Source organism: Embleya sp. NPDC050493, from assembly GCF_044458105.1.
In the GTDB taxonomy this organism is placed as follows: domain Bacteria; phylum Actinomycetota; class Actinomycetes; order Streptomycetales; family Streptomycetaceae; genus Embleya.
The window spans coordinates 115190-172860 of the sequence record NZ_JBITHP010000005.1; the positions used below are offsets into that span (position 1 = coordinate 115190).

General features: G+C 70.6%; 40 protein-coding genes (1 of these 40 cut by a window edge). 13 read left to right on the forward strand and 27 right to left on the reverse strand.

The features are described from left to right. Positions 1–455 precede the first annotated feature (455 nt). From ACIBM5_RS12635 to mce, 12 genes are all read right to left on the reverse strand, one after another. Positions 456–953 carry an SAM-dependent methyltransferase gene (locus ACIBM5_RS12635; protein ID WP_396006852.1) on the reverse strand — a complete coding sequence of 166 codons (498 nt, stop codon included), beginning with the start codon at positions 951–953 and terminating at the stop codon, positions 456–458. Positions 954–970: 17 nt separating this feature from the next. Next, a complete protein-coding gene (locus ACIBM5_RS12640; protein ID WP_396007093.1) occupies positions 971–1564 on the reverse strand; it encodes a GTP-binding protein in 594 nt (197 codons plus the stop codon). A 40-nt stretch (positions 1565–1604) separates the two neighbouring features. Next, on the reverse strand, positions 1605–1925 hold the full coding sequence (locus ACIBM5_RS12645; protein ID WP_052174010.1) for a DUF742 domain-containing protein: 321 nt from the start codon (positions 1923–1925) through the stop codon (positions 1605–1607). Between the two features lie 73 nt (positions 1926–1998). Then, entirely contained in the window at positions 1999–2454 is a 456-nt protein-coding gene (locus ACIBM5_RS12650) for a roadblock/LC7 domain-containing protein (protein ID WP_391581256.1), read from the reverse strand. After that, positions 2451–4274, reverse strand: coding sequence for a sensor histidine kinase (locus ACIBM5_RS12655; RefSeq protein WP_396006854.1), 1824 nt, complete (start codon positions 4272–4274; stop codon positions 2451–2453). The genes ACIBM5_RS12650 and ACIBM5_RS12655 overlap by 4 nt, the downstream gene beginning before the upstream one ends. A 315-nt stretch (positions 4275–4589) precedes the next feature. Further along, the gene (locus ACIBM5_RS12660) at positions 4590–5510 is read right to left on the reverse strand and encodes an ABC transporter permease (RefSeq protein ID WP_396006855.1); all 921 of its coding nucleotides are present in this window, start codon (positions 5508–5510) and stop codon (positions 4590–4592) included. Between the two features lie 27 nt (positions 5511–5537). Beyond that, positions 5538–6653, reverse strand: coding sequence for an ATP-binding cassette domain-containing protein (locus tag ACIBM5_RS12665; protein WP_396006856.1), 1116 nt, complete (start codon positions 6651–6653; stop codon positions 5538–5540). Positions 6654–6820: 167 nt separating this feature from the next. Then, entirely contained in the window at positions 6821–8287 is a 1467-nt protein-coding gene (locus tag ACIBM5_RS12670) for an AI-2E family transporter (RefSeq protein ID WP_396006858.1), read from the reverse strand. A 187-nt stretch (positions 8288–8474) separates the two neighbouring features. Beyond that, positions 8475–9416, reverse strand: coding sequence for a cellulose-binding protein (locus ACIBM5_RS12675; RefSeq protein WP_020555437.1), 942 nt, complete (start codon positions 9414–9416; stop codon positions 8475–8477). Positions 9417–9525: 109 nt separating this feature from the next. Continuing rightward, the gene (locus ACIBM5_RS12680) at positions 9526–14151 is read right to left on the reverse strand and encodes a hypothetical protein (protein WP_396006859.1); all 4626 of its coding nucleotides are present in this window, start codon (positions 14149–14151) and stop codon (positions 9526–9528) included. A 139-nt stretch (positions 14152–14290) separates the two neighbouring features. Further along, on the reverse strand, positions 14291–15628 hold the full coding sequence (ccrA, locus tag ACIBM5_RS12685; RefSeq protein ID WP_396006861.1) for a crotonyl-CoA carboxylase/reductase: 1338 nt from the start codon (positions 15626–15628) through the stop codon (positions 14291–14293). 248 nt (positions 15629–15876) lie between these two features. Next, positions 15877–16317, reverse strand: coding sequence for a methylmalonyl-CoA epimerase (mce, locus tag ACIBM5_RS12690; RefSeq protein WP_396007094.1), 441 nt, complete (start codon positions 16315–16317; stop codon positions 15877–15879). A gap of 261 nt (positions 16318–16578) precedes the next feature. Here mce and ACIBM5_RS12695 point away from each other — a divergent pair, with 261 nt between their 5' ends. Continuing rightward, complete coding sequence (locus tag ACIBM5_RS12695) at positions 16579–17766, forward strand: acetyl-CoA C-acetyltransferase (RefSeq protein ID WP_396006863.1); 1188 nt, start codon at positions 16579–16581, stop codon at positions 17764–17766. Positions 17767–17957: 191 nt separating this feature from the next. Next, positions 17958–18908: a methylmalonyl Co-A mutase-associated GTPase MeaB gene (meaB, locus tag ACIBM5_RS12700; RefSeq protein WP_391581265.1), complete on the forward strand. Its 951-nt coding sequence runs from the start codon at positions 17958–17960 to the stop codon at positions 18906–18908. Positions 18909–19190: 282 nt separating this feature from the next. On the opposite strand, the gene ACIBM5_RS12705 is transcribed toward meaB, so the two are convergent. Beyond that, entirely contained in the window at positions 19191–19742 is a 552-nt protein-coding gene (locus tag ACIBM5_RS12705) for a MarR family winged helix-turn-helix transcriptional regulator (RefSeq protein ID WP_396006864.1), read from the reverse strand. Between the two features lie 182 nt (positions 19743–19924). Here ACIBM5_RS12705 and ACIBM5_RS12710 point away from each other — a divergent pair, with 182 nt between their 5' ends. From ACIBM5_RS12710 to ACIBM5_RS12725, 4 genes are all read left to right on the forward strand, one after another. Then, entirely contained in the window at positions 19925–20500 is a 576-nt protein-coding gene (locus tag ACIBM5_RS12710; protein ID WP_391581267.1) for a MarR family winged helix-turn-helix transcriptional regulator, read from the forward strand. Between the two features lie 188 nt (positions 20501–20688). Beyond that, positions 20689–21015 carry a DUF3817 domain-containing protein gene (locus ACIBM5_RS12715; RefSeq protein WP_026219233.1) on the forward strand — a complete coding sequence of 109 codons (327 nt, stop codon included), beginning with the start codon at positions 20689–20691 and terminating at the stop codon, positions 21013–21015. 112 nt (positions 21016–21127) lie between these two features. Further along, the gene (locus ACIBM5_RS12720; RefSeq protein ID WP_391581269.1) at positions 21128–21445 is read left to right on the forward strand and encodes a DUF3817 domain-containing protein; all 318 of its coding nucleotides are present in this window, start codon (positions 21128–21130) and stop codon (positions 21443–21445) included. A 157-nt stretch (positions 21446–21602) separates the two neighbouring features. Next, positions 21603–23327: a methylmalonyl-CoA mutase gene (locus ACIBM5_RS12725; protein ID WP_396006866.1), complete on the forward strand. Its 1725-nt coding sequence runs from the start codon at positions 21603–21605 to the stop codon at positions 23325–23327. Between the two features lie 401 nt (positions 23328–23728). Here the strand turns inward: ACIBM5_RS12725 and ACIBM5_RS12730 are convergent, their stop codons facing one another. Then, entirely contained in the window at positions 23729–24382 is a 654-nt protein-coding gene (locus ACIBM5_RS12730) for a TetR/AcrR family transcriptional regulator (RefSeq protein ID WP_396006867.1), read from the reverse strand. Between the two features lie 291 nt (positions 24383–24673). On the opposite strand from ACIBM5_RS12730, the gene ACIBM5_RS12735 reads away from it, so the two are divergent. From ACIBM5_RS12735 to ACIBM5_RS12745, 3 genes are all read left to right on the forward strand, one after another. Beyond that, the gene (locus ACIBM5_RS12735; RefSeq protein ID WP_391581272.1) at positions 24674–25627 is read left to right on the forward strand and encodes a tetratricopeptide repeat protein; all 954 of its coding nucleotides are present in this window, start codon (positions 24674–24676) and stop codon (positions 25625–25627) included. A 516-nt stretch (positions 25628–26143) separates the two neighbouring features. Beyond that, complete coding sequence (locus tag ACIBM5_RS12740) at positions 26144–26779, forward strand: DUF6230 family protein (RefSeq protein WP_020555424.1); 636 nt, start codon at positions 26144–26146, stop codon at positions 26777–26779. A 76-nt stretch (positions 26780–26855) separates the two neighbouring features. Then, complete coding sequence (locus ACIBM5_RS12745; protein ID WP_396006868.1) at positions 26856–28547, forward strand: DUF6114 domain-containing protein; 1692 nt, start codon at positions 26856–26858, stop codon at positions 28545–28547. A 102-nt stretch (positions 28548–28649) separates the two neighbouring features. Here the strand turns inward: ACIBM5_RS12745 and ACIBM5_RS12750 are convergent, their stop codons facing one another. From ACIBM5_RS12750 to ACIBM5_RS12795, 10 genes are all read right to left on the reverse strand, one after another. Then, the gene (locus tag ACIBM5_RS12750) at positions 28650–29393 is read right to left on the reverse strand and encodes an SUKH-3 domain-containing protein (protein ID WP_396006869.1); all 744 of its coding nucleotides are present in this window, start codon (positions 29391–29393) and stop codon (positions 28650–28652) included. Continuing rightward, positions 29390–29812: a YwqJ-related putative deaminase gene (locus ACIBM5_RS12755; protein WP_396006870.1), complete on the reverse strand. Its 423-nt coding sequence runs from the start codon at positions 29810–29812 to the stop codon at positions 29390–29392. The genes ACIBM5_RS12750 and ACIBM5_RS12755 overlap by 4 nt, the downstream gene beginning before the upstream one ends. 32 nt (positions 29813–29844) lie before the next feature. Continuing rightward, a complete protein-coding gene (locus ACIBM5_RS12760) occupies positions 29845–30852 on the reverse strand; it encodes an SMI1/KNR4 family protein (protein ID WP_396006871.1) in 1008 nt (335 codons plus the stop codon). A 65-nt stretch (positions 30853–30917) separates the two neighbouring features. Continuing rightward, the gene (locus ACIBM5_RS12765; RefSeq protein ID WP_396006872.1) at positions 30918–31406 is read right to left on the reverse strand and encodes an SMI1/KNR4 family protein; all 489 of its coding nucleotides are present in this window, start codon (positions 31404–31406) and stop codon (positions 30918–30920) included. Next, positions 31403–38026, reverse strand: a complete 6624-nt coding sequence (locus tag ACIBM5_RS12770; RefSeq protein WP_396006873.1) for a toxin glutamine deamidase domain-containing protein — start codon at positions 38024–38026, stop codon at positions 31403–31405. Before ACIBM5_RS12770 ends, ACIBM5_RS12765 begins: the two co-directional genes overlap by 4 nt. Next, complete coding sequence (locus ACIBM5_RS12775; protein WP_396006874.1) at positions 38026–38352, reverse strand: WXG100 family type VII secretion target; 327 nt, start codon at positions 38350–38352, stop codon at positions 38026–38028. The genes ACIBM5_RS12770 and ACIBM5_RS12775 overlap by 1 nt, the downstream gene beginning before the upstream one ends. A 179-nt stretch (positions 38353–38531) precedes the next feature. Continuing rightward, positions 38532–40811, reverse strand: coding sequence for a 1,4-alpha-glucan branching protein GlgB (gene glgB / locus ACIBM5_RS12780; protein ID WP_396006876.1), 2280 nt, complete (start codon positions 40809–40811; stop codon positions 38532–38534). A gap of 47 nt (positions 40812–40858) precedes the next feature. Then, entirely contained in the window at positions 40859–42310 is a 1452-nt protein-coding gene (locus tag ACIBM5_RS12785) for a maltokinase (RefSeq protein ID WP_396006877.1), read from the reverse strand. Beyond that, on the reverse strand, positions 42307–44001 hold the full coding sequence (gene treS / locus ACIBM5_RS12790) for a maltose alpha-D-glucosyltransferase (RefSeq protein ID WP_355532028.1): 1695 nt from the start codon (positions 43999–44001) through the stop codon (positions 42307–42309). Before treS ends, ACIBM5_RS12785 begins: the two co-directional genes overlap by 4 nt. Beyond that, a complete protein-coding gene (locus ACIBM5_RS12795) occupies positions 43998–46082 on the reverse strand; it encodes an alpha-1,4-glucan--maltose-1-phosphate maltosyltransferase (protein ID WP_396007095.1) in 2085 nt (694 codons plus the stop codon). The genes treS and ACIBM5_RS12795 overlap by 4 nt, the downstream gene beginning before the upstream one ends. Before the next feature lie 599 nt (positions 46083–46681). On the opposite strand from ACIBM5_RS12795, the gene glgP reads away from it, so the two are divergent. Both glgP and ACIBM5_RS12805 read left to right on the forward strand, forming a co-directional pair. Next, entirely contained in the window at positions 46682–49294 is a 2613-nt protein-coding gene (gene glgP, locus ACIBM5_RS12800) for an alpha-glucan family phosphorylase (protein ID WP_396006878.1), read from the forward strand. A 345-nt stretch (positions 49295–49639) separates the two neighbouring features. After that, positions 49640–50839 carry an Ig-like domain-containing protein gene (locus ACIBM5_RS12805; protein ID WP_396006879.1) on the forward strand — a complete coding sequence of 400 codons (1200 nt, stop codon included), beginning with the start codon at positions 49640–49642 and terminating at the stop codon, positions 50837–50839. A gap of 112 nt (positions 50840–50951) precedes the next feature. On the opposite strand, the gene ACIBM5_RS12810 is transcribed toward ACIBM5_RS12805, so the two are convergent. After that, on the reverse strand, positions 50952–53261 hold the full coding sequence (locus ACIBM5_RS12810) for an MMPL family transporter (RefSeq protein WP_396006880.1): 2310 nt from the start codon (positions 53259–53261) through the stop codon (positions 50952–50954). A 421-nt stretch (positions 53262–53682) separates the two neighbouring features. Here ACIBM5_RS12810 and ACIBM5_RS12815 point away from each other — a divergent pair, with 421 nt between their 5' ends. Both ACIBM5_RS12815 and ACIBM5_RS12820 read left to right on the forward strand, forming a co-directional pair. Beyond that, the gene (locus ACIBM5_RS12815; RefSeq protein ID WP_396006882.1) at positions 53683–55008 is read left to right on the forward strand and encodes a sensor histidine kinase; all 1326 of its coding nucleotides are present in this window, start codon (positions 53683–53685) and stop codon (positions 55006–55008) included. Further along, positions 54965–55645 (forward strand): response regulator, encoded by a 681-nt coding sequence (locus ACIBM5_RS12820; protein WP_391581287.1) that lies wholly within the window; start codon positions 54965–54967, stop codon positions 55643–55645. The genes ACIBM5_RS12815 and ACIBM5_RS12820 overlap by 44 nt, the downstream gene beginning before the upstream one ends. Positions 55646–55733: 88 nt before the next feature. Here the strand turns inward: ACIBM5_RS12820 and ACIBM5_RS12825 are convergent, their stop codons facing one another. After that, positions 55734–56507 (reverse strand): enoyl-CoA hydratase/isomerase family protein, encoded by a 774-nt coding sequence (locus tag ACIBM5_RS12825; RefSeq protein WP_391581289.1) that lies wholly within the window; start codon positions 56505–56507, stop codon positions 55734–55736. Between the two features lie 147 nt (positions 56508–56654). Next, a protein-coding gene (locus ACIBM5_RS12830; protein WP_396006883.1) for an Ig-like domain-containing protein crosses the window boundary here: on the reverse strand, positions 56655–57671 show its 3' portion. It continues 261 nt past the right edge of the window; 1017 of the gene's 1278 nt are visible here — the last part of the coding sequence; the start codon falls outside the window, past its right edge; it ends in the stop codon at positions 56655–56657.

The following is a 57671-nucleotide window of genomic DNA, read 5'->3' on the forward strand; positions in this document are numbered from 1 at the left end:
CCAGGGGGACCCTCGGGGTTTGGGGGGCGGGTTTGTCCGGGTTTTGGGGGGGGTTTTGTGTGGGGGGGGGGGGGGGGGGGTTCGCCTCAAGCGCCGGCGGGGCTGGGTGGCCTCATGCGCCGGCCGGGCTACTTGGCCTCAAACGCCGGCCGGGCTGGGTTCGCCTCAAGCGCCGGCGAGGCTGAGTGACCTCATGCGCCGGCCGGGCTACTTGGCCTCAAACGCCGGCCGGGCTGGGTTCGCCTCAAGCGCCGGCGAGGCTGGGTGGCCTCATGCGCCGGCCGGGCTGCTTGGCCTCATGCGCCGGCCGGGCTGGTTCGCCTCAAGCGCCGGCGGGGCTGGGTGGCCTCAAGCGCCGGCCGGGCTACTTGGCCTCATGCGCCGGCCCGGCTGAGTGGCCTCAAGCGCCCGCCCCGTTGGGGGTTGTGTTTTGGCTTGTGGGTGGGTCGGGGTGGTCAGGGTGTGTAGTAGTTGGTCATCAAGGCCGTTGACCAGGGGGGCTGGTGGAGTTTGCCTCGGGGGGCGAATTCGGTGAGGTAGGGCTTGAGGTCGAGGACGGGGGTGTTGTCGATGGCGTCCAGGCCGCGGACGTGGATGGTGAGGTTGTCGACCTGTTCGATGGAGCATCTCGATACCGCCAGGCGGTTGGGGCGGTTCTTGCCGCGTTGGGCGAAGATGCCGACCCGTGGCCAGTCCGGGTTGCCGCGGGGGTGGCGGGCGCCGGTTTCGATGGCCTCGTCCGGTACCCGGTGGAAGTGGTAGACCACCTCCAGGTGGGAGAAGTCGGACAGGCCGGCCAGTGCCTCCGGGCCGAAGCGGTCGGCGTCCAGGTGGATCACCGAGGGCGCGTCTCCCCAGTGGTCGTCGAGGAGTTCCACGCGCGGGCAGGACACCCACCCGATCGGGCGCAGGGTGATCTCCGCCGCCGGCCACGTCGGCTCCGGCTGCTCCATCGGTGCCATCCTCCGTCCTACGGCGTGAGCTCCAGTGCGTGCACGACCAGTTCGGCCAGTGCGCCGACCGCGCTTTCCCGGACGCGGGCGTCGCATTCGGTCATCGGGGTGCGCGGGCTGATCGACAGGGCGTCGCGCAGATCCTCCTCGGGATAGCGCGGTGCGTCGTCGAAGAGGTTGACCGCGACCACGAACGGGATGCCGGAGCGCTCGAAGTAGTCCACCGCCGGGAAGCTGTCCTCCAGCCGCCGGGTGTCCACCAGGACGATCGCGCCCACCGCACCGCGCACCAGGTCGTCCCACATGAACCAGAACCGGTTCTGCCCCGGGGTGCCGAACAGGTACAGGACCAGGTCGGATTCCAGGGTGATCCGGCCGAAGTCCATCGCGACCGTCGTGGTGCGCTTCTCCGGCAGGCCGGACAGGTCGTCGACGTCCTCGCTCAGCACCGTCATGACCGATTCGGTGGTCAGCGGCGGGATTTCCGAGACGGCCGCCACCAGCGTGGTCTTGCCGACCCCGAAGCCGCCCGCGACGACGATCTTCGTCGAGGTGATCGGCGGCCCCTCGCCGATCCGCCGACCGCCGGCACCCGCGGCGGGCAGCGGGATGGCCGGGACCTCGTCGCCGAGTCCGGCGAGTCCGCCGAGATCAAATCTTGCGTAGTCCACCGAGCACCCTCTCCAGCAGCGCGCGATCGGGTCGGCCGGCCTCGTGCTCGGCCTGGTACACGCTGATTCGGCCCTGCGAGGCCAGGTCGCTGATCAGTACCCGCACCACGCCGAGTGGCATGTGCAGGATCGCGGCCACCTCGGCCACCGACCGAACCCCTCGGCACAGGTGCACGATCCGGGCGACCTCCGGCATGTCGCCGGTCTCGTCCTGGGGGCAGTCCAGCGTGGTGACCAGCGTCTCCACGAGCAACACGTGGCCGTACCGGGTGCGGCCCCGGGTCAGCGTGTAGGGGCGCACGCGCGAGGTACGGCCGCCCGTGTCGGGTCGGGACGCGTACCCCCGCTCTGCGTCGTAGTCGGAATAACCGCCGTCAGGAGCCAACGCGACCACCTCCACGGTCCTGGTGCATCTGTGCGCGCAGGGCCGGCGTCAGGACGTGGCCGGCGCGCCGTACGAACGAGGTCATCTGGTACGCGATCACGCCCAAGTCGGCGGATCCGCCCGCGTGTACGCCCAAGCAGGAGCCGTCGCTGATGGACATCGCCACGACGTAGCCCTCGGCCATCGTGACGATCTCCTGGCGGACCGCGCCCATGTCGAGCACGCGCGAGGTGCCCTCGGCCAGGGCGACCAGGCCGCTGACGATCGCGCCGAGTTGCTCCTCCGCGTCCGCCGCGGCGGCGGTCGCGTCCGGGCCGCGCGCGCTGGCCAGCATCAAGCCGTCGGAGGAGACCAGGACGACCTCGCGGACCCCCGGGACATCCCCGGCCAGGCCGGCCACCAGCCAGTCGACGTCGCGTGCCGTGGTGCCATTCGACCCGGTCACCGGTCTCCACCTCCTGTCTCCTCCCGCGCGGGCGGCGGGAAGGTGGGTTCTTCGTCGGACGGGGCGACCGGGTCGGTTGCCTCGCCCTCCCGGCGGGCCGCCTCCAGACCTTCCTGGAAGCCGGTCAGCCGCTTGCGCAGTTCGGCGGCGGAGAGCGCGCCGGTGTCCCGGGACGTGTCCGCGGCGGGTACCACGCGCACCGCCCCGCTGTTGTCGCCCACCACGAGGCGTTTGGGCAGCCCGCGCCGGGTGCGGCCGACCGCGGAGACGGCGGGCCCCGTGCCGTCCCCGCCGGCGGCCGTGTGCGGCTTCGCGGGAGCGGCCGGTTGCGGCTTCGGCGCCGCGGTACGCCGGGCCGGCGGGGGGACCGTGGCGGTCGGCGCGGCGGTCGGCGGTGTACCGGCCCGGGGCGCGTCGGCGGCCTCCGCCACCGCGGCCTCGCCCGCTTCGGCGTCCGCGAACAGTGCGCCCGGGGCGAGCAGCTTCGCCGCCGCCTCCTCCGGCGCCGGCGCGGGGTTGGCGGCCGGCGTGCGCTTGGGCAGCCCCTTCGGCGTCCGGGTGGGCGGCGCGGCATCCTCGCGCGGCACCACCGGACCGCGCGATGCGGCGGGCGTGGTCCGAGGGGGCGCGGCGGCCTCGACCCCGGCTGCCTCGACCGCGACGGCGGGCGTCGGAGCGGTCTCGGCCGGCCGTGCCGGCAGCGCCAGGCGGGCGGCGCCGGGCGGGATGGCCCGTGCGCCGGGGGCGACGCCCGGGATGGCCATCCGGTCCCGCTCGCGCTCCTGCTCCCGGTCCCGCTCGGCGGAGAAGTCGGCGGGTGAGGGGCCCTGGCCGTTGAACGCCGTCGCCGGGATCACCACGACCGCACTCAGGCCGCCCTGCGGGCGCGGGCGCAGCTGCACCCTGATGCCGTGCCGGCGCGCCAGCCGGCCGACCACGAACACGCCCAGGCCGCCCGCGCCGCCGGCGGCCTCCTCCTCGGTGCTGTCGCGTTCGATCTGCGAGTTCAACTCGGTGAGCCGGTCCGCCGGTACGCCGATCCCGTTGTCGTCCACCGACAACACGACCTCGCCGTTCTCCAGCGTCCAGCCACCGATCTCCACCCGGGACTCGGGCGCCGAGTAGGCCGCGGCGTTCTCCAGGAGTTCGGCGAGCAGGTGGCCGACGTCGTCGGCGGCGCGGCCGAGTACCTCGGCGCGCGGAACGTGGCCGACGTCGATCCGCTCGTAGCGCTCGATCTCGGAGACACCGGCGCGGACCACGTCCAGCAGCGGGATCGGTGGGCGTCGGCCGCGTCGCTCGTCCGCGTCCGCGAGCACGAGCAGGTTCTCGCTGTTGCGGCGCATCCGGGTGGCGAGGTGGTCGAGCCGGAACAGGTCCTGGAGCCGCTGGGGTTCGTCCTCGCCGTGTTCGAGCTTCTCGATCAGGTCCAGTTGCCGCTCGACCAGGGTCAGTGTGCGCATCGACAGGTTCACGAACACGTCGTGGACCCGGCCGCGCATCAGGGTCTCCTCGTCGGCGAGTGCGGCGCGTCCGCGCAACAGCTCGTCGTGTTCCGCCTCCAGGCGGGCGCGTTCGGCCTCCAGTCGGGCGCCCTCCGCGGCCTGACGCACGGTCAGCTCACGCAGTCGGGCGATGCGCCGCTCGGAGACCCGGTGCCGCAACCACGCGGCGATCGAGGACAGCGCGACGGCGGTGGTGAGCAGCGTGCCGGCGAGTACCGACTGCCACACGGTGTCCGAATCGCCCAGCAGGACGACGGCGGTCGCGATCCCCGCCAATGCGAAGACGGCCGCCGCGGAACCGAGCCCCGCAGCCACTCCGCCCCCCGAGCGCCGGCTCTGGTGAACGGGAGCGGGAACGCGCACAGGTGCCGCGTCCGCTGCGTTGGGTGTTCCTGGATCCCCCTGCCCATACATGAGACGTGAGCATATCGTCGGACCATCTTTCGATGTGCCCTCAGTGGCTGTGCGAGTCGCCCCGAAAACGGCCGAAAGGTCCCGCCCGACGACTGTCGAGCGAGACCTTTTCGGTATACGGACCAACATTTTCGACGAACTGTCAGCCGATCGCCGCGACAGGCGGTCGGCCGATCGCCTCGCCGAGCGGCCGGGCGAACCGCCGGACCGGGCCGGTCACACGTCGCGCGAACGCAGCCGGATCCCGCCCGCGATCAGTGCGATCGACGCGTACGCCGCGATCAGCAGCAACGAGGGCCACGGGCCCGGGCCGCCGTCGTCGCCACCGCCACCGATCAGCTTTCCGAGCGCGAACATCGGCGAGTACTCCATGACCTTCTCGCCGACCGAGTGCGGCAGGAACGGGCCGATGATCATGGGCAGCAGGATCACGCCCATCAGCGCGGTGATCGCACCCGCCGAATGCCGCAACAACACGCCCAGGCCGAGGCCGAACAGACCGATCACGGCCAGGTAGAGCGAGCCGCCGACGATGCTGCGGAGCAGGTCGACGTCGGCGCTGGACTCGCCGATCCGCGAGGTCAGCATCGACTTGCCGATCACGGCGGTCAGGCCCATCGTGACCACACCGACCCCGAACATCAGGCCCGCGAAGACCACGCCCTTGGCGATCAACACCTGGAGCCGGCGCGGGTACGCGGTCAGCGTGGTGCGGATCATGCCCGTCGTGTACTCGGCGGAGATGGTCAGCACGCCCAGCGTCGCGGCGGCGAGCTGGGCGATGATCACGCCGATCAGCGCGATGCTCACGTAGTCGTCGTCGGTGTCCGGATTGACCGTGCCGGCCAGCAGCACACCCAGACCCAGGATCAGCAGCACCATCACGGCCAGCGTCCACATGGTCGAGCGGACCGTGCGGATCTTGGTCCACTCGGACAGCAGCACCCGACCGAAGCCCGCGTTGCCGCCGCCGACCTGGCCGCCGAGCTGCACCTGCTGCACCGGCGGGTACGGCGCCTGCTGCGCGGGCGACGCGAACTGCCCGCCCGGCTGCTGGAATGCCTGCTGCGGAGGGGCCATGTGCGCGGGCGCCATCACGTGCGGCTGCTGCGGCACGTGCGGTTGGTTCTGCGGCATGGGGGGCGGAGTGTTCTGTGCCATCGCTCAGCCCTCGCTTCCGTTGGACTGCGGCTTGGACAGGTTCGGGGCGCCGGCACCCGGGGCCCCGACGGGGGCTCCCCACGGCGCACCGGGCGCACCCTGCTGCGGGTATCCCGGCGGCGGACCGGCGAACTGCGGACCGCCCTGCTGCGGATAGCCGGGCGGCGGTGCCATCCCGGGTGCACCCCATCCGGGCGGCGGGCCGCCCGGCAGCCCGGCGCGGTACTCCACGCTGTGCTGGGTCATCCGCATGTAGACCTCTTCGAGCGAGTCGAAGCGCGGCGAGAGCTCGTGCAGCGCGATGCCGTGCTCGGCGGCGAGGTCGCCGATCGTCGCCGGCGGCAACTCGTGCACGCGAAAGGCGCCGGGCACCGTCTGGTCCGGGGTGACCGTCGCGCCCTTGCCCTGGAGCAGCGTGTTGAGCTTCTCCGCCTGCGGCGAGCGCACCACCGTGAACGACTGCGAGTTCGTCTCGATGAAGTCGCGCATCGAGGTGTCGGCGATCATCCGCCCCTGCCCGATCACGATCAGGTGGTCGGCGGTCACCTCCATCTCGCTCATCAGGTGGCTGGAGACGAAGACGGTGCGACCCTCGGAAGCGAGCTGCTTCATCAGGTTGCGGATCCACAGGATGCCCTCGGGGTCGAGCCCGTTGACCGGCTCGTCGAACATCAGGATGCCGGGGTCGCCCAGCAGCGCGGACGCGATGCCCAGCCGCTGGCCCATGCCGAGCGAGAAGCCTCCCGCGCGCTTCTTGGCGACCTGGGTCAGGCCGACCATCCCGAGCACCTCGTCCACCCGGCGGTTGGGGATGCCGTTGCTCTGCGCGAGGCACAGCAGATGGTTGTACGCGGTCCGGCCGCCGTGCATCGCCTTGGCGTCCAGCAGCGCGCCCATCTCCCGCAGCGGGGCCTGGACATGGTCGTACGGGCGGCCGTTGACCGTGACATTGCCGCCGGTCGGTGCGTCCAACCCGAGGATCATCCGCATGGTGGTCGATTTACCGGCGCCGTTGGGGCCGAGGAAGCCGGTCACCGAGCCCGGACGCACCTGGAAGGAAAGCTGATCCACCGCCAGCTTGTTTCCGTAGCGTTTGGTGAGCCCTCTCGCTTCGATCATCTGTTGCCGCACTCCCAGGATGGTTTCGGTGCATGAGCTGGTTGAGATGTTGAGGTTCGAGCTTAGGGCCGAACGGCCGCTGCCGACGGCAGCCGCACGGCGGGCCCTGTTCCGGTCACAGGTTCGAGGGAAGTCCCGCGAATCATCCCACGGGACGATTGACAAGCTCAGGCTTGATCCTGGCGAGGTGTGACCACTTCGCGGAGTATGAGCAATACAGCGGCTGCGATGGGAATTGCGAGCAATGCCCCCGTCACGCCGAGCAGCGCGCCACCGACCAGCGCCGCGATCACCGTGATCGCGGGCGGCACGTTCACCGCGCGGTTCATCACCCGCGGATAGATCAGGTAGTTCTCGAACTGCTGGTAGGCCAGGAAGAAGATCACGCACGTGAGCGCCTTGCCGGGGGAGTCGAAGAAGACCACGACCGACACCACCGCGGCGCCGATGGTGGCGCCGATCATCGGGATCAGGTCGGTGAACGCGATCACCAGCGCCAGCGGCAGTGCGTAGTCGTTGCCCAGGACCATCAGGAAGATGAACGAGGACAGGCCCGCGCAGGTGGCCACGATCAGCGCGCCGTTCACGTAGCCGCCGATCCCGGACAGGATCTCGTCGCCGAGCAGCCGCACCCGGGCCCGGCGCGACTTCGGGAACAGGTTGTACAGGTGGTTCTTGATGCTGGGCAGCGCGCCCAGGAAGTAGAGCGTCAGCACGATCACGGTGAGCGTGTCGAACACCGAGGTCAGCACCATCTTGCCGAAGCCCCACAGGCCGCCCGCCACGTTCTGCGCGGTATTGGCGTCCGCGGCCCAGTCCTTGGCCCGGGTGACGAGGTCGTACTTCTCGTCGAGCTTGCGGAACCTCTCGTTGTTGCGCAGTTCCGTGAGGCTGTCGGGGATGGAGTTGATCAGGCTCGACGTCTGTTCGACCAGCGGTTGTGCGATCGCGGTGGCGAAGCCGGCGGTCACCACTATGAAGCCCAGGGCGACCGTGCACACCGCCCAGCGCCGGGCCATGCCCCGACGCTCCAGCCGCTCCACGAACGGGTTCAGACCCGCGGCCAGGAAGAACGAGATCAGGATGACGATCAGGACGTGCTGGATGCCCAGCACGGCCTGGGCCAGGAACCACGCGGTGATCAGCCCGAGGCCGCCGATGAAGCCGATGTAGAACGGCGACGAACGCCGTAGCGGTTGACCGGGGTCGCCGAACCGCGAGCCGACGCCGGTCCACGGCCGGACCGAGGCCTGGGTCGAGGCCGGGTCCTCGCCGTCGGCCTGCGCCGGGAGGACCGTGCCCGCGTCGACGCGCGCGCCGGCGGCGGGGTCGTCCGCGGCACCGGCCGGGTCCGGTCGCGGCGCCGGATCGGCCGCGCCCGCCGGATCGGGATCGGGATCGGCCGAGCCGACCCGGGCCTGCACGGGCACCGGTACCGGCACCGGATCGGCCGAAGTCCCCGGCGCGGCCGCCGGTTTGCCCGGCGGTGTCCGGTCGCCTGCGGCCGGGTCCGCGGGCTGCGCGGGTGCGCCGGCCCCGTCCGCCGCCGTGCCCGCGCCCGCATCCGGGGCGCTGCCGTTGCCGGTGGGCGCCCCCGATCTGCGGCGCGGCCAGATGTTGCCGAGTCGACCCATGCCCCGTTGCTCCTCGTTCACCCTGCTCGGATCCGACGATTCGACACGAATCGCATCCCGCCGACGGGCCCCGAGACTGCGTCATGAAAATGCGGCCGGGCGGCGGGCGGGTCCTCGTGGAACCCGTCCGCCGCCCGGCCGCGGAAGTCGGCCGCTACGGCCCGTGCGGAAACTCCCCGCGGGAGCGTCAGCGGCTCTGCTGCGCCGGCACACCCGGCATCTTGTCGTCGTCGTCATCGATGCTCACACCCGCGGCGGCGACGGCCGCGCCGGTGAGGGTGGCCAACATCTCGCGCACGTTGGTCAGCTGCGCGTTGATGCTGTCCCGACGGTGGGTCAGCGCGGCCAGCTCGCGCTCGGACTCCGAGCGGATCCGGTCGGCCTTGGCCCGCGCGTCGGCGACGATGTCGTCGGCCTGGCGCTGCGCGGTCTCGATCGTCTGACGCGAGCGACGCTCGGCGTCGGTACGCAGCTTCTCGGCTTCCAGGCGCAGTTGCTCGGCCCGGTGCTCGACCTCGGACAGGCGCTTTTCGGCCTTGGCCTGACGAGCCGCCAGGTCGCGCTCGGACTGCTCGCGGCGCTTGGCCAGGTTGGTCTCGAAGTCGGCGGCGGCCTGGGCGGCCTTGGCCCGGGTCTCCTCGAAGAGGGCCTCGGCCTCCTCACGCTTGGCCGACGCGTCCTTGGCCGCCTCGCCGCGCAGCTGGGCCGCGTCGCTCTTGGCCTTGTCGAGGATCCGCGAACCCTCGTCCTCGGCCTTGGCCTTGCGCTCCTTGCCGTACTGCTCGGCATCGGAACGGACCTGCTGCGCGGCGGCCTCGGCCAACTCGCGGTGCTGATCGGCGGCGCGGCGGGCCTCCTCGCGCAGGTCCTTGGCCTCTTCCTCGGCAAGGCGGAGGATCTTCTCCACCCGGGCGCCGAGACCCGCGTAGGACGGTTCGGCGTCGGCGAGTTGGGCCTGCGCGTTCTGGCTTTCGAGGTGCAGTTCCTCGATCCGCTTCTCCAGCGCCGAGATCCTCGCGAGCGCGCTGTCACGGTCCGACACGAGCTTCGTGATGCGGTCGTCGACCTGCGAACGCTCGTACCCACGGCGGACGATGTCGAAGCCGTGCGGAGAGTTAGTGTCGCTCATGGGGTTCCTGTCGTATGACGGGTGCGGTGAATGAGGTGACGGGTGGAATCCTGGCACGAATCGGGCGGAGCATCGACCTGACCGGGGGATAAGAACCGGCCGGCATCGCTCAATCGGATGACGACGAACCGGCACCCTTCGCCGCGGGGCCCTTGCCCGACGAGGAGTTGCCCTTGCCGGAGGACAGACCCGCGGGAGCGGCGAGCGCGTCCAACACGCCCTGCACGCGCGACATCTCCGCGGTGATGTCCTTGCGTCTGCGGTTCAACTCGTCGAGTTTGCGCTGTCCGTCGGCACGATGACGGTCCGCGTCCTTGCGCGCCTCGGTGCGCAGTCGCTCCGCCTCCTTCCGCGCCTCGTCGAGAACCTTCTCGGCGTCCGCGGCGGTCTTGCGACGGACCGCCTGCGCCTCCCGCTGGGCGGCGGCCACCTGTTCGGCCACCTTCGCCCGCAGGTCGTCCGCGCCCTTCTGGGCGTCGGCCAGGCGCTGTTCCGCTTCCGAGAGCAACGCCTCGGCCTTCTTCACCGCGGCAATCCGTACCCTATCCGCCTCGGAACCGGCCTTGTCACGAATTCGCTCGGCTTCCTCCGCCGCGGCCACCTTCATCTTCTCGGCGTCCACGCGGGCCTCGCTCACCTGTTCCTCCGCGGCGGCGACCAGGTCGTCGACCCGCTTCCCGGCCTGCTTCAGGCCCTCCGCGGCCTGCCGGCGGGCGCGTTCGACGGCCTGTTCGGCCTCCTTGTCCGAGCGCTCGCGGGTGGCGGTGGTGTCCCGGCGCGTCTCGCTGATCATCGCGTCCGAGTCCTTGCGCGCCTTCTCTATCACCGCCGTCGCCTCGGCGCGCAGCCGCTCGTCCTCCGCCTCGGCCTCGGCGATCAGCCGGTTCGCCGCGTCGTTGGCCTCGTTGAGGCGCTGTTCGGCCTTGTGCTCGGCCGTGCCGACGATCTCGGTGGCCCGACCCTTCGCCCGAATCAGCAGATCCTCGGCCTCATTGGCGGCCCGCTCCAGCTCCGCGCGGGCCTGGTCGCGCAGTTCGGTCGCGGCCTCCTCGGCCTCGCGCAGCTCCTTGTTCGCCGCTTCCCGTCCGGCCGTTCGGGTCTTCTCGGCCTCCCGGTCGGAATCGGACTTCATCCGCTCGGCGTGCTTGCGCGCCGCGGTGACCGTGGCGTCCGCCTCCGCGCGGGCCCGGACCAGCGTGGTCTCGGCGTCGTCGCGGGCTTTGGCCAGGTCGCGTTCGGCGAGCGCGGTGAGCCGGTCCGACTCCTCGCGGGCGGCGTCCTCGATGCCCACCACCGCGGCCCGTACGGCCTCCGCCTCGGCCTGCGCCTCGGCGACCGCGCGAGCCGCGTCCTCCTTGGCCAACCGGGCCTGGGTGGTCGCACTCTCCAGCAGATCGGTGCCCCGCGCCTCGGCCTTCTCCAACAGTTCGCGGGCCCGCGCCTTGGTGCGGTCGCGCAACTCGGCCGCCTCGTCGCGGGCTTCCTCCAGCGCCTGGGCGCCCTGGGTGCGCAGCCGGGTCGCCTCGGCCTCGGCCTCCTCGCGCATCCGGGCGGCGTCGGTGTCCGCCTGTTCGAGCTGGGTCAGCGCGGCCGTCTCGGCCTCGCTGCGCAGCCGCTCGGACTCCGCCGTCGCCTCCGCCAGCGCCGTGGCGGCCTCCTCGCGCAGCGTGCTCGCGTCGTGGTCGGCCGCGGCCAGCGCCGCGGTCGCCTCGGCGTGCAGCCGCTCGGCCTCGGCGCGCGCGGCCTCCAGTGCGGTGGCGGCCTCCTGCCGCAGCGTGCGGGCGGCGGTGTCGGCCTCGGTGCGCACCTGCTCCGCGTCGCGCTCGGCCCGCTCCAGAAGCGCCCGGGCGGCGGTCTGCGCCTCGGACCTGGCCCGGTCCGCGTCGGTCTCGCCCTGCGCTCGCGCCGCATCCGCGTCGGCGTTGGCCGCGGCCAGCGCCGCGGTCGCCTCCTGGCGCAGGGTGCGGGCCTCGCCGTCGGCCTGTTCGAGGATGCCGAGCGCGGTCTCCTCGCCCTCCGCGCGCATCCGTGCGGCGTCCTTCTCCGCCTTGTCCAACGCGGCTTGCACGGTCGCCGCCGTCTCGGTGCGCAGCGTGCGGGCGGCCTCCTCCGCCTCGGTACGCATGCGCTCCGCCTCGGCGTGCGCCTGCTCCAGCACCGAACGTGCGGTCTCGGTGGTCTCCTCGCGCAGCGTGCGGGCGGCCGTCTCGGCCTCCGTGCGCATGCGCTCGGCCTCCGCGTCGGCCTGTTCCAGCACCGAACGTGCGGTATCGGTGGTCTTCTCGCGCAGCGCCTGCGCGGCGGCCTCGGCCTCGGTCCGCATCCGGGTCGCGTCCGCCTCCGCGCCGGCCAGCAGCGTGCGGGCCGTCTCGGTGCTCTCCTCGCGCAGCGTCAGCGCCGCGCTCTCGGCGGCCTCGCGCACCGAACGTGCGGTGCTCTCGGTCTCCTCGCGCAGCGTGCGCGCCTCGGTCTCCGCCTCCTCGCGCATCGAGGCGGCGTCCCGGCGGGCGGCCGAGCGCATCCCGTCCGCCTCCTCACGGGAGTCGGTGAGGACCTTCTCGGCCTCCTCGCGGGCCTTGCCGATCAGCTCGTCCGCCTTGACCGCGGCCGACTGGGTGCGCGCGCCGGCCTCGGCCCGGGCCTGCTCCATGGTGGCCTGGGCGTCCGCCCGGGCCCGGTCCAGCGCGGCCTCGGCCTCGCCGGCGGACTGCTCGGCGCGGGCGCGCAGTTCCTCGGTACGGGTACGCAGCTCGGCCGCCTGCCGCTCGGCCTCCGCGCGGACCGCCTCGGCCTGCGCCATCGCCTGCTCGCGCAGCTCGACGGCGGCCTGCTCGGCGGAACGCATCATTTCCTCGGCCGCGCGGGACGCGTCGGTCGTGGCCTTGTGCGCCTCGGTCCGGGCCTTGGCCACCAGTTCCTCGGCCTCGGCGTGCGAACGACCGGCGTTCTCGGCGGCCTCGGTGCGCACCCGCTCCGCCTCGGCCCGGGCCGCCTCGATCCGCTCCGCGGCCTGCGCGGCCGATTCCTCGCGCAGTTGCTCGGCGGCCCTCGCGGCCTCCTCGCGCAGGCTCTGCGCCTCGTCCTGGGCGCGCTGCAACTCCTCGACGGCTTCCGCCTGTTGGCGCTGCGTGAGCTCGCGCAGGCGGTGCGTGTCGGCAACCGCCTTCTCGCGCAGCTTGCCGGTCTCGGCGCGGGCCGTCTCCAGCAGTTCCTCGGCGCTCTGCGCGGCCTTGGCGCGCACCTGGTCCGCGTACTCGCGGGCCTCGTTGGCCAGTCGATCGCTCGACTCGCGGGTGCGTACCTCGACCGCCTCGGCGTCGGCCTGTGCGCGGGCCCGCAACTCGTCCGCCTCGGTGCGGGCTTCGCTCTGCAGCCGCTCCGCCTCGGACCGGGACTTGGCCATCAGGTCGTCTGCGGCCCGCGCGGCGGTCTCCAGGCGCTCGGCGGCGCCGGCCTCGGCGTTGGTGAGCAACTGCTGTGCCTCGGCCCGCAGTCGGTCCACCTCCTGCCGGCGACGCTCGATCTCCGCGCGCGCCCCGGCCTCCAACTCGTCGACCCGGGCCAGGGTTTCCTCGCGGGCGGTGTCCAACTCGGTGCGGGTGTCGGTACGCAGCGACTCGACTTCGGTGCGGGCCTCGTCGCGCAGCCGGTCCGCCTCGGCGAGTGCCTCGGCGCGCAGCCGCTCGGCCGCGGCGCGGGCCTCGGCGGTGACCTTGTCCGCCTCCGCGCGGGCCTTGGCCAGGTACGCCTCGGCGTCGCCGGCGGCCTTGCCGAGCTTCTCGCTCGCCTCGACCTCGGCGTCCTGGAGCAGGCGCTGGGCCTCGGCCTGGCGGCGGTCCGCCTCGCCGGCCGCCTCGGCGCGCAGCCGCTCGATCTCCAACTGGGCGGATTCGAGCAGCTTCGCGGTGTTCTCGGAGGCGCCCTGTGCGCGGGCACCGGCCTCGCCGGTGACCCGCTCGGCCTCGGATCGTGCCTCGCCGATGATCCGGGCGGCCTCGACCCGGGCGTCGCCCACCAGGCTCTCCGCACGGGTGCGGGTCTCGGTGCGCAGTTGTTCGGACTGGTCCACGGCCGCGCTCGCTCGGGCCTTGGCCTCGGCGATCACCCGGTCCGCGTCGCTCTGCGCCCGGGAGAGCAGCGATTCGACCTCGGCGCGGGTGCTCTCGCTGGTACCGACGGCCTGTTCGCGCGCGGCGGCGGCGATCCGTTCGGCCTCGGCGCGGGCGTTGTCCAGGAGTTGGCGCGAACGCTCCTCGGCCTGGGCACGCAACTGCTCGGCCCACGCGACGTTCTCGTTGACCCGGGCCTCGGTGGCCTGGCGTGCCTGGGCCAGTTCCTCGTCCAGGCGCCGGCGGCGCTCCATCACCTCGGCCTGCCAGTCGGCCTCCAGCCGGGCGGAGCGCGCGGCGGCCTCCTGGAGCAGGCGCTGCGTGGTCGCGCGCGACTCCTGGAGTTCGCGCTCGGCGTCCGCGCGGACCTGATCGGCCTGCAACTGGGCATTGCGCAGCATCTGCTCGGCCTGGCCGCCGATGCTGTCGAATCGGGGCGTGGCGAGCTGGCGGCGAAGGTCATGCAGCTTCGCGCGGAGAACCTCGACCTGATAGCCGAGGTCCTCCGCGTGTGCGACGGTGTCGTCGCGCTCCTTCTTCAGCCGCTTGATCTCGTCGTCGAGCAGTTCGAGGTGCTCGTCAACTTGGTAGCGGTCGTAGCCCCGCACTGTGGGGTCCCACTCCATCCCCTGGCCGCGTACGTTTCAGTACTGCAAATCGGCCGTTTCCGACCGGTTGGTGACGACGCGACCCCGTATGTACATCCGGAACCGCCCGTACCGCATTGACTACCAGGGAGAATGGTCTCAGATCCAGGGACCGCCGTCAGACGTTACGAAAGCGGTTGATGGCGTCGATATGCCGCGCTCGCATCTCGGCGTCCCGAACCCCCAGGCCCTCCTCCGGTGCAAGACACAGTACGCCCACCTTGCCCTGGTGCAGGTTCCGGTGGACGTCCCGGGCCGCCTGGGCGGTGTCTTCCAGAGCGTAGGTGCGCGACAACGTCGGGTGAATCTTACCCTTCGCCACCAGACGGTTCGCCTCCCACGCCTCCCGGTAGTTGGCGAAGTGCGAGCCGACGATGCGCTTCAGGCTCATCCACAGATAACGGTTGTCGTACTCGTGCATGTAACCCGACGTCGATGCGCAGGTCACGATGGTGCCGCCCTTGCGGGTGACGTACACGGAGGCGCCGAACGTCTCGCGACCCGGGTGCTCGAAGACGATGTCCACGTCCTCGCCGCCGGTGAGTTCGCGGATGCGCTTGCCGAACCGGTTCCATTCGCGCGGGTCCTGGGTGCGCTCGTCCTTCCAGAAGCGGAAGTCCTCGGCCCGGCGGTCGATCACCAGCTCGGCGCCCATGTCCCGACACAGTTGCGCCTTGTCCTCGGAGGACACCACGCAGATCGGCGTCGCGCCGCCGGCGAGGGCGAACTGGGTCGCGTACGAGCCCAGGCCGCCGGAGGCGCCCCAGATCAGCACGTTGTCGCCCTGCTTCATGCCGGCGCCGTTGCGCGAGACGAGCTGGCGGTACGCCGTCGAGTTGACCAGGCCCGGCGAGGCGGCCTCTTCCCACGACAGGTGTGCCGGCTTGGGCATCAGCTGGTTGCTCTTGACCAGGGCGATGTGCGCGAGGCCGCCGAAGTTGGTCTCGAAGCCCCAGATGCGCTGCTCGGGGTCGAGCATCGTGTCCGCGTGCCCGTCCGCGCTCTCCAGCTCGACCGACAGGCAGTGCGCGACCACCTCGTCGCCGGGCTTCCAGGCGTTGACCCCCGCGCCGGTGCGCAGGACGACACCCGCGAGGTCGGAGCCGACCACGTGGTAGGGCAGGTCGTGCCGCTTGGTCAGCTCCGAGTTGCGGCCGTACTTCTCCAGGAAGCGGAAGGTGGAGACCGGCTCGAAGAGCGAGGTCCACACGGTGTTGTAGTTGATTGCACTGGCCATCACGGCGACGAGGGCTTCGCCGGGGCCGAGTTCGGGCAGCGGCACGTCTTCGACGTGCAGCGACTGACGCGGATCCTTGTCCCGCGATTCCATGCCCTCGAACATCGTCTCCTCGTCCTTGTGGACGGTGACGGCGCGGTACGAGTCGGGAAGCGGGAGCGCTGCGTACGCCTCCTTGGGGGTGTCCCCCGCGAGGATGGCGTCGAGGATCTCCTTCATCGTCGGCCTCCATGGGTCGGCGTGTGAAGCATGGGACAACATGAGGGTTTGTTGAACTTTGCTGAACTTACCCGCCGGTAACGCTAGGCGGTCCGCACAAACCCGACAAGAGGCGGAGTCGCAGGAACTGCGCCGCTCGCTTGACGGGTTGTCGGGCGGGGCGAGGCATGGTCGGGGCCGGCGCCGCGTGCGGGATGTCGCGGGCGGTCGCCGGAATGCCGCGCGCCGGCGCGGGTGGAGCGCTCGGCTCAGTGCTCCGCGTCGGGCTTCGCGGCCGAGGTCACCAGCTCGGTGAGCACACCGTGACAGTCCTTGGGGTGCAGGAAAGTGATGCGCGAGCCCATGGAACCACGACGCGGCTCGTCGTACAGCACCCGCACGCCCTTGTCCTTGATCGCGGCCGAGTCCGCATCGACGTCGGCGGTGCCGAAGGCGATGTGGTGCACGCCCTCGCCGTTCTTGGCGAGCCACTTGGCGACGGTGGAGTCGTCCCGGATGGGCTCCAGCAACTGGAGGTAGGAGGCGCCGCCGTCCGAGGTCTCGTTGATCTTGAGCATCGCCTCGCGGACGCCCTGCTCCTCGTTGATCTCGGTGTGGAACACCTCGAAACCGTAGGTCGTTGTGTAGAACGCCACCGTCGCGTCGAGGTCGTGGCAGGCGATGCCGATGTGGTCGATACGCGTGAGCACCATGGCCTCCAAAGGCCTCTGGGAAATACCCGGGTTACCTGCGAGTAGATACCCGGTCCGTCCAAACGAGACTATGGGTGAGAGCCCACTCGGTTTGGGCGGCCCGACATGGTGGGTTCCGTCACATCGGAGCCCCCTGCCACGGTCGCGGCCCTTCCGGGTAGGTTCCGGAACAACTTCACGTCCGTCGCGGGGATGCCGCACGTCGTCCGGACCGCCTGGCGATGGCACCCCGACCATAAAGTTGTGGAGGCCACCCTCATGGCCGGTTCTGTCATCGTCGCCGGGGCCCGCACGCCCATGGGTCGTCTGCTCGGATCCCTCAAGGGCTTCTCCGGCACCGACCTCGGCGCCATCGCGATCAAGTCCGCGCTGGAGCGCGCGGGCATCACCGGAGACCAGGTCCAGTACGTGATCATGGGCCAGGTGCTCCAGGCGGGTGCCGGGCAGATGCCCGCCCGCCAGGCGTCGGTCAAGGCCGGCATCCCGATGAACGTGCCCTCCCTCACCGTCAACAAGGTCTGTCTCTCCGGCCTGGACGCGATCGCGCTGGCCGACCAGCTGATCCGCGCGGGCGAGTTCGACATCGTGGTCGCGGGCGGCATGGAGTCCATGACCAACGCCCCGCACCTGCTGCCGAAATCCCGGGAGGGCTTCAAGTACGGCGCGGTCGAGATGCTCGACGCGATGGCCTACGACGGGCTGACCGACGCGTTCGACAACATCCCGATGGGCGAGTCGACCGAGCACCACAACGGCAAGCTGAACATCTCGCGCGCGGAGCAGGACGAGGTGGCGGCGCTGTCGCACCAGCGGGCCGCCGCCGCCGCGAAGAACGGCGTCTTCGACGCCGAGATCGTGCCGGTGCAGATCCCGCAGCGGCGCGGCGAGCCGATCGCGTTCGCCACCGACGAGGGTGTGCGTCCGGACACCACCGCGGAGTCCCTGGGCAAGCTGCGCCCGGCGTTCACCAAGGACGGCACGATCACCGCGGGTTCGGCCTCGCAGATCTCCGACGGCGCCGCCGCCGTCGTGGTGATGAGCAAGGCCAAGGCCGAGGAGCTGGGCCTGGAGTGGCTGGCCGAGATCGGCGCGCACGGCAACGTCGCGGGCCCGGACAACTCGCTCCAGTCGCAGCCCTCGAACGCGATCAAGCACGCGCTGGGCAAGCAGGGCCTGAGCGTCGAGGACCTGGACCTGATCGAGATCAACGAGGCGTTCGCGGCGGTGGCCGTGCAGTCGATGCGCGACCTCGGGGTCGGCACCGACAAGGTCAACGTCAACGGCGGGGCGATCGCCCTGGGTCACCCGATCGGGATGTCCGGCGCCCGAGTGGTGCTGCACCTGGCACTCGAACTCAAGCGACGCGGCGGCGGCACCGGCGCGGCGGCGCTGTGCGGCGGCGGTGGCCAGGGCGACGCGCTGATCATCACGGTCCCGGGCAACTGAGCCGATCCGGTCGCCGCGCACCCGGGCCCGCGCCCGGACCCGGCGGGTGGTGCCGACCGGGCGGTTCCCGGTGATACACCCACCTGAAACGATCTCGGAGTCGCGTGGCGCACACCTGGGTGTGCGTCGCGCCGACTGCGGGGTCGTTTCGGCATATCCGAGCAGGGAAGCGGTGGCGCATGAGGTCGGGGATGGATGTCGCGACGTTGGTGGCCCAGGCCCGGGAGGGCAGGCCGAGGGCGGTCGCCCGGTTGATCTCGCTGGTCGAGGACGCGTCGCCGAAACTGCGCGAGGTGATGGCCGCGCTCGCGCCGTTGGCCGGCAACGCGTACGTGGTCGGGCTGACCGGATCACCCGGTGTGGGCAAGTCGACCTCCACCACCGCGCTGGTGAGCGCCTACCGCAGGCTGGGCCGGCGGGTGGGCGTGCTCGCGGTGGACCCGTCCTCGCCGTTCTCCGGCGGTGCGCTGCTCGGCGACCGGGTGCGGATGCAGGACCACGCGACCGACCCCGGGGTGTACATCCGCTCGATGGCCTCGCGCGGCCATCTGGGCGGCCTGTCCTGGTCCACCCCGCAGGCCCTGCGGGTGCTGGATGCGGCGGGCTGTGACGTGGTGATCGTGGAGACCGTCGGGGTGGGCCAGTCCGAGGTGGAGATCGCCTCGATGGCGGACAGCACGGTGGTGCTGCTCGCGCCCGGGATGGGGGACGGGATCCAGGCGGCCAAGGCCGGGATCCTGGAGATCGGCGATCTGTACGTGGTCAACAAGGCGGACCGGGACGGCGCGGCGACCACCGCGCGCGAACTCGGCCACATGCTCTCGCTGGGCGAGGCGCGCGGACCGGGGGACTGGCGTCCGCCGATCGTCAAGACGGTGGCCTCGCGCGGCGAGGGGGTCGACGAGGTGGTCGAGGCGCTGGAGAAGCACCGGGCCTGGATGGAGGCCGGCGGCGAGCTCACCCGGCGGCGCCGGCGCCGGGTGGCCGACGAGGTCGAGGCGATCGCGGTCACCGCGTTGCGGGCGCGGATCGGCGACCTGCGGGGTGGCCTGCGGCTCGATGCGCTTGCTGCGCGGGTGCTTTCGGGGGATTTGGATCCGTATGCGGCTGCGGACGAGTTGATCGCGGGGCTGGGGGGCTAGGCGGTCGCTGCCGCCGCCTCCGGCCCGGCCCGGTCGCGGGGCCGACGTCGGTCCGTCTTGTCGTCCTCAAGCGCCGGACGGGCTGACGGCTCGGCCCCGGTCGTTTGGCCGGCCGGGCTCGGCTTGGCGTCCTCAAACGCCGGACGGGCTGGTTTGGTGCCGGTCAGGTGAGGGTGCGGCGCCGGCGGGCCGGGCTGGGCTTGGCGTGGTCAAGCGGCGGGTTGGTTTGGTGCCGTTCGGGGTGAGGCTGCGGGCCGGCCGGCCGGGCTCGGCTTGGCGTCCTCAGACGCCGGACGAGCTGGTTTGGTGCCGGTCAGGTGAGGGTGCGGCGCCGGGGGCCGGGCTGGGCTTGGGGCAGGACGTGGGGCGGGTGGGTGGGCGGAGGTTTTCGGCCACTGCGCCGAAGGCTTCGCCGACGACCTGCTTCTGGGCGGGTGTCATCACGTCCATCAGGTGCTCGCGGACGCCCTCCACGTGTGTGGGCGCCGCGGCCTCGAGCACTCGCCAACCCTCCTCGGTGAGCACCGCGAAGGCGCCGCGCCGGTCGGTGGGACAGTTGCGGCGCGCCACCAGGCCGGCGTTCTCCATCCGGGTCATCTGATGCGAGAGTCGGCTCTTGGACTGCTGGGTCGCCTCGGCGAGATCGCTCAGCCGTACCTCCCGATCCGGGTGCTCGGAGAGCCGGACCAGGATCTGGTAGTCGTGCAGGGACAACCCGTGCGCGCGCTGGAGTTCACGCTCCAACCGCGGCGGCAGCATGTTGATCACGGCGATGATCTGGCGCCAGACCCACTGGTCTTCATCGCTCAGCCACCTGGGCTCGGCTTCGGTCATGTACAGAGAATACCGAAAATAGTTGAAGCTTGAATGATTTGGGTCGAGGCAGGCCACCGGCGCGTCGCGGCACGGCGACGGCGGCCGACCGGGCGCCATGCGCGCGGGGTACGCGCGCGGGGGCATGCGCGAGACGTGAGACAGCCACGTGACCGATCGGTAACCTCCACTACGCTCGGCCCGTGCCGAAGCCACTGAATCTCCCCTTCGATCCGATCACGCGTGCCGACGAGCACTGGCGAGAGCACTGGGGGGAGTGCCCGCCGATGGTCGCCATCACCTCGATCATGCGCGCCCAGCAGATCCTGCTCGCGGGCGCCGACGCGGTGCTCAAGCCGTACGGGCTGACCTTCGCCCGCTACGAGGCACTGGTGCTGCTCACCTTCAGCCGGACCGGATCGTTGCCGCTGTCCCGGATCGGCGAGCGGTTGATGGTCCACCCGACGAGTGTGACCAACACGATCGACCGCCTGGAGCAGGCCGAACTGGTCGCCCGCCGGCCGAACCCGCGGGACGGGCGGGGCGTGCTCGCGGTGATCACCGACAAGGGGCGCGACGTCACCGAGCGGGCCACCCGCGACCTGACCGCGCGCGAGTTCGGACTCGGCGCGTACACCCCGGAGCAGTGCGCCCAGTTGTTCGACCTGCTGCGGGTGTTGCGGGTGGACGCGGGCGACTTCCGGATCGAGGAGCCCGCGGCGGAGAACGCCTCGGCGCACACGCCGATCGTTGCGGAGCGTGACTCGGCCGACGCGTAGGCGGAGGGCGCCCCGACCGACGTGCGGTCCGAAGTACGGCCGACGCGACGCCCGGCATGTCCCGGCCGACACATAACGGTGGGAGGGGGCGGATTCGGGGACCCCGGTGGCGGCGACGTAAGCTGCATGCGCCATTGTGAAAAGCGGTCGACGAGGTCGTCGAAGCCGCCGTTACCGAAGGTGCTGCCGTGAAGCCTGTCGTATTGACCCGCTACCGGGTGATGGCCTGGATCACCGGGTGCATGCTCCTGGTCCTGTGCCTGTGCATGGTCCTCAAGTACGGGTTCGACACGGGCGAGAAGGCGACGCTCTACGTCAGCCAGGCACACGGTCTGCTCTTCATGATCTACCTGGTCGTCACCTTCGATCTCAGCAGCAAGATGAAGTGGAAGTTCGAGCGCATGCTGCTGATGATGGTCGCCGGCACGATCCCGCTCGCGTCGTTCTTCGCCGAGCGCAAGGCCGTCGAGGCGGTCCGGGAGCGCGGGCTGGAAACCGCCGGCGCCACCGCCTGAGGCGTCCACCCCCGCCGTACCGTCCGACCGACCCGTGGCCGCTCGGCCCGCTCGGCACACGTCATCGGCTCGCAGTCAGCCCGTTCCGCATCCGCTTCCCCCGAGGATCCCCATGCTTTCCACCGCTGTCGGCCGCTTCAAGGTGATCTCGATCGCCGAGGGCACGTCGTTCCTGCTCCTGCTCGTCTTCGGCTCGCTGCTGAGCCGGATCTCGGACATCAACCTGGTCATGCCGCTGGGCCTGCTGCACGCGGTCATGTTCATCCTGTACCTGCTGGCCATGATGGACGTGCGCACCAAGCTGTCCTGGGACAACAAGACCACGCTGCTGGCCTTCATCGCGGCGATCCCGCCGTTCGGCCCGTTCGTCTTCGACTACAAGATGAAGCACAAGCTGGTCGAGCCGACCGCCGCGCCGGCTGCCGCCTGAGCGGTCGCCGGTCGGGGCCGTGCCCCGGCTCCCGGTGTTTTCGAAGCCTCCGACGTTCCGTCGGGGGCTTCGGTGTTTTCGGGGCCGTTCGCGGAGTCGGTTCCGGGTCGTGGACATTTACTAGGACGTCCTAGTAATTTTCTCGTGCCGCGCGGGAATGGGTCCTACGACGACGGCAGCGGACAGGAGCCACGTGAACACCGAGGACATCGAAGAGGGTCGGCGGCGCTGGCAGGACCGGTACGACAAGGTCCGCAACGACGGCATGCGCCGCACCACGCTCTCCGAACTTGAGGTCGAACCGGTCTACGGGCCGCCCGCCGACCAGCCCTACGAGGGCTTCGAACGGATCGGCTGGCCGGGCGAATTTCCCTACACCCGCGGTCTGTACGCGACCGGCTATCGCGGCCGGGCGTGGACCATCCGGCAGTTCGCCGGATTCGGCAACGCCGAACAGACCAACGAGCGCTACCGGATGATCCTGGCGAACGGCGGCGGCGGCCTCTCGGTCGCGTTCGACATGCCCACGCTGATGGGCCGTGACAGCGACGACGAGCGCTCGCTCGGCGAGGTCGGGCACTGCGGGGTCGCGGTGGACTCGGCGGCCGACATGGACGTGCTCTTCCGCGACATCCCGCTCGGCGACGTGACCACGTCGATGACCATCTCGGGGCCGGCCGTGCCGGCGTTCTGCATGTACCTGGTGGCGGCCGAACGACAGGGCGTGGACATCGGCACGCTCAACGGCACGCTGCAGACCGACATCTTCAAGGAGTACATCGCGCAGAAGGAGTGGCTGTTCGCTCCCGAGCCGCATCTGCGCCTGATCGGCGACCTGATGGAGTACTGCGCGGCCGAGATCCCGGCGTACAAGCCGCTCTCGGTGTCGGGCTACCACATCCGCGAGGCCGGGGCGACGGCCGCGCAGGAACTCGCGTACACGCTGGCCAACGGCTTCGGCTATGTCGAGCTGGGGCTGTCGCGCGGGATGGACGTCGACGTCTTCGCGCCCGGGTTGTCGTTCTTCTTCGACGCGCACGTGGACTTCTTCGAGGAGATCGCCAAGTTCCGCGCGGCGCGTCGGATCTGGGCGCGGTGGATGCGCGACGTGTACGGCGCCAAGACCGCGAAGGCGCAGTGGTTGCGCTTCCACACCCAGACGGCCGGTGTCTCGCTGACCGCGCAGCAGCCGTACAACAACGTGGTGCGCACCGCGGTCGAGGCGCTCGCGGCGGTGCTCGGCGGCACCAACTCGCTGCACACGAACGCGCTGGACGAGACGTTGGCGCTGCCGAGTGAGCAGGCCGCGGAGATCGCGCTGCGCACCCAGCAGGTGCTGATGGAGGAGACCGGGGTCGCGGCGGTGGCCGACCCGCTGGGCGGGTCCTGGTACGTCGAGGCGCTGACGGACCGGCTGGAGGCCGAGGCGGAGGCGACGTTCGCGCGGATCCGTGAACTGGGCGAGACGTCGCCGCACCCGATCGGGCCGATGACGTCCGGCATCCTGCGCGGCATCGAGGACGGGTGGTTCACCGGGGAGATCGCCGAGTCGGCGTTCCGGTACCAGCGGGCCGTGGAGAAGGGCGACAAGCGGGTGGTGGGGGTCAACTGCCACGAGGGCTCGGTGACCGGTGACCTGGAGATCATGCGGGTCAGCCACGAGGTCGAGCGGGACCAGGTGTCGGCGCTTGCGGTGCGGCGGGGCGCGCGGGACGAGGCGGCGGTGACTGCGGCGTTGTCCGCGATGCGGGGCGTTGCACGCGGCTCGGGGAATTTGGTGCCGCCGATGTTGGCGGCGGCTCGGGTGGAGGCGACGGTCGGGGAGATCTGCGATGTCCTTCGGGAGGAGTGGGGCACATATACGGAGCCGGCTCGGTTCTGACGGGGTCGGGCGTGGCCTCGCGTGCGGCATCGGTGGCCTCATGCGCACGTTGGGCGGGGCTGCTTGGCCTCATGCGCCGGCCGGGCTGATTTGGCCTCAAACGCCGGCCTGGCTGGTTCGCCTCATGCGCCGGCGGGGCTGAGTGGCCTCAAGCGCCGGCCGGGCTGCTTCGCCTCAAGCGCCGGCGGGGCTGAGTGGCCTCAAGCGCCGGCCGGGCTGCTTCGCCTCAAGCGCCGGCGGGGCTGGGTGGCCTCAAGCGCCGGCCGGGCTGCTTCGCCTCAAGCGCCGGCGGGGCTGAGTGGCCTCATGCGCCGGCCGGGCTGCTTCGCCTCAAGCGCCGGCGGGGCTGAGTGGCCTCAAGCGCCGGCCGGGCTGCTTGGTCTCGTGACCGGCTGGGGGTCTTATGTGGCGGCTCGGGTGGGTGGGGTGGGTTGGGGGAGCATGCCGGTTACTACGAAAGTGGTGAAGCGTTGGACCCAGGCGTCGGAGGCGGGTTCGGCGCTTACCAGGATGTGTTGGACCACCGTGCCGGCGATGATGTCGAAGACCAGGTCGACGTCTATGTCACCCGGGGCGGTGATTTCGCCTCGGGTCTCGGCGCGGGCGCGGCCCTCCAGGACGAGGCGTTTTTGTGGGTCGACGACCTCTTCGCGGATGCGTCGGCGCAGGGCCGGGTCGCTGGTGGAGTCGGCGACCAGGCCCATCAGGGCCGTGCGCATGTCCGGGCGGCCCAGGAGTGCGGCGAAGCGGCGGACCACGTCCTCGACGTCCGCGCGTAGATCCGGACCCTGATCCGGCAGTTCGAGGGTGCCGAGCATTTCCGCGACCGCGGCGATGGCCAGGTCGTGCTTGGAGTGCCAGCGGCGGTACAGCGTGGTCTTGGCCACGCCCGCTCGTGCGGCGACGTCCCCCATGGTCAGCCCGGCCCATCCGCCGTCGGCCAGCAACGAGCGCGCCGCGTCCAGGATCGCGTCGTCCGCGGTGGTGCTGCGCGGGCGTCCCTTGCGCTGCATGGGCGGGTCGTGCGGGTGGTCTCCGGCCGATTCGTCGTACACGGTCGGTCATGTTACCGATTGGTAAGGTGCGCGGCGGTGGTGCAACTCACATCCGTCATTGCGGATCGTACGGTCGCATTCTCCCCGGCGCGCCCCTTACGCTACGAGCCGTAGCAAATCGCGGTGCCTGGATGGGGATTCGAGCACACGATCGCGACTGACGACCCGTCAAGGGTCGTCGTCCGTCCCGGGGCCCGCATCCTGCGGGGACCGGGACGCGACGAGGCTTCGGCATGCGCCGGTGGGTCGCCCCGTGCATCGTTCGACTCGCTCTCGGGGGAAGATGTCTACATGCAGCCACGGAACATGTCCATGCGCGGAGTAGTCGACCTCGGTGCGGTCAAGGCCGCCGCCGACAACGCCGCCAAGCGTGCGGCCGCGCCGGCCGGGAAGCCCGCCGCCGCGTCCGGTGCCCAACGGGTCGTCATCGACGTCACCGAGGCCACCTTCGAGACCGATGTGCTCGCGCTCTCCCAACAGGCCCCCGTCGTGATCGACTTCTGGGCCGAGTGGTGCCAGCCGTGCAAACAGCTGAGCCCGCTGCTGGAGCGTCTGGCCGAGGAATACGCCGGCCGCTTCGTGCTCGCCAAGATCGACGTCGACGCCAACCCGCGTCTCGCCCAGGAGTTCGGCATCCAGGGCATCCCCGCCGTGATGGCGGTCCTGGGTGGTCAACTCGCTCCGCTGTTCCAGGGTGTGGTGCCCGAGCAGCAGGCCCGGCAGGTGCTGGACCAGCTCGTCCAGCTCGGTGAGGAGCGCTTCGGCCTGACCGGCGTCGTGGTCGACGGCGAGCCCGCCGACGCGCCCGCCGAGGCCGAGGAGGAGCCCGCCGGCGACCCGCTGCTGGCAGCCGCCGACGAGGCGCTGGAGGCCGGCGATCTGGACGGCGCGGCCCAGGCGTTCCGCAACGTGCTCTCCGACCACCCGGCGCACGCCGAGGCCAAGCTCGGCCTGATCAACACCGAACTCCTGCTGCGCACCCAGGGCGTGGACGCGGACAAGGCCCGCGTGGACGCCGCCGAGCGCCCGGACGACGTCGCGGCGCAGACGCTCGCGGCCGACCTGGACGTCCTGGACGGTCGCGCGGACGAGGCGTTCGCCCGGCTGGTGGAGACCGTGCGGCGAACGGCGGGCGACGACCGGAACAAGGCGCGCCTGCACCTGCTCGACCTGTTCGAGATCGTCGGTGCGGACGACCCGAGGGTGCCCAAGGCGCGCATGGCGCTGGCCGGCGTGCTCTTCTGATCCTGCACCTTCGATCCTGCGATCCTTGGCTTCGGCACCTCCGGTCCTGCGCCTCCCGATCCTGCGCAGGCACTCGGTTCGTCGATGAGGCCCCGGCCGTTCTCGTGCTCGAGAGCGGTCGGGGCTTTGGTCTTTACCCATCTTTGACTATGGGTCATTTCCCTTGCCCTGCGTGGCATTTGGTGACTTACGGGTGACCCTGTAGCGGACTTATCCGGCCAAATCGCACCACCCGATGCCGGTGTCGATGCCGCGCTGTGACCCGGCCGTGAGTGCCGTCCCGGAGTCGGCGTTACTCGCCGGTAACGAACCTCTTGTGTGCCGGCCCGGTCGTGAAAGATGATCGGGCCGCTCGATCCGTGTCCCATTCGCCCCGGCAGCCGGTCGGTGGCTCGGGCGCGGACCTCCCCATCCAGGCCGTGCCGGTCCGTCCCAGGACAGGCAGGCCCTCCCTCCATGCCCCGCCACGTGCGGCCCTGGTCCGCACGAGGAGGGGATTCTGTCCCGAGGAGGACCATGGACAAGAAGGTTCAGGCGGGTAGCGGCAAGACTCGCTGGAAGCGGTTCGGCATCACCCTCATACCGGTCGCGGCCATGACCGTCGGTGTGTTCGCGGGGGTCGCCAACGGTGTCGTGCCGGTCAACATCACGGTGTCCGGTGGCAACTTCAAGGTGCACGCGGACGAGATGGACGCCACCGACTTCTCGCAGTACGGCGAGGCGCTCAAGCGCAAGAACGGCGCCGACGTGCCGGTGGCCACGGCGGCACTCGGCACCGCGCAGATCACCAACATGTGTCAGTCGGTGCGCGTGCCCGGCACTCCGCTCGTCATGCAGATCAAGGCGGGCGGGAACGGTCGGCCCGCGAAGGCCGAGAACATGACGCTCTCGATGGATTCGCTCGACGGCGACGCCTACTTCGAGAACATCGACATCGGCGTGGACGCGTCGACCATGGGCAAGGACAACGGCGTTCCGTGGGCCAAGGGTCCCAAGGACATCGGCAACGGTGCCCCGAACATGTTCGGCCAACAGGCCACCAAGGCGAAGTTCACCAACGTGAACCAGTCCGCGTGGATGGTCCAGGCAGGCAAGTTCTGGCTCAACGACCTGCACCTGAAGGTCGGCGGCCCGAGCCTGGAGTGCTTCTGACGCATCGTCGGCTGCGGGGGGCAGGTCCGCCCGCAGCCGGTCCGCGATACCGCAGCAACACTCCAGGGAGTCGAGAGTGACCGCAGAACAGCGGCAACCCAGCGCGCTGGGACGTGGATGGCAGGCGTTTCGCAGTTGGCGCAAGGAACGGCCCTTCTGGGCCGGGCTCTTCACGATCCTGGGTTCCGGCCCGATCCTGTGGGCGCCCTACGCGACACTCAGCGCCGGTGACATCACCTTCAAGATCACCCAGATGGGCGGCGTCTCGGCGATCTTCATCGGCGCGATCCTGATCCTGTCCGGGATTGCGATCTGGCTGAACCCCAAGGCCAGGGTGTACATCGGGATCTTCGTGATCCTCGTGTCGCTGGTGTCGTTCGTCGTCGCCACCTTCGGTGGGTTCTTCGTCGGGATGTTGTGCGGCCTGATCGGCGGCACGCTCGCGATCTCGTGGGTGTACCTGCCGGCGGGCGAGGAAACCGGCGAGGACCGCCCGGATGACGACGACGGCGGCAGCGGGGACGAACGAGTTCCCGACGAAACGTTGGTCGAGGACGGCTTCCTCGCGCAGGCTCTGAACGGAAAGGCCCCTGATGCCCCGGGGGAAGCATCGACCGGGTCGGAGACCGACCGGCCCGGTGACGGTTCCCGAGGGGCGGCCTCGCCGCGGGTGGCGCTGGCGACGATCGCGACGGCCATGATCGGCGTCGTGGGTGTCGTCGGCATCGCCCAGGCCTCGCCCAGCGATGAACTGCCGAGCAACCCGTACGCGGACGGTCCGTGCGTTTCGGCGAGTCCCACGACTTCGTCGAGCACGTCGGCGCCGCCGAGCACGGCGAGCACGGCGCCGAGCACGGCCCCCGCCAAGTCGGTAGCCTCCACGCCGGCCGGCAAGGCGGGGCAACCCGCCGCGGCGACGTCCCTCCCGGCGGCCGAAACCAGGGCGTCGGAGTCGAAGTCGCCGCAAGGGGGGACGCCGGCACCGAAGTTGCCCGAACTCAAGCTGCCCGAGCTGAAATTGCCCGAGTTGACCCTGCCCGGTCTCCCGGGGCTCGGGTTGCCCGGGATCAAGCTTCCGTCCAAGGCATCGACCGCACCGACGGTGCCCGTCGCGCCGGTCGCTCCGGTGGAGGCTGCGCCGTCGGCACTCGCGACGACCACGCCGCCCGCGACGGTGGCGGCCACGCCCTCCGGCAAGGCCGCGACGCGGTCCGCCACGACATCGGCGAAACCGTCCGCCACGTCGTCCCCGACCAAGCCGACGAACGGTAAGACGCCGTTTCCGTGCCCGATCGAGGGCCCGGTCGAGGCCAAGGCCGGATCCGGCGAACCGCCGGTCGCGGTCGACCCGTTCGTGCTCAGATCCAACCTGCTGGCGATGGCGGGTCTGAACTACGAAGGCGTGGTGAAGGTGAAGACCCTCCAAGGGACCGAGGAACCGGCACTGAAGTTCACCGTCTCGAAGGGGATCGACATCTGGAACCTTTCGATGACGGTGAAGGAAGCGTCGGGCAAGGACGTCGCCATCACGGCCCGAGAGGGCAGCAAGTCCTGGATGGAAGCGGATACGAAGACGACGATGTACGTCAAGTACCTCAAGGGCAACATCTTCGGAGTCGTTCCGATCACCTTCACCCCGGACAGTCCGCCCCCGATCAACGTTCCCGTCGTGTTCTTCACCAACGTGGAGTCCGCGATGTACACACAGTTGGGTGGTCGGATGCACATACCCGGGTACGGGATCAACAAGGATCACATTCGACAGTGACTCGGCTCCGCCGATCGCCGTCATGCGATGCGCCCCGGACCTCACCGGTTCCGGGGCGCATCGGCGTTCGTGGCCGGTGTGTTCGCGGCCGGCGGCTGCGGGCTACGCGTCCACGTAGCGTTCGCGGAACATGGCCAGGACGTTCGCGGACGGCAGGCTCGGCCACAGCGTCACGCGGCCGTTGCGGCGGTCCACGATCCACTGGCCGGCGCCGACGTTGGCCATCGGGTCGGGGTTCGCGTAGATCGCCTGGACCAGCCAGCCGTACTCGAACTCGGTCATCACGAAGTCGGTCGGCGCGTTCGGACCGCCGCCGACCACGTGCCGGCGGGCCTTGTCCCGGGCCTCGCGCTCGTCGATCGGCCGCGGCGGCAGCGGCGCGTCGGCCGGTGCCAGGTCCAGGCGGGTCGGCCGGCGGCCCTCGATCAGCGCGATCAGCGCGTCGTCGAAGGTGTCGGCCACGTGCCACAGATCGCCCCACCACAGGTACACCGCGCCGCGCGGATCCATCGCCAACCGGCCCCGGCCCAGGTCGTATTCGCCGACCGGGGTGAGCGGTCGACCCAGCGCCGCGCCATATGCGGCGAGCACGTCGCCCGCGTACAGCCCGACCATCGGGTCGATCCGGAACGGCATCCGGGACATGTCCACGCCGGGACCGTACTGATGCACCGTCATCCCGCCGAACTCCCACAGCGCCTTGATCGCGCTCGGCGGGACGTCGATCCCGGCCGTGCCCAACGCCCGGTACCAGCGCAGGAGTTCCTCTTCCGGGATGTGGATGCCGGGCTGCCAGCCGGTGGCCGTGAGGGCCTGGGCCACGGCCTCGGGGAAGCGGTCGCTCATGACGCGGGCACCTCCAGGATCGTGACCCCCAGGGCCGCCAGCGCGGGTGCGCAGGACGAGCAGGGCGGAATCGGCCGTTCGTGCGCGGGGTCGTTCGGCTCGCGCAGCAGGATCGCGGCGATCGCCGCGCCGCGCAGCAGGTCTCGCATCCGGTCGAGCACGACCTCGTGATCGGGGTCGTGCGTGCCCTCGGCGGCCAACGAGGCCTCCGCCTCGACCGCGACCTCGGACAACAACAGGGCGTCGGGGCACCGCCCGTGGAACACCGAACGCATCGCGGGCTCGGTGCGGTCCAGCAGCGCGGTCACGGCCGGGTGCAGGTCCACGCTCGTGGTGTGTGCGCCGACCGCCGTCATCGGCTCCATGCCGGGGCGTTGCAGCGCCGCACCGACGCCGGGCGGCAGCAGATTGTCGAACATCAGTCCTCGTCCGTTCCCTTCGTGATGCCGCGTCAGGGACGCAGGTCGGCGGGCAGGCCCGCACCCGCGTGCTCGGCGACGACCGGTCGGTAGTGCCCGCCGGCGACCGCGGTGCGGGCGATCTCGTCGAGTTCGCTCGGTACTTGGATCAGCTCGTCGGCCAGCAGCGTCGTCACGTCGTCGGCGAGCCGGGACAGCAGGGCGACCGTCGCCTCGGGGGAGTCGCCCCGGCGGGCGTACCGGTCGTCGTTGTCCCAGTACCAGACCGAACCCGCGTCCGCCCCCTGCGTCTTGAGCACCAGGGCACCACCCTGGACCCACGCGACGGCCAGGAAATCGGCAGTCAGCCGATCGGTGAGGCGCGCCGCGACGTCGAGCAGATCGTAGGGGTCGTACTCGCCGTAGAGGTTGAAGAACTGCTGGTCCAGCACGAACCCGTGGCGCATGTGCACGGCGGGCCGGGCCGGCGGACCGCCGCCGTTGTCGATCAGCAACGCGCGATACGCCTGCGGGAGTCGGTACTTGAGGTACTTGTTCTCCAGGTGGGTCAGGTCGACGTCGGTGAGCGGTCGGCCCACGTGCAGACCGGCCGGCACCCGGGCCTGTTCGGCCGGGCTCCACAGGCCGGTGCGCTCCCGGTCGACCGTCATCGTGGCCACGCCGCCGTGATGCCGGAGCGCGTTCTTGACGTCGACCGGGACCAGGTAGAGCCGGCGTACGTGCGGAGCGTGGTGCCAGGTCCACCCGCGCGGGGTCGCGGTCTCGACCGTGTCGGCATACAGCGGGTCGCCGGTGCCGGCCGCCGCGAGGTTGGCGGCGAGCACGTCGGTGACCCGCGCCTCGTCGATACCCAGGCCCGGCGGTACCGGGCCGGTCTCGATCACCACCCGCGCGTACGGCAGGAAGTCCGGGAATCCGTACAGGTCGACGAAGATACCGTCCGGGTATACCCGGCTGCGCGACGTGCGGCCGAAATCGACGATCGAACCCGCGAATTCAGCGGCCGGAGAGTCGCCGTGCTCGGTGCCGGTGTCGGTCATGCTGCGGTCCTCTCCTTCATGTCCGGTATTTCGTCGGGGCGGGGCGGTGTGTCATTGCTCCCACCTCAGGACTCGGAATCCAGGAACGGGGAGGTCGGATCGATCTCCCACAACTCCAGGAATTGGGCGAACGTATCGGCCACCTTGCGCAGGTTGTTGGCCGAGATGTATTCCGGGGTGTATTCCTCGTCGGTGTCGAGCGTCGATTCGCTCCAATACCAGAGCGACCCGGATTCCGGTTCGGTGACCTTGATCGCCACGATCCCCGTGGTGAGTCGGGTGACCGGCAGATAATCCAGGGTGAGTACGTCCCGGCAATAGCCGTGGGCGTAGAGCAACTCGGTGTGCGGATCGCCGCCCGTGCGGTAGCCGTAGAGGTCGTCCTCGGGATCCAGGCCACGTGGCATGAGCTGGGCCGCGACCGGGAAATCGGCGCCGTTGGTCGCGGCCAGCCAGGCTCGATACTCGGCCGGCAGGGTGAACCCGAGTTTCCCTTCGAGTTCGCGCAGGGCTTCTTCCGAGAGTGTCCCTCGCGGCGTCAATTCGACGGTCACTGCTGAGCTCCTGGGTTGCCGTTCGAGGTGCCGGTCGAGCCATTGGCCGAGGGATCGGGGGCCATGGCACTGGCGATCCCGCCGTGATGTTTCACCGCGTAGTGTACTGCGAACGGTATGAGCATCATGGTTCGTGTGCCCTCGACGTGATGCCAGACGTAACCCGGTGCGGTACGACCCGGTCGGACGCCCGCCCACATCGGATCGTTCCGGAATTCCGCATTGCCCTGGCGGATATCCAGCTTGCGCTGGTCGTCGTTCGCTTCCGCGCGGGCTTCCTTGAATTTCTTGGTGCCGTCCGGCCCCGGCGGGAAGTCGCTGCGTTCGGGCGGGACGATGACGGTATGCGGAAGATTGATCGTGCGGACCGCGTAGACCGTGAAGTCAGGGTATCCCTGGAGATTGATGTAGACGCCATCGGGGAAATGGTTGTCCAGCGTCGGGCCGGCGAAGTGCACTATCCGGCCCGCGTACCCGGAGTTGATCGGGTAGCGCCGGCCGCCGGTCATGTCCCGGCCGCGCGCAGCCAACTCGGTGCGGCGCGCGTCCAGATCGGGGCCGGTCAGCAGTTCGCCGTTGTCCCCGCGCAACAGCCGGTCGAACTCGTCCCGGGCCTGCCGCTCGGCGCTGGTGAGGTCCTCGGGGTTCGGATGGTTGACCAGCGCGTCGATGCCGTCGGCATCGAACATGCGCATGAGCTTCGCCCGGTTGAGGTTGGTGCGTGGCGGTGCGCCGGTGTCCGGGTGCGGGTTGTCGGAGCGTGCGCTCTGCGGCATCTCGAACTCGGCGTCGCCGCGGTGGGTGTCCCACGTCAGGTTCGAGCGGTCCGCCATGAACGACGGATCGCGGGTGACGTGCAGGTCGTACGGGGACTGACCGCCGCGGACGTCGTCCGGCTTCGGCGGGTTCGGATTGCTCGGGGTGGTGCCGTTGGCGTTCGGCGCGGGGGTGGGGTTCGTCGCGGCGTTGGGGTCGAAGTTCTCCGCCGCCGGACGGGTCGCCATGAACGCCTCGACCTCGCGCTCGATGTCGTCGCGCCGACCGTCGTGCGTGGTCGGCCGACCGCCGGTGGGGCTCGCCGTGGTCGCGGGCTCGCCCAGCGGCCTCGGGTTGGGCCGCATCGGCGACGCCAGCGGCGGCGTCGTGTCGATCGGAGCGGGCGGATTGCTCTGGGCGTGCCTCGGCGTCGGCGGGGTGGGCGGCGTCGGGTTCGGGCTGCTGCCGGGCGTGATGCCCCCGCTCGGATCCGGCGCCGAGCCGGGCATCGGACCCGTGACGTTGTCCGGCAGATCGCCGGGCGCCGGGTTGTGCGGCGCGGGGTGGACCGGGCCGGTCTGGAAGGGCTGTTGCTGGTGCGGGGCGGGCTGGACCGGCGGCGGGTTGTGCGGCGTGGGCTGGACCGGCTGCTGGTTGTACGGATTGTTGTGTACCGGCTGCTGGTGGTGCGGGGCGGGCTGGTTGTAGGGCCCGGGATCCTGCAGCGGCTGGTGATACGGGCCCGGCTGTTGCTGCTGGTTGTACGGGCCGGGCTGCACCGGGGCCTGGTGGTGGGGAGCAGGCTGCGCGTACGGCGGTTGCTGCTGTTGTTGCTGCGTGTACGGATTCGGCTGCACCGGCGGCGGGTTGTGCGGCGCGGGCTGCACCGGCTGCTGGTGGTGGTGCGGAGCCGGCTGCACCGGCGGCGGTTGTGGCTGCTGGTGGTGCGGCTGCGCGTACGGCGGTTGCTGCTGGTTGTACGGGCCGGGTTGCACCGGTTGCTGGTTGTACGGGTTGATCGGCGGCTGCTGCTGGTTGTGCGGCAGCGGCGGCGGAGGCGGTGGTGTTGCGACGGGCTGGGTGACCGGCGGGGGCGACATGGATACCGGTTGGGCGTCCGGGCCCAGCGTGATGGCGTAGACGCTTGTCGCGTTCGGCTGCGGAGAGGTCGCGATCTGGTTCGTCTGCGGGTCGACGTAGAGGATGTCGCCGCCCACGTTGACCGCGGCCCAGGCGTGCGAGCTGTGCACGACCTTGACCGAGCCGTCCGGCTGCACCACGTTCCGCGGCGGCCACTCGGTGACGATGTAGGAGATCGAGCCGGGCCCCGAGGCCCGCAGCGCCGCTTCCAACCGAGCGAAGCCGGAACCCGGGTTGTTGCTGCCGTCCGGCTCGACATCGAGTCGGCTCCACGGCGCGTTCGCCTCCTGCGCCGCGCGGGCCATGCCGTTGGTTTCACCGGTGTTCTCGCCCGGCATGCGGGCGGCGGACACCTCCGGACGGCCGAACCAGGTGCGGCCGAAGGCCAGTACGCCGTCCAGGCAGTTGATGTTTCGGCCGGGGACCTGGAGGCCGCCGTCGTTTTGCAGCCGGAACCATCGGCCCAGTCGGGGGTCCGGATGCACCACGGGAGTGCCGTCGGGATTGCGCGGAACCGCGTTGTTCAGCGCCGCCGCGTCGCTCCAGTTGGGCGGGAGCAGTCCGCCGGGCTGGTTGAACGGACGCGATGCGGACAGCGGTGGGCGGTTCGCGATCGGGCTGCCGGGCGCGGGCGGCGGGGCGTGGTGCGGCAGGGGTTGCGCGTACGGGTTGTTCGCGACCGGGCCGTTGCCGTACGGCGTCCCGTTGTAGGGGGAAGGCGCGTTGTTGTTCTGCTGGTACGGGCCGGGCTGATGCGGCGGGGGAGCCGCCGGGGTGGTGTGGTTCGGGGCGGTCGCGACGCTCGGGCCCCGGCCGAAGAGACCGCGCGTGCGGTCGCCGAGGCGTTGGATCGTGTCGTGGAACGGGCCCGCCTGATTCGGCCGCACCGGTGCGCCGGGCGGCGTCGTGATCGGCGGTCCGTCCGGCTGCGGAGTCGCGTCGACGGTGGTGTCGCCGTTGCCGTCCCGGGCCGGGGTGGGCGTCGGGTCCGGCCGACCGGCGGGATCGTCGGAGGTCGGATCCGTGTCCCGGTCCGGGTCGGGGTCGGTGTGCCCATCGGGCGTCGGGTCGGCGGACGGGTCGGGCGTGCCGGTGTGTTGCTCGGGCGCCGTCGGCGTCGAATCGGGGCTCTGCTGCGGCGGGTTCGACTGCGGAGCGGATTCCGGAGTCGGGTCCGCCGGCTGCGAGGTCGGCGGCAGGGACATGTCGATCGGCCGCGCGTTCGCGTCCACGGCGATCGCCCAGACACGGTTCTGGTCCGGATACGGTTCGGGCATGACCCGGCCCGACTGCGGGTCGACCCACAGGACTTCGCCGTCCACGTTGATCGCGGCCCACGCGTGCGAGACCTGGCCGGTCTCGATGGTGCCGTCCGGATTCACCCGCGGCTCGGTCGGTCTGGAGGTGACGATGTATGTCATCGCGCCCGGCCCCGCGTCGCGCAGCCGTGCCTCGATGTCGCCGTACGCGCCTGCGGTGTCGGTGCTGCCGTCGGGACGCCGGGCGAGCGGCGTCCAGTTCGTACCGAGCTCCTGCCGAGCGCGCTCCGGCGCCCGCACTTCGCCGCCGTTCTCACCGGGGATGCGCGCCGCGGCCACCTCCGGACGGCCGAACCAGGTGTTGCCGAAGGCCAGCACGCTGTCCATGCAGTTGGTGTCGCGGCCGGGTACCTGGGTGCCGCCGTCGTTCTGCAGCGCGAACCAGTGGCCGGTGCGCGGGTCGGGGTGCACCTGCGGCATGCCGTCGGCGTCGCGGGGCACGGCGACGTTCAGTACGGACTGGTCGCGCACGCTCGGCGGCATCAGGCCGCCGGGCTCGTTCAGCGGACGGCCGTCGTTCAGCGGCGGACGATCGGCGATCGGCCCGTCCGGATTCTGCGGTGAATCGGGCCGGTCGGGGCGGGGGTTCGGGTCGGTCGTGGCCGGCGAGTTCGCGTACGGAGTCGAGTCGTAGGTGGGGTTCGGCTCGGGGTGTGTGCCCGGAGGGGGGTTCGGCGAGGCGTTCGGGCCTCGGCTGAAGAGGTTGCGGATCCGGTCGCGCAGCCCGCCCACCGCGTTGTCGATCCGACCGTTCGGATCCGCGTTGATCGGCGTGCCGTGCCGCGAACCCGTCGGGTTGCCGGCCGGGGTCAGGTGCAGGATGCCGACACCGCCGTCCCGGGACGGCGTGGTGTCCTGGTCCGTACGCGACGCGGTGTCGGTGGTGGGGCCGGCGACCGTCGACTCGGTGTCGAGGCTGGTGTCCCGGTTCGGATCCCGGCTCGGGACCTGATTCGGATCCCGGTTCGTATCCCGGTTCGGGTCCCGGCCGGGGTCCTGGCTCGGGTCGTGATTCGGATCCTGATGGGTGTCCCGAGTCGGGTCCTGTCGTGCATCCGGGGTCGAAGTCGGGTCCGTCGTCGGGTCCGGCCGGTGTCCGGTGTCCGGCGCCATGTCGGGCGTGACGTCCGGATTCGCGTCCGTCGTCGGCCCCGGCGTCGGGTCGGGACCGCTCTCCCTCCCCGTCGGGTCGGTCGCGGGGTCGGGGGTGTTGCCTGCCGGGCTCTCCTGTCGCTGACCCGGAATGTGGTTCGCGTCGGGGGAAGTGCCGTTCGGCGTACCGGTGGTCGGCGAAGTGCCGTTTGAAGTGGTCGAGTTCAGGTTGATCGAGTTCGGGTTGGACGAGTTCGACGTGGTCGAACTCGGGGTCGCGCCGTTCGGGTTGCCGGAGGTCGGGGCACCCGTGGTCGGGCTCCCGGTCGTCGGCGTCGCGCCACCCGCGGGGCGGGTCGCGGTCGGTGTGCCGGCGGAGTTGGACGCGCCCGAAGTGCCGTTGTTGGCACTGGAGTTGTGCGTCCCACCGGTACTCGTACCCGAGCCCGTACCCGTACTCGCACCGGTACTCGCACCCGTGCTCGCGGCCGCGGTCGTCGCAGCGGTCGCGCTCGTCGGCGACACGTTGGTGGTCGTGCTCGGACCGGACGTCGACGGTGTCGTGGACGACGTCGAGCCGATCGAGGGCGAACCGCTCGTGGTGGGCGCGGTGCTCGCGGAGGCGCTCGTGGTCTGCACGCCGCCGCCGGCGTGGCCGGTGCTCGCCGGGCCGCCCACGGACGGCGAACCGCCGCTCGGACCGGAGGAGCCGGTCACGGACGGCGAGCCGCCCATCGCAGGGGAATTGCCGGCGCCCGGCGTACCGCCGGTGCCGGGTATGCCACCCGGCTGCTGACCACCGCTCGGCGGCGCCTGCACGAACGTGTTGTTCTGCGCCGAGCCGCCGTCGTGGCTCGGCACACCGCGTGGCACGTCGTTGCCGTGGCCGCTCACCCCGCCCGGTGCATCCGTCGCGGGCGGCGCCGCGGCCGAGGCGCTCTGGGTCGCGACCGGAGTGTGTGCGGGCCTGTGGTCCCCGCCCGGGCCACCGCCGGAATTCCCGCCCGAGTTGCCACCGGAACTGCCACCCGGGTTCCCGGAATTGCCGCCGGAATTACCGGAGTTGCCGCCCGAATTCCCGCTGTGCCCGCCCGGGTTTCCCGCGTTCCCGCCGGAGTTCCCCTCGTTTCCGCCCGAATGCCACCCGGAATTACCCGAGTTCCCGCCCGAGTTGCCCGAGTTCCCGGACGCGTTGTGCGACGAGCCGCCGTGCTGGTTCCCGTTCCCGTTTCCGTTCCCGTTTCCGTTCGACCCGCCGTTCCCGGAACCGTTCCCGTTCGACCCGCCCGAGCCGTTCGACCCTCCGCCGCTGCCGGAGTTCCCGCCGTTCGGGTTGAGTGTCGAATCGATTCTGTTGCCGCCGTTCACCGGCCTGTTGTCGCCGCCCGGGTTCGGCCCGCCCAGGTTCGGCGGGTCGATGCCGGGGGTGTTGAACGCGTTGCTCACCCGGTCGCCGAGCTTGGACGCGCCGTGGTCGGTCGCGCCGCCCAGGCCACCACTGGCGAAGGTCTCCCAGTTCACCGGACCGCCGGTGGCCACCGTGCCGGCGACCTCGGCGCTCACGTTGGAGGCCAGCGAGGTGGTGACGCCCTTGACGCCCAGTTCGGCGCCCTCGCCGAAGACCTTCTTGCCGAGGCCGTTCACGCCGATCGCGGCCAGGCCACCGGCCGCGCCGCCGCCCGCGGCCAGCGCGGTCTGCTTGATCGAGTAGCCGTCCTGCGAGCCCCAGGTCATGTGGATGAACTGGGAGATGATGTCGTCGCGCACCTCGGAGAGTGCTTCGAGGGCGACGTTCTTGAGCAGTCGGCGCACCATCGACGCCTCGATCCGCCCCAGCATCCGGCGCAGCACCTGCATGAAGGAGAAGCGCAGCGCGGCGGTCGAGGCCGCGGCGGTTCCGGCGGTGATGCCCAGGGTGATCGGAGCCGCGGCGATCTGGGCCAGGATGGCCGCGCCCTGGATGGTCGCCATCGTGACGAACTCGATCTTGGTGGCGTAGATCGTGTCACTCGTGTCGTCCGCCGCGCCGCCGAGCGCCTTGGAGGCGGCTTCCAGGGCCGGGAAGAACGCCTTGTCGCCCTTGCTCAGCTTGTCCCACATCCGAAGGAAGGCTTCCATGCCCTTGCCCTCGTTGGCGGCGTTGAGCTTGTTGACGGCCGCGGCAAGATCCCCCGCGACCTTGGCGAGTTCACCGCCGGCGTGCTCCCAAGCCTTGCCCAGTGCCTCGCACTTGTCCTCGTCGCCTTCCGGCCAGTCGACACCGACCAGGAGTTCGAGGACCTTCTCGACGATCTCCCCCGCTTCGACCGCCATCAGGCCTTGCCGCCGAAGGTCTCGCGGTTGTGGTCCTCGGTCTTCTGGTAATTGGCGGCGGACGTGTCCAGGCCCTTGCCGATCTCGCCGAGACCCTTGGCGAGCGCTTCGAGCGCGTCGAGCACCTTGTCCCGGGCGGGCTTGTATTCCTTCGCGAACCCGTTGCCGAGATCGTCGTCGCCCCAGCACTCGCCGAGGCCCTCGATGGACGTCTTGAGCGTCGCCCGAATCTCACCGACGCGCCTTCCCGCGTCGGTGAAGGCCTTGCCCGCCGTCTTGAAGTCCGAGGGGAGGGCCTTGTATCCCGTACCCGCGTCCGCCGTCATGTGAGAACACCCCCGTGTTCCGTGTCTCTCTGGCTGTCGCACGGTCCCCGGCAGTTTCCGGACAGGACCTCTCCCGGGGACATGAAGGCAAGACACTAATTCACGATTCGCCGGAGTGTCACGTTTCCGGGGGCCGACGTTCCGGGTCGAACGTCGGCCCCCGGAGGGGGTATCGCCTGCTATTCGGGGACAAACCAGACGGTGGCCAGCGGGGGCAGCGTCATCAGCGCGGAGGCGGGTCGACCCTGCCATTCCACGTCCTCGGCCAGGATTCCGCCCCGGTTGACCACGTCGGCGCCGCCGTACTCGCCGGCGTCGGTGTTGAGCACCTCACGCCAGCGGCCCGTGTGCGGCAGGCCGACCCGGAAGTCCTCGCGAACCACCGGTGCGAAGTTGCACACGCTGACCAGTTGTTCGCCGGCCGCGCCGTGTCGGATGAAGGACAGGACGTTGGACGCCGCGTCGCCGCCGTCGATCCAGGAGAAGCCCTCGGGGCGGGTGTCCTGCGTCCACAGCGCGGGCTTGGCGCGGTAGGTCGCGTTGAGGTTGCGGACCAGACGCTGGATGCCCCGGTGCTCCTCGTGGTCCAGCAACCACCAGTCCAGGCCGCGTGCCTCCGACCACTCGGCGCCGTGGCCGAACTCGGAGCCCATGAACAACAACTGCTTGCCCGGATGGGCCCACATGAAGGCGAGGTAGGCGCGCACGTTCGCCATCTGCTGCCAGCGGTCGCCCGGCATCTTGTCCACCAGCGAGCGTTTGCCGTGCACCACCTCGTCGTGGCTGATCGGCAGGATGTAGTTCTCGCTCCAGGCGTACATCAGCGAGAAGGTCATCTCGTTGTGGTGGTACTGCCGGTGGATCGGCTCCTTCTGGATGTACTCCAGCGAGTCGTGCATCCAGCCCATGTTCCACTTGAAGCCGAAGCCGAGACCGCCGCTCTCGGTGGTACGGGTCACCCCGTCCCACGCGGTGGACTCCTCGGCGATGGTCAGCACACCGGGCACCCGCCGGTACAGCGTCGCGTTCATCTCCTGGAGGAACGCCACCGCGTCCAGGTTCTCCCGGCCGCCGTGCTGGTTCGGTGCCCACTGGCCGTGTTCGCGCGAGTAGTCCAGGTAGAGCATCGAGGCGACCGCGTCCACCCGGAGCCCGTCGATGTGGAACTCCTCGCACCAGTAGACCGCGTTGGCTACCAGGAAGTTGCGCACCTCGTTGCGGCCGTAGTCGAAGACCAGCGTGCCCCAGTCGGGATGTTCGCCCCGGCGCGGATCCGGGTGCTCGTACAGCGGCGTCCCGTCGAACCGGGCCAGCGCCCAGGCATCCTTGGGGAAGTGCGCCGGCACCCAGTCGACCAGGACGCCGATGCCCGCGCGGTGCAGCGCGTCGACGAGACGGCGGAAGTCGTCGGGATTGCCGAACCGCGACGTGGGCGCGTAGTACGAGGACACCTGGTAGCCCCAGGACGGGCCGTACGGGTGTTCGGCCACCGGCAGCAGCTCCACGTGGGTGAAGCCCATCTCGGTGACGTAGGCGGGCAGTTGCTCGGCGAGTTCGAGGTAGCTCAGGCCCGGTCGCCACGAGCCGAGATGGATCTCGTACACGCTCATCGCCGAGGTGTGGTGGGTGGTCTCGGCGCGCTTTTCCAGCCACTCCTTGTCCGACCACGAGTGGGTCGAGGTGTGTACGACCGACGCGGTGGAGGGCGGCTGCTCGGTCGCGAAGGCCAGCGGGTCGGCCTTTTGCCGGGACACCCCGTCCCGGCCGAGGATCTCGTACTTGTACTTGGTGCCGTCGCCGACGTCGGGGACGAACAGCTCCCACACCCCGGACGAGCCGAGCGAGCGCATCGGGTGTCCGATGCCGTCCCAGTAGTTGAAGTCGCCGACCACCCGCACGCCCTGCGCGTTCGGCGCCCAGACCGCGAACGAGGTTCCGGTGACCGGCCCGTTCGGGGTCTCGTACGAGCGCACGTGCGCGCCGAGCACCTCCCACAGCCGCTCGTGCCGGCCCTCGGAGATCAGGTGTATGTCGAGCTCGCCCAGGGTGGGCAGGAACCGGTAGGGGTCGTCCGTGTGCAGTTCGCTGCCCTCGTAGCGGACCTCCAGCCGATAGTCGGGCACCTCCGTGCCCGGCAGTACGCCGGTGAACAGGCCCTCCGCCTCGTGGGTCAGCTCGACCCGGCGCTCGCCGGTGACCACGATCACCTCGCGGGCCCACGGCCGCAACACCCGCACCACAACGCCGTCGACGCCGGGCACGTTCGGGTGCGGGCCGAGCAGTGCGTGCGGATCGTGATGACCGCCGTCCACCAGGCGGCGCACCTCGTCGGCGGCCAACGGCGGCACGAGCGGGGTGTCGGTCGGGCGGGATCGGGGGCGCCTGTCCCGACGCGGGGTGGGGCGGCCGGTGACTCCGCCGCCCTCGGGTGACGCGCTGGTGTCCTGACGGGCCGTCACGGATGGACCTCCTGGGACGTTGGTGCTGAACGGGAATCGGCGGATCGTCAGTGCGGCTGCGGCGCACGCTCGGCCAGGCGCCGGATCGCCGACATCGGAACCGGCAGCCACGAGGGTCGGTTGCCCGACTCGTACATGACCTCGTACACGGCCTTGTCGGTCTCGAAGGCCCGCAGCAGCACGGGCTCGGAATGGGGGTCGAACGAGCCCGCCTCGGCGTACCCCGCACAGAAGGCTTCCCGGTTGCGGGTCGCCCATTCCTCCGCACGGCGTACCAGGTGTGGCGCAGGCGCCCCGCGACCCCAGAACCCGCCGCCCCCGGCCAGCAGATGCCGGGCCGCGTAATCGAACGAGCGCAACATCGCCGCGATGTCGCGCAGCGGCGAGTGCAGCGAGCGTCGTTCGCTCAGCGGCCGGGCGGGTTCGCCCTCGAAGTCGAGCAGCACCCACCGGGTGGCGGTGCGCATCACCTGGCCGAGGTGGAAGTCGCCGTGGATGCGCTGCAACGGGACCGGATGCCCGTCCCGGCCCAGCGTCTCGAGGTCCTGGTACGCCTCGCGCAACCGGTCGGTGAACGGCGCCAGATCCGGCACCGCCTCGGCCGCCGCGTGCAACCGGCGCTCCATGTCCCGGGCGATCGCGGCCAGCTCCGTGCGGCCCGCCACCGCGGTGGGCAGCGAACGGGCCAGGTCGGCGTGCACCTCGGCGGTGGCGGCGCCGAGCCGGAAGGACTCGCCGGCGAAGTCGCCACCGGTCTCGTGCGCGTGCGGACCGGCGCCGCGCACCTCCTGGCCGGCGTACAGGTCGCGGACCGAGGTCTTGGCGAGTTCCCAGCCGTCGGTGCCGGTGCGCAGGTATTCCTGGAGCATGCCGAGCGTGGTCGGCTCCTCGGCGGCGTCCGGGAACGGCATGTCGAACCACGCGATCGGCGCGGGGATCCGCCGCGAGCCCGCCCCCGCCAGCGCGAGCGAGACCTCCAGGTCGGGATTGACCCCGGGCACCACGCGCCGGAACAGCTTGAGGATCACGTCGTCGCCGAAGATGATCGACGTGTTCGACTGCTCGGCGCCGATCACCAGGCCGACGTGCTCGGGGTCGGGGGCCTGTGCGCCGGGGCGGTGGAAGGCCAGCGGGCCCACGGTGTCCGCCGCGACGAACCGTTCCGGCAACCACCGGGTCAGTTCGGCGTCGTGCACCGCGTCGTAGAGGCTGTGGCCGTTGGGCAGCCGGCCGATCAGCGCGTGGGCGAGCCGGGGCGGCAGGGTCTCGCGGACCCCCAGCAGGAGTTGATAGTGCTCGGGTGTGCCGCCGTGCTCGACCCGCAGCAACATGTGGTGCAGCGCGGGATCGCCGGAGACCACTTCGAGACTGTGGACCACGCCGGCCCCACGAAGAGGCCGGCCCTTGCCGGCGAACCATCTCTGCTGCGGCAGCCAGTCGCGCAGCAGAGCGATCACCGCGGAGGCAGTCGGATCGTGGGGTCGGGTGGAATCCGTCACAGCGTCATTTCTCCACGGGTGAGGCGGAACCAATAGAAACCGTGCCCCGCGAGGGTGAGCAGATACGGCAGCTCACCGATCGCCGGGAACGTCACCCCCCCGAGCAGCTCGACCGGTTCATACGTCTCGAACTGCCGCAGATCCAGCTCGGTGGGCTGGGCGAAGCGCGAGAAGTTGTGAACACACAGCACGATGTCGTCCTCGTATTCGCGAAGGAACGCCAGCACGCTGGGATTGGACGAGGTCAGCTCGTTGTACACCCCGAGCCCGAAGGCCGGGTTCTGCTTGCGGACCTCGATCATCCGGCGGGTCCAGTGCAGCAGCGAGGAGGCGTTGGACATCTGCGCCTCGACGTTGGTGACCTGGTAGCCGTAGACCGGGTCCATGATGTTCGGCAGGTACAGCCGACCCGGGTCGCACGTGGAGAAGCCCGCGTTGCGATCCGGGGTCCACTGCATCGGCGTGCGCACACCGTCGCGGTCGCCGAGCCAGATGTTGTCCCCCATGCCGATCTCGTCGCCGTAGTACAGGACGGGCGAGCCCGGCAGTGACAGCAGCAGCGCCGTGAACAGCTCGATCTGGTTGCGGTCGTTGTCCAGCAACGGCGCGAGCCGACGGCGGATGCCCACGTTGGCCCGCATCCGCGGGTCCTTCGCGTACTCCTTGTACATGTAGTCGCGTTCTTCGTCCGTGACCATTTCGAGGGTGAGCTCGTCGTGGTTGCGGAGGAAGATGCCCCACTGGCAGTTGTCCGGGATGGACGGCGTGCCGGCCAGGATCTCCGAGACCGGGTAGCGCGACTCGCGGCGCACCGCCATGAAGATGCGCGGCATCACCGGGAAGTGGAACGCCATGTGGCATTCGTCCCCGTCGCCGAAGTAGTCCACCACGTCCTCGGGCCACTGGTTGGCCTCGGCCAGGAGCACGGTGTCCGGGTACTTGTCGTCGATCTCCTTGCGCACCCGCTTGAGAAATTCGTGGGTCGCGGGCAGGTTCTCGCAGTTGGTGCCCTCCTGAGCGAACAGGTACGGCACCGCGTCCAGCCGGAATCCGTCGATGCCCAGGTCCAGCCAGAAGCGCAGCCCGGCGAGCATCTCCTCCTGCACACGCGGGTTCTCGTAGTTGAGATCCGGCTGGTGGCTGAAGAAACGGTGGAAGAAGTACTGCTTGCGCACCGGGTCGTAGGTCCAGTTGGAGGACTCCGTGTCGACGAAGATGATCCGGGCGTCGCCGTACGCCTTGTCGTCGTCGGCCCACATGTAGTAGTCGCCGTAGGGTCCGTCCGGGTTGTTCCGCGACTCCTGGAACCACATGTGTTGATCGCTCGTATGGTTCATCACGAAGTCGATCACCACCCGCATGCCGCGTTTGTGCGCCGAGTCGACGAACTCGACGAAGTCGGCGAGGTCGCCGAACTCGGGCAGCACGGCGGTGTAGTCCGCCACGTCGTAGCCGCCGTCGCGCAGCGGCGAGGCGAAGAACGGCGGCAACCACAGGCAGTCGACGCCGAGCCACTGGAGATAGTCCAGCTTCTGGGTCAGGCCCTTCAGGTCGCCCACCCCGTCCCCGTTGCTGTCCTGGAAGGACCGCACGAGGACTTCGTAGAAGACGGCTCGCTTGAACCACAGGGGATCGCGATCCCGCGACGGGGTGTCGTCGAAGGTGTCGCGGACGGGTTCGTTGACGATCACGGGCTGTTCCTCCGGACCGAGAAGAGATGCGCGGGCTCGTGCGCGGGATCCAGCCGCACGTAGTTGTGCCGACCCCAGCGGTAACCGGCTCCGGTGAACTCGTCCTGCACCGCGAAGGTGTCCTGCCAGTCCGCCCCGAGGGCGGGCAGGTCCAGGGCGACGGTCGCCTCGTGCGTGTTGTGCGGATCCAGGTTCACCACGACCAGGACCAGGTCGTCTACGTCACCCACACGGGTGCGCTTGGAGAAGGCCATGACCGCATCGTCGTCCACGTGATGGAAGGTCAGGTTTCGTAGACGTTGCAGGCTCGGGTGGCGTCGGCGCATCCGATTCAACGTGGTGATGTACGGCGCCAGCGAGCGTCCCTCGCGTTCGGCACCGGCCCAGTCGCGCGGCCGCAGCTGGTACTTCTCCGAGTCGTGGTACTCCTCGCTCCCCGCCTTGACGGCCCGGTGCTCGTACAGCTCGTAGCCCGAGTAGACGCCCCACGACGGGGACAGCGTGGCGGCGAGCAGGGCCCGGATCTTGAACGCGGCCGGCCCGCCGTACTGCAGATAGGCGTGCAGGATGTCGGGCGTGTTCACGAAGAAGTTCGGCCGCATGTAGGAGGACGCCTCGCCGGTGGTCAACTCGGTGAGATATTCCTGAAGTTCGTGCTTGCCGTTGCGCCAGGTGAAGTACGTGTAGGACTGCTGGAAGCCGACCTTGGCCAGCGTGCGCATCATCGCCGGTCGGGTGAACGCCTCGGCCAGGAAGATCACGTCCGGGTCGGTCGCGTTGATCGTGGCGATCACCTGCTCCCAGAACATCACCGGCTTGGTGTGCGGGTTGTCCACCCGGAAGATCCGCACCCCGTGCGCCATCCAGTGCCGCAGCACCCGCAGCGTCTCGGCGACCAGGCCCTCGAAGTCGGCATCGAAGTCGATCGGATAGATGTCCTGGTACTTCTTCGGCGGATTCTCCGCGAAGGCGATGGTGCCGTCGGCGCGGTGGCGGAACCACTCCGGGTGCTTGTCGACCCACGGGTGGTCGGGGGAGACCTGGAGCGCGAAGTCCAGCGCCACCTCCATCCGCAGTTCGCGGGCCCGGGCCACGAACGCGTCGAAGTCCTCGATCGTGCCCAGGTCGGGGTGGATCGCGTCGTGCCCGCCCTCGGGCGAGCCGATCGCCCACGGCGAGCCGGGATCGTGCTCGCCCGCTTCGAGGGTGTTGTTGGGCCCCTTGCGGAACGCTCGGCCGATCGGGTGAATCGGCGGCAGGTAGACCACGTCGAAGCCCATCGCGGCGATCTGCGGCAGGCGTTCCATCGCGGTACGGAAGGTGCCGCTGCGCGGCGGGCGGTTGCCGGTGGGGTCCACGACCGCGCCCTCGGAGCGCGGGAAGAACTCGTACCAGGACCCGTACAGCGCCCGCTCCCGCTCGACCCGCAGCGGGTAGCGAGCCGACGTGGTGAGCAATTCGCGCAGCGGATGCTCGGCCAGCACCTCGTCCAGTGCGGCCGAGTTCGCCGCCGCCAGCCGCTCGGCGGGGCTGCGCGTCTCGTCCCGGACCGCGTCCACCGCGGCCAGTACGACCGCCCGCAGGCCGTCCTTCTTGGGCACGCCGGCGGCGGCCCGCTCCAGCAACTGCGCGCCCTCCTCCAGCACCAGGTCGACCTCCAGGCCGGCCGGGACCTTGATGCCGGCGGCATGCCGCCACGTGGCGATCGGGTCGCCCCACGCCTCGATCGCGTAGGACCACAGGCCCTCGGTGGTCGGCGTGATGCTCGCGTGCACCCGGTCGGTCCCGGGCGCGCCCGGGAGCATCGGGGTGAACGCGCCCGCCCGGCCGCGCGGATCGCGCAACACGACGTTGGCCGACACCGCGTCGTGGCCCTCGCGAAAGACCGTGGCGGCCACGTGGAACGTCTCGCCCGGGACGGCCCGGGCCGGCCGGATGCCGCCGTCGACGGCCGGTTCGACGTCGAGGATCGGGATGCGCCCGATGCGTGGTGTCACCGGTTTGGCCGATTTCCCGGCGCGCACCGGCGACTTGGCGGTAGCGGTGGTCGGCGCGGCGGCGCGGTTCGCCGCCTCCGGCAACACCGCGTCCGCCCCGGTCGTGGCCGGGCCGGCCGCCGGTGGTCCGGCCGACGCGGGCGCGGGCTCGGCGGCTCGCGTCCTCTTGGCGGTCGTCTTCCGTGCCGCGGCCTTGCCGGCCGCGACCTGCCCCGCCCGGGGTGCGCGAGCGCCCCCGGGGTCCTTCCCAGCCGAACTGCTCATGCCGAACTCCTGTACCCACGGACGGGCATCTCGTGCGCCTCGCGCGCGATGCACCCGTACGGAAACCCACTCGATACCCCGATTGCCGGACCCGGGAGTGGCGGAAAACCGACCCGGCGGCGACCGGTGGGATCGCTCGGGTCCACCTCTCACCGCTGCGCGGCGGCCATTGCTCGTGACGCGACCACCAGGCGGGGACCGGGTGGGGACCGGCCCGCGACCGTGGACGGTGGATGTCTGGTGTGTCCGCGGTACGACGGGACGGAAGGACCCGGCTGTTCAACGATCATGGGGTCGCTCGGGGCACGGTCCATATGGTGTAAAAACGCCCCCAGACCCATCCGCAAGATCTTGCCGGCTTTGCAAGCGCACTGCATCCACTGTCGCAAGTTCTGCCGCCTTCCGGCTAGGGTCGCAGCGTGAGAGCAATCCGCAGATTCACCGTGCGTACGGTTCTGCCCGCTCCGCTGGAGCCACTGGGTGAACTGGCGATGAACCTCCGCTGGTCCTGGCACGCGGAGACCCGCGACCTGTTCGAGTCGATCGATCCGGACACCTGGGCCTCGGTCGGCCGGGACCCCGTCCGCCTGCTCGGCACCGTGCCGAACGACAAACTCGGCGCCCTTGCCGACGACCGCCGCTTCCTCGCCCGATTGCGGGTGGCGGCCGAAGACCTGCACGAATACCTGACCGGACCTCGTTGGTACCAAACCCTGTCGGAGCCGGGCACAAGTCCGGATTCGCCGCCGGCGGCGATCGCGTACTTCTCGCCGGAGTACGGCATCACCGCGGCACTTCCGCAATACAGCGGCGGTTTGGGCATCCTCGCGGGCGACCACCTCAAGGCCGCCAGCGACCTGGGTGTGCCGATCGTCGGAGTCGGCCTGATGTACCGCCACGGGTACTTCCGGCAGTCGTTGTCCCGAGACGGCTGGCAGCAGGAGCGCTACCCGCTGCTGGACCCCAACGAGTTGCCACTGACCCTCCTTCGAGGTGCCGACGGTGCACCCGCACGGGTGGTCATCGGACTCCCGACGGGTGAGTTGCACGCGCGGATCTGGAAGGCCCAGGTCGGCCGGGTGCCACTGCTGCTGTTGGACTCGGACATCGAGGAGAACGAGCCCGCCGAACGCGAGGTGACCGACCGGTTGTACGGCGGCACGAGCGAACACCGCTTGCATCAGGAGATGCTCCTGGGCATCGGCGGGGTGCGGGCTTTGCGGGCTTTTTGCGAGATCACCGGTCATCCGGCGCCCGAGGTGTTCCACACCAACGAGGGCCACGCCGGGTTCCTGGGCATCGAGCGCATCCGCGAGTTCACCCAGAGCGAGGGGCTGGACTTCGACGCGGCCCTGGAAGCCGCCCGGGCGGGCACGGTGTTCACCACGCACACGCCCGTCCCGGCCGGCATCGACCGGTTCGGGCGCGACCAGATCCAGCGGCATTTCGGCGGCGACCTCGCTTGTCCGGGAGTTCCGGTGGACCGGGTCCTCGCGCTGGGTGCGGAGACCTACCCGGACGGCGATCCGGGCGTGTTCAACATGGCCGTGATGGGCCTGCGGCTCGCCCAACGGGCCAATGGCGTGAGCAAGTTGCACGGACGGGTCAGCCGGGGCATGTTCGACGGCCTGTGGCCGGGCTTCGACACCACCGAGGTACCGATTACCTCGATCACGAACGGCGTACACGCGCCCACGTGGGTGGATGCCGACGTGCTCGACCTGGCCGACCGCGAAGCGGGTGTCGAACTCGCCGAGGATCCCTCGGCCTGGGCGGCGATCGACCGGCTGTCGGCGGGCTCGGTGTGGGAGCTGCGCCGGGCGCTGCGCGCGAAGCTGGTCACCGAGGCCCGACTGCGGCTGCGCGCGTCCTGGAAGCAACGTGGTGCGGGCGACGCGGAATTGGGCTGGATCGAGAACGTGCTCGATCCGGACGTGCTGACCATCGGGTTCGCTCGACGGGTGCCGTCCTACAAGCGGCTCACCCTGATGCTGCGGGATCCGGCCAGGCTGCGCGGGATGTTGCTGCACCCGGAACGGCCGGTGCAGATCGTGATCGCGGGCAAGGCGCACCCGGCCGACGAGGGCGGCAAGCGGCTGATCCAGGAGTTGGTGCGGTTCGCCGACCGCGAGGACGTACGACACCGGATCGTGTTCCTGCCGGACTACGACATCGCGATGGCCCAGCACCTGTACCCCGGGTGCGACGTGTGGCTGAACAACCCGCTGCGTCCGCTGGAGGCGTGCGGTACCTCCGGGATGAAGGCCGCGCTGAACGGCTGCCTGAACCTGTCCATCCTGGACGGGTGGTGGGACGAGTGGTACGACGGTTCGAACGGGTGGGCGATTCCGACCGCCGACGGGATCACCGACGTCGACCGCCGGGACGACCTGGAGGCGGCGGCGCTGTACGACCTGATCGAGAACTCGGTCGCGGCCCGGTTCTACGACCGGGGGCCCGAGGGCCTGCCGACCCGATGGCTGGAAATGGTCCGGCACACGCTGGCCACGCTCGGTCCGAAGGTGCTCGCGGATCGCATGGTCAAGGACTACGTCGACGTGCTGTACGCACCGGCGGCGCTGTCCGGCCGGGCGATCACCGGGTCGGCCGCGCGGGAGCTGGCCGAGTGGAAGGCGCACGTGCGGCGGTCCTGGGCCGGCGTGCGGGTCGATCACGTGGAGTCGGGCGGGATAGGGGACGCGCCCGAGGTCGGCAACACGCTGAACCTGCGGGTCTTCGTCTCGCTGGGCGAACTCGCGCCCGCCGACGTCGAGGTCCAGGTCGTGCACGGCCGGGTCGACGACGCGGACCGGATCATCGAGGGCACGGTGGCCCCGCTCAAGGCGGGCCACCGGGACGAGCACGGTCGCCGGTTCTACGAGGGCACCCTCGCCCTGGACCGGACCGGCCCGTTCGGCTACACCGTCCGGGTGATGCCGACCCACCCGCTGCTCGCGAGTCCGGCCGAACTGGGCCTGATCGCGGTGCCTCCGGAGAGCGAGGGCTTCGCGGAGGGCATGCCGCTGCGCTGACGTGGTGACCGGATCGCCTGCGGGCCCCACCGTCCTTCGAGGCGGTGGGGCCCGAGGCGTCTCACCGGCGTGCCGGCCGAACGAGTCGCCGCCGCGCGTGGGTCGGGCCCTGGTGATCCGCCTCGCGGACGGCCGACCCCCGGGTACGGTTCCGCGCCGGGGCGGGTGATCCACCTCATACCGCCGGGTCGTAACGGCGAGGGTGGGAAATGTCGTCATCTCCTCTGGTAGCGCAGCGACTTAGGGAGATCCATGCCGACGACGGCAGCAGGGGCGACATCCGGTCCGGATGCACGGAGACCTCGCTCGCGACGACGGATACGCAGGGCCCTGCCGGCGCTCGCCGTGTGTGTCGCGCTCCTGGGTGCGGGAGCGTGCAGCGGGGGTGACGAGAAGAAGACCGGGAAGGACGACAAGGTCGAGCCGATCGCCGGGACCAAGGCACCCGGCGGCGACGGTGCGCCCAAGACCTCCCGGGCGGTGGTCACCATCGCCCCCGAGGACGGCGCGACCGGGGTGGCCACCGACGGCGCGTTGAAGGTGAGCGCCAGCGCCGGGAAGCTGACCCGGGTCACCGTGACCGGCTCCGAGGGCGGCAAGCCGGTCGAGGGCACGATCGCGCCGGACGGGGCCAGTTGGGTGCCTTCGTCGGCGTTGCAGACCGGCACCAAGTACGCGGTGTCCGCGACCGCGACCGATGCCGCCGGGCTGGTCTCGGCGCTGCAGTCCTCGTTCACCACGCTGACCCCGGCGAACACCAACTACGGCGTGTTCAACATCGACGCGAACGAAACGTACGGCGTCGGCATGATCGTGTCGCTGGAGTTCACCAAGCCGGTCAGGGACAAGGCGGTGGTGAACCGGGCGGTCACCGTCACCTCGGAGCCCGCGGTCGACGTCAAGGGTCACTGGTTCGGCAACCAGCGGCTGGACTTCCGCCCGGAGAAGTACTGGACGCCCGGCACCAAGGTGACCCTGCACCTGGACCTGGACGGCAAGCAGACCTCCCCGGGCGTCTACGGCAAGCAGAAGAAGGACGTCACCTTCACCGTCGGCCGCGCGCAGACCAGCGTCGCCGACAACACCGCGCACACGCTGACCGTCACCCGCGACGGCGCGGTGCTCAAGAAGCTGCCGGCCAGCCTGGGCGACCCGGAGAACACCACGTACAACGGCAAGATGACGATCATGTCCAAAGAGCCCACGGTGCACATGAACTCCCAGTCGGTGGGCCTGGCCAAGGGCGTGTACGACATTCCGGACGTTCCGCACGGCATGCGGCTCAGCGTCACCGGCACCTACGTGCACGGCAACTACTGGCGCGACCCGCCGCCGTTCGGCAAGGAGAACACCAGCCACGGCTGCGTCAGCCTGCAGGACGTCAAGGGCGGCGGCGACCCGAACACGGCCGCCGCGTGGTTCTACAAGGAGTCGCTGATCGGCGACGTGGTCGAGGTGATCCACTCGCCCGACAAGGTGATCGCCCCGGACAACGGCTGGAGCGGCTGGTCGATGGACTGGGCCGGCTGGACGGCGGCGAGCTGATCGATCCGACCGTTCGACCGCGCCGAATCCGCGTGGCGCGTACGCCCGAAGGGGGCGGTGCCGGGTCACCGGCTCCGCCCCCTTCGGGGTGTTCGTAGGGTTTTTGCCCCGGTCAGCCGTGCGGCTGGTCCGGGCCGTACTGCTGCCGGTACGGCTGCCCCGGGTAGGGCTGCTGCCCGGGGTAGGGCTGCTGAGCCTGGTACGGCTGCTGAGCCTGGTAGGGCTGCTGTCCCTGGTACGGCGCGGGCCCGTAGCCGCCGACCATCTGCGGCTCGGTCACGAGCGTGCGGTCCGCGTCCCGGTGGTCGTACGCCTCGGGCGTGCCCGCCCCGCCGTGCCCTTTGGCCTTGCCCCGGCGCGGCCACCACAGGCCCCGGCCCAGGATCGCGGCGATCGCGGGCACCAGCACGATGGAGAGCAGCATCGAGGAGAGCAGGATGCCGACGGCGGTGGCGAAGCCGATCTCGGCGGTGGCGGGGCTGGCCGCCAGGCTGGCGAAGGAGCCGGCCAGGACGAGACCGGCCGTGGCGATCGCGGGTGCGGTGTGCTCGACCGCCTTGGCCACGGCCTTGCGGGCCGGGATGGGCTTGTCCATCTCCTCCCGGAGCCGGTCGCTCATCAGGATGTTGTAGTCGGTGCCCAGCGCGACCACGAACAGGAACAGCACCAGCGGCAGGGTGAAGGAGACACCGGGTCGGTCGAGCATGTGCTGGAAGACCAGCGTGCCGGCGCCGAGGGTGGCCACGAAGCCCAGGCCGACCGCGAGCATCAGCACGAGCGGCGCCAGCAGCGAGCGCAGCAGCAGGAACAGGATCAACGCGATCAGGATCGCGGCGACCGGGAAGACCAGCTTGAGGTCCTTGTTCACCGCGGTCGACACGTCGGCGAAGATGGCCGCCGTTCCGGTGATGTGCGCCTCGGCGCCGTTCGGGGTGTTCTTCGCGATGGTGCCCCGGACCGGGCCGGTGATCAGGTCACGCGCCTTCTGGGTGTCGGCCTTCGCGGCCAGGAACACATCGATCCGAGCGGCCGAACCGTCCGGGTTGAGGACCGGAGCGGCAACCTGACCGACGCCCTCGACCTTGCCCAGTGCGCCGGTCAGCCCGGTGAGCGAGCGCTGGTCGAGCTTGCCGCCCGCCTTGGTCTGCACGTACACGGTGTGCGGGTCCGACACGCCCGCCGGCAGCGAGCGGGAGATCTCCTCGGCGGTCCGGGTCGCGTTGGTGGTGGGCTGACCATGCTGGTCGTAGCTCATCTTGACGCCGACCGCACCGGCGCCGAGCGCGCCCAGCAGGACCAGGCTGCCGACCAGGTAGCGCACCGGACGGGCGCTGACCTTCTCGCCCAGACGGGCGGCGAAGCCCGCCGGACGCTCCTTCTTCCACGCACGGGCCGGCCAGAACATCCCGCGACCGGTGACCGCGAGCAGTGCGGGCATCAGGGTCAGGCTGCCGAGCAGCGCCACCAGCACCGAGACGGCGATGGCCGGGCCGAGCACCTTGAACTGACCGAAGCTGGCGATGCCGAGCGTGGCGAACGCCGCCACGATGGTCAGGGCCGCGCAGGTGATCGCGTTGCCCACCCGACCCGCGGTGATCGCGGCGGCCTCGCGCTTGTCCATGTCCGGGTTGGCGCGCAACTCCTCACGGAAGCGGAACATCAGGAACAGGAAGTAGTCGATGCCGATGCCGAGCAGGACCACGGTGATCAGCGACGGCACGGACGGGTCGAGCTTGATGTCCAGGAGCTTCGCGCTGCCCGCCACCGCCCCGACGGCCACACCGCCGATGAGCGTCACCGCGAGCAGCGGCAGCAGGGCGGCCAGGACGCTGCGGAAGACCAACACGTTCAGCAGGACGATGAGACCCATCGTCAACATGCCGACGAGAGCCTCGGTGTCCTTCTCCTCGTCCAGGTTGTCGACCGTGTTCGCGATACCACCGGTGAATCCGACCCGGAATCCGGCGGCCTCGTAATCGGTCTTCGCCAGATCACGGGCATCCCGATAGACGTCCTGGAGACCGACGTCGTTCATATTGCCGCTCAGCGACAGCGAGACCAGTTGGAACGTCCCGTCCGGCGCGACCAACCCGACGGTGTAGCGCGGCGTCTGCGAGAAGTCCTTCGCGAACTGCTCCGGCTCCGCCTTGATCGGCTTCTTGGCCAGGGCGGCCGAGGTGTCGGCGATCTTCCGCTGGTCCGCCTGCCCGATCTTGGCGCCGTCCGCGCGGGCCACCAGCACGGTCACCAGGTTCGGGTCGGGCTTTTCGTCGAACTTCTTCTCGGCGATCTGCAGAGCCGCCGCCGAGTCGTATTTCTTCGGCAGGAAGTCGCCCGTCGAAGAATCGGTGACGCTGTTCATCAACGGTTGCCCGACGGCGGTCAGGGCGAGACCGAAAACCGCCCAGACGATGATGGTCATCCATCGATGACGAGTGGCGAACGCGGTTGTTCTACGGATCATTTTCCTTCTCCGCCGTCGGGTCGAAACGCGGGAGCTCGATACGGGAACTCCGGACTGACTCAAGGTCATCACGCGCGCCCCCCTGCGGACATCGACCGGGGGAACGGCTGCGGACCGGGACCTCGGTCCGGGAGTACCGCGCAACCAGGACTCCGGTCCGGGGCCGGGGATCGTCGCTGATGGGGTTCAGGAACAGGGGCGGAGAGGATGGAATGGGTCGAACAGCCGCGTGTCGCCGCGGGCCGCGTCCGCGACCGGGACGACGGTCGGTGTGCGCCGGCGCCGGGTGCCCGGGGGAGGCATCGGGCGGGCGGCGGGCAAACGAAGCGGGCCGGCCGCGGCCGAACGAACCGCACGACATCATGAAGGAGGCCTGCGGATGGGTGCCGACCATCGCTCGGCGGCCGGGGGCGGCGCGCCGGCCGTCATCGAGCCGGGCGCCGCGGCGCCGTCGGCCGTCGCCGGACGCCCGCCGGCCGCCCCGGGGCCGCCGGCCGACCTCCTGGGGATGGCCGAACGCCGGGTCCGGGCCTTCCCGTGGCGCCGCAGCGACCCGCTGATCGCGCTCGGCTGCGCCGCGGCCGACCTCGCCTCGTTCGCGTTGTCCGAACACGGCGGCGGGCCGCACCGATACGTGGTCGGCCTGCTGCTGCTCCTGGCGGGCGCCGCGTCGACGGCGGTACGCCGCCGGTATCCGGTGCACGTGCTCGGCGTGGTGGCCGCGCTCAGCCTGGTGGCGATCCTGATCGCCGCGCCGAGCGAGTACAACTTCGGCGTGTCACTCACCGTCGGGCTGTACTCGGTGGCCCGCTACCGCTCCCGGCGCGTGGTCGCCCTTACCGGGGTCGCCGTGCTGGCGAGTCAGGTGGTGTGCGGCGTCCGGATCGGATGGTCGCTGCCGATGGCGGTGCTCGCCGATCTGTCCGCGATCTGTGTGGCGAGCGCGGCCGGGATCGGGGTGCGCAGGTGGCAGGAGCAGGTGGAGCTGAACCGGCAGCTGCTGGCGGATCGGGCGGTGGCCGAGGAGCGTCGGCGGATCGCGCGCGAGATGCACGACATCGTGGCGCACCACATCACCACGATGTACCTGATGTCCGGCGGCGCGCGCTCCACCCTCGACCGCGATCCGGACACCGCCCGGGCCGCGCTGGTCACCCTGGAGTCGTCCGGCCGCACGGCGCTGCGCGAGATGCGCCAACTGCTCGGCGTCCTGCGCAGCTCGGACGTCGCCGAGGACGCGCCCTCGGAACCGCAGCCGGGGATCGACGAGATCGACCGGCTGATCACCGAGTCGCGCGCGGCCGGTCTGCCCGTCGAATTCGAGGAACTCGGCGAGCCGCGGGCGCTCCCGCCCGCGACCGCGCTCACCCTGTACCGGATCGCGCAGGAGGCGCTCACGAACGCGCGCAAGCACGCGGGCAACGCGCGTGCCTTCGTGCGCCTCGAATACGGCTCGGACCGGGTCACCGTGGAGATCTGCGACGACGGCGACGGCGGTGGGTCGGCGATGGTGGGCGGCGGGTACGGTCTCCTGGGTATGCGCGAGCGCGTCGCCGTGCACGGCGGCACGCTGGAGGCGGGCAGGCGACCCGAGGGCGGGTATCGCGTCGCCGCGCTCGTGCCGTTGCCGCCGATGGAGCCAGGAGAGGACCGGAACCGAGATGAGCGTGGACGCACCCCCGATCACCGTGCTGCTCGCGGATGATCAACCGCTCGTGCGTAGGGGCCTGGCCATGATCCTGCGCTCCGATCCCGGCATCGACGTGATCGGGGAGGTGGGCGACGGCGCGCAGGCCATCGAGGCGGCCCACCGACTGCGCCCGAACGTGATCCTGATGGACATCCGGATGCCCGTGCTCGACGGCGTCAAGGCCACCGCCCGGCTGACCGAGGAACTGCCCGAGTGCCGGGTGCTCGCGCTGAGCACGTTCGACATGGACGAGTACGTGGTCGGCGCGCTGCGCGCGGGCGCGATCGGCTTCCTGCCCAAGGACGTGTCCCCCGAGGAGTTGATCGCGGCGGTCTACACCGTGCACCTCGGCGAGGCGGCGGTCGCGCCGCGGCTGTTGACCCGGCTGATCGAATCCTTCGTCAAGGCGCCCTCGGCCCCGCAGCCCTCGACCACCGCCCTGCGCGACCTCACCCCGCGCGAGGTGGAGGTGCTCCGCCTGATCGCCGCGGGTCTGGACAACGCCGAGATCGCCCAGGCGATGAGCATCGGCGTGCAGACCGTCAAGAACCACGCCACGGGCCTGTTCGCCAAACTCGGCGTGCGCGACCGCGCCCAGGCGGTCGTCTTCGCCTACGAATCCGGCCTGGTCCAGGCGGGACGGACGCCGTAGGGCCCTGCGGGGCTGTGCGGCGCGGTCGTGCGGACAGCGGAGCCCGTGGGCCGCACCCCCGGGCTCCGCGGCCGTCGCAGGTCCGCGATCAGCGTCCCGTGAACTTGGGCTTCTCCTTGGCCACGAAGGCGCGCATGCCGGTGCCGCGGTCCTCGGTGGCGAACAGGGCGGTGAACTGGAGGCGTTCGATCTCCAGGCCGGTGTCCAGGTCGACGTCGAGGCCGCGGTCGATCGCCTCCTTGGCCGCGCGCAGCGCGTAGGCCGGGCCGTCGGCGAACCGGGCGGCCCACTTCACCGCCTCGGTGTACACGTCCTCGGCCGGAACGACCCGGTCGACCAGGCCGATGGCCAGGGCCTCGTCGGCGGCCACGAAGCGGCCGGTGAAGATCAGGTCCTTGGCCTTGGACGGGCCGATCAGGCGGGGGAGGCGCTGGGTGCCGCCCGCGCCGGGGATGATGCCCAGGGTGATTTCCGGTTGGCCGAGTTTCGCGGTGTCGGCGCAGACGCGGACGTCCGCGCACAGCGCGAGTTCGCAGCCGCCGCCGAGCGCGAAGCCGGTGATCGCGGCGACCACCGGCTTGGGGATTTCGGCGACCGCGGTGAAGGAGGACTGGAGGGCGGCACCCCGGTCGGCCATGTCGGTGTAGGACATGTCGGCCATCTCTTTGATGTCCGCGCCCGCCGCGAAGACCTTCTCGCCACCGTAGAGGACGACCGCGCGCACGTCGGCGCGTTCGCCCGCCTCCTGCGCCGTCGCCCGCAGCTCCTCCTGGAGTTGCCGGTTCAGCGCGTTCATCGGCGGCCGGCTCAGCCGGATCGTGCCGACGCCGTCGGCCACTTCCAGATTGACGAATTCGCCCATGACGCTCTCCTTTGGTCAGCCCTGATGTGCTCTGATCCGACCTTAGGCGCCGGCCCCCCACGCAGCCGCGAGCGGGGCCGTCGGCGGGTGCGCCTCGACCCCGTCTCGACCCCGTCGGCGCGGCCGCCCGAGCGCGGCCTCCGGCCCTCAGTGCGTCGGCGTCGTGGTCGTCGGCGCGCCGCTGCCCGGCGTGCTGCTCGCGATCCACTTGTCCCAGGGCAGGTTCCAGTCGGCGAAGCCGTTGTCCGGGTCCACGGTGCGCTCGTCGGAACCGGAGATGTCCACGACGTCGCCCGGGATCACCCGGTCGTACAGCCACTTGGCGTTCTCCTTCGTCATCGAGACGCAGCCGTGGCTGGTGTTCTCGCTGCCGAAGACACTCGGGTCGGCCCAGTAGTTGCCGTGCACGAAGGTGCCCGACGTGGTGACGCGCATCGCGAACGGGACGTCGTCGATGTCGTATTCGCTGCCCAGGCCCACGGTCTGCGAGTTCATCCGGGTCTTCTCGAACTTCTCGGTGATCGCCATCTTCCCGTTCCACGTGCTGTACTTCGGCGACTTGCCGGCCGTGATCGGGATGGTCTTGATCAACTGGTCGTTCTCGTACACCTTCATGGTGTGCGCCTTCACGTCCACCATGGCGATCCGCTTGGTGGCGGCCACCTTGAAGCTGTAGCTCTTGAACTGGTTGGCGATCGCGCCGTTGCCGACGTCGACCCCGCGCAGGTTGAGGTTGACCTTCACGCTCGTGCCGGGCGCCCAGTAGTCCTTCGGTCGGTAGTCCACCCGGGTGTTGTCGAACCAGTGCCAGGCGCCCTCGACCTTGGGCTCGACGTCGACGGACAGCGCCTTCTCCACGGCGGCGCGATTGCGGACCGGGTAGTCGAAGGTCAGCGACACCGGGTAGCCGACGCCGACGGTGGCGCCGTCCTCGGGGCTGAACCTCGCGGTGACCTTCTTGTCGCCGGACAACGTGCCGAACGTCGCGCGGGCGGTGGTGGGCGTGTTGTCGGCGTTGGTCGCGGTCGCGGTGACCGTGTACTTGCCGCCGAGGGTGAAGGCGACCTTGGGCTTCCAGGTCTTGCCGTCGGGGTCGAGTGCGCCGTCGACCGGTTCGTTCTGCGCGTTGACGACCTTGACCTCGCCGAGCCTGCCCCCGTTGAC

Bases quoted from the DNA above. Each gene is read 5' to 3' on its own strand.
- ACIBM5_RS12635 (WP_396006852.1), bottom strand. From the start codon at position 953: ATGGAGCAGCCGGAGCCGACGTGGCCGGCGGCGGAGATCACCCTGCGC.
- ACIBM5_RS12660 (WP_396006855.1), bottom strand. From the start codon at position 5,510: ATGCCGCAGAACCAACCGCACGTGCCGCAGCAGCCGCACGTGATGGCG.
- ACIBM5_RS12665 (WP_396006856.1), bottom strand. From the start codon at position 6,653: ATGATCGAAGCGAGAGGGCTCACCAAACGCTACGGAAACAAGCTGGCG.
- ACIBM5_RS12670 (WP_396006858.1), bottom strand. From the start codon at position 8,287: ATGGGTCGACTCGGCAACATCTGGCCGCGCCGCAGATCGGGGGCGCCC.
- ACIBM5_RS12675 (WP_020555437.1), bottom strand. From the start codon at position 9,416: ATGAGCGACACTAACTCTCCGCACGGCTTCGACATCGTCCGCCGTGGG.
- ACIBM5_RS12680 (WP_396006859.1), bottom strand. From the start codon at position 14,151: ATGGAGTGGGACCCCACAGTGCGGGGCTACGACCGCTACCAAGTTGAC.
- ccrA (WP_396006861.1), bottom strand. From the start codon at position 15,628: ATGAAGGAGATCCTCGACGCCATCCTCGCGGGGGACACCCCCAAGGAG.
- ACIBM5_RS12695 (WP_396006863.1), top strand. From the start codon at position 16,579: ATGGCCGGTTCTGTCATCGTCGCCGGGGCCCGCACGCCCATGGGTCGT.
- meaB (WP_391581265.1), top strand. From the start codon at position 17,958: ATGGATGTCGCGACGTTGGTGGCCCAGGCCCGGGAGGGCAGGCCGAGG.
- ACIBM5_RS12705 (WP_396006864.1), bottom strand. From the start codon at position 19,742: ATGACCGAAGCCGAGCCCAGGTGGCTGAGCGATGAAGACCAGTGGGTC.
- ACIBM5_RS12720 (WP_391581269.1), top strand. From the start codon at position 21,128: ATGCTTTCCACCGCTGTCGGCCGCTTCAAGGTGATCTCGATCGCCGAG.
- ACIBM5_RS12725 (WP_396006866.1), top strand. From the start codon at position 21,603: ATGGGTCCTACGACGACGGCAGCGGACAGGAGCCACGTGAACACCGAG.
- ACIBM5_RS12735 (WP_391581272.1), top strand. From the start codon at position 24,674: ATGCAGCCACGGAACATGTCCATGCGCGGAGTAGTCGACCTCGGTGCG.
- ACIBM5_RS12740 (WP_020555424.1), top strand. From the start codon at position 26,144: ATGGACAAGAAGGTTCAGGCGGGTAGCGGCAAGACTCGCTGGAAGCGG.
- ACIBM5_RS12750 (WP_396006869.1), bottom strand. From the start codon at position 29,393: ATGAGCGACCGCTTCCCCGAGGCCGTGGCCCAGGCCCTCACGGCCACC.
- ACIBM5_RS12755 (WP_396006870.1), bottom strand. From the start codon at position 29,812: ATGTTCGACAATCTGCTGCCGCCCGGCGTCGGTGCGGCGCTGCAACGC.
- ACIBM5_RS12760 (WP_396006871.1), bottom strand. From the start codon at position 30,852: ATGACCGACACCGGCACCGAGCACGGCGACTCTCCGGCCGCTGAATTC.
- ACIBM5_RS12770 (WP_396006873.1), bottom strand. From the start codon at position 38,026: ATGGCGGTCGAAGCGGGGGAGATCGTCGAGAAGGTCCTCGAACTCCTG.
- ACIBM5_RS12775 (WP_396006874.1), bottom strand. From the start codon at position 38,352: ATGACGGCGGACGCGGGTACGGGATACAAGGCCCTCCCCTCGGACTTC.
- ACIBM5_RS12810 (WP_396006880.1), bottom strand. From the start codon at position 53,261: ATGACCATCATCGTCTGGGCGGTTTTCGGTCTCGCCCTGACCGCCGTC.
- ACIBM5_RS12815 (WP_396006882.1), top strand. From the start codon at position 53,683: ATGGGTGCCGACCATCGCTCGGCGGCCGGGGGCGGCGCGCCGGCCGTC.
- ACIBM5_RS12820 (WP_391581287.1), top strand. From the start codon at position 54,965: ATGAGCGTGGACGCACCCCCGATCACCGTGCTGCTCGCGGATGATCAA.
- ACIBM5_RS12825 (WP_391581289.1), bottom strand. From the start codon at position 56,507: ATGGGCGAATTCGTCAATCTGGAAGTGGCCGACGGCGTCGGCACGATC.